Annotated in this window: 42 protein-coding genes (2 of these 42 cut by a window edge); 20 read left to right on the top strand and 22 right to left on the bottom strand. The window is 63.0% G+C overall.

Features of this window, described 5'->3' with window-relative positions; all coding sequences use genetic code 11:
• Both dgcN and HGK27_RS28980 read right to left on the bottom strand, forming a co-directional pair.
• A protein-coding gene (gene dgcN, locus HGK27_RS28975) for an N-acetyltransferase DgcN (RefSeq protein ID WP_206244250.1) crosses the window boundary here: on the bottom strand, window positions 1-865 show its 5' portion. It extends 146 nt beyond the left edge of the window; the window shows 865 of its 1,011 coding nt (coding positions 1-865); the start codon lies at window positions 863-865; its stop codon lies beyond the left edge, outside the window.
• Between the two features lie 93 nt (window positions 866-958).
• Window positions 959-1,843 (bottom strand): LysR family transcriptional regulator, encoded by an 885-nt coding sequence (locus tag HGK27_RS28980; RefSeq protein ID WP_206244251.1) that lies wholly within the window; start codon window positions 1,841-1,843, stop codon window positions 959-961.
• A 403-nt stretch (window positions 1,844-2,246) separates the two neighbouring features.
• Here HGK27_RS28980 and HGK27_RS28985 point away from each other — a divergent pair, with 403 nt between their 5' ends.
• Together HGK27_RS28985 and HGK27_RS28990 are read left to right on the top strand one after the other, a co-directional pair.
• Window positions 2,247-5,090, top strand: coding sequence for a TonB-dependent receptor plug domain-containing protein (locus HGK27_RS28985; RefSeq protein WP_206244252.1), 2,844 nt, complete (start codon window positions 2,247-2,249; stop codon window positions 5,088-5,090).
• A gap of 46 nt (window positions 5,091-5,136) precedes the next feature.
• Complete coding sequence (locus HGK27_RS28990; protein ID WP_241127578.1) at window positions 5,137-5,502, top strand: DUF5076 domain-containing protein; 366 nt, start codon at window positions 5,137-5,139, stop codon at window positions 5,500-5,502.
• Between the two features lie 175 nt (window positions 5,503-5,677).
• Here the strand turns inward: HGK27_RS28990 and HGK27_RS28995 are convergent, their stop codons facing one another.
• The 3 genes from HGK27_RS28995 to HGK27_RS29005 all read right to left on the bottom strand — a co-directional run bounded on the left by HGK27_RS28995 (window position 5,678) and on the right by HGK27_RS29005 (window position 9,779).
• Window positions 5,678-6,676 carry a serine hydrolase domain-containing protein gene (locus tag HGK27_RS28995; RefSeq protein WP_241127580.1) on the bottom strand — a complete coding sequence of 333 codons (999 nt, stop codon included), beginning with the start codon at window positions 6,674-6,676 and terminating at the stop codon, window positions 5,678-5,680.
• Between the two features lie 8 nt (window positions 6,677-6,684).
• On the bottom strand, window positions 6,685-8,169 hold the full coding sequence (locus tag HGK27_RS29000; RefSeq protein ID WP_241127582.1) for an MFS transporter: 1,485 nt from the start codon (window positions 8,167-8,169) through the stop codon (window positions 6,685-6,687).
• A gap of 194 nt (window positions 8,170-8,363) precedes the next feature.
• Window positions 8,364-9,779, bottom strand: coding sequence for a carbohydrate porin (locus HGK27_RS29005; RefSeq protein WP_241127583.1), 1,416 nt, complete (start codon window positions 9,777-9,779; stop codon window positions 8,364-8,366).
• A 641-nt stretch (window positions 9,780-10,420) separates the two neighbouring features.
• On the opposite strand from HGK27_RS29005, the gene HGK27_RS29010 reads away from it, so the two are divergent.
• Complete coding sequence (locus tag HGK27_RS29010; RefSeq protein ID WP_206244254.1) at window positions 10,421-11,059, top strand: DUF2238 domain-containing protein; 639 nt, start codon at window positions 10,421-10,423, stop codon at window positions 11,057-11,059.
• Window positions 11,060-11,083: 24 nt separating this feature from the next.
• Here the strand turns inward: HGK27_RS29010 and HGK27_RS29015 are convergent, their stop codons facing one another.
• Complete coding sequence (locus HGK27_RS29015) at window positions 11,084-12,529, bottom strand: hypothetical protein (RefSeq protein ID WP_206244255.1); 1,446 nt, start codon at window positions 12,527-12,529, stop codon at window positions 11,084-11,086.
• 290 nt (window positions 12,530-12,819) lie between these two features.
• Between HGK27_RS29015 and HGK27_RS29020 the strand changes: the two genes are divergently transcribed.
• Window positions 12,820-14,454 carry an outer membrane beta-barrel protein gene (locus HGK27_RS29020; RefSeq protein ID WP_206244256.1) on the top strand — a complete coding sequence of 545 codons (1,635 nt, stop codon included), beginning with the start codon at window positions 12,820-12,822 and terminating at the stop codon, window positions 14,452-14,454.
• A gap of 112 nt (window positions 14,455-14,566) precedes the next feature.
• Here HGK27_RS29020 and HGK27_RS29025 read toward each other — a convergent pair whose 3' ends face one another.
• From HGK27_RS29025 to HGK27_RS29040, 4 genes are all read right to left on the bottom strand, one after another.
• Window positions 14,567-15,421 (bottom strand): hypothetical protein, encoded by an 855-nt coding sequence (locus tag HGK27_RS29025; RefSeq protein WP_206244257.1) that lies wholly within the window; start codon window positions 15,419-15,421, stop codon window positions 14,567-14,569.
• 288 nt (window positions 15,422-15,709) lie between these two features.
• The gene (locus tag HGK27_RS29030; protein ID WP_206244258.1) at window positions 15,710-17,167 is read right to left on the bottom strand and encodes a glycoside hydrolase; all 1,458 of its coding nucleotides are present in this window, start codon (window positions 17,165-17,167) and stop codon (window positions 15,710-15,712) included.
• Window positions 17,168-17,184: 17 nt separating this feature from the next.
• Complete coding sequence (locus HGK27_RS29035; RefSeq protein ID WP_206244259.1) at window positions 17,185-18,528, bottom strand: glycoside hydrolase family 27 protein; 1,344 nt, start codon at window positions 18,526-18,528, stop codon at window positions 17,185-17,187.
• Window positions 18,525-20,108: a DUF5597 domain-containing protein gene (locus HGK27_RS29040; RefSeq protein WP_206244260.1), complete on the bottom strand. Its 1,584-nt coding sequence runs from the start codon at window positions 20,106-20,108 to the stop codon at window positions 18,525-18,527. Before HGK27_RS29040 ends, HGK27_RS29035 begins: the two co-directional genes overlap by 4 nt.
• 366 nt (window positions 20,109-20,474) lie before the next feature.
• On the opposite strand from HGK27_RS29040, the gene HGK27_RS29045 reads away from it, so the two are divergent.
• The 10 genes from HGK27_RS29045 (at window position 20,475) to HGK27_RS29090 (ending at window position 36,137) form a co-directional block, all read left to right on the top strand.
• The gene (locus HGK27_RS29045) at window positions 20,475-23,276 is read left to right on the top strand and encodes a TonB-dependent receptor (protein ID WP_241127584.1); all 2,802 of its coding nucleotides are present in this window, start codon (window positions 20,475-20,477) and stop codon (window positions 23,274-23,276) included.
• 61 nt (window positions 23,277-23,337) lie between these two features.
• Window positions 23,338-24,048 carry a DUF6445 family protein gene (locus HGK27_RS29050; protein WP_206244261.1) on the top strand — a complete coding sequence of 237 codons (711 nt, stop codon included), beginning with the start codon at window positions 23,338-23,340 and terminating at the stop codon, window positions 24,046-24,048.
• Window positions 24,045-25,583 carry a tryptophan halogenase family protein gene (locus tag HGK27_RS29055; RefSeq protein WP_206244262.1) on the top strand — a complete coding sequence of 513 codons (1,539 nt, stop codon included), beginning with the start codon at window positions 24,045-24,047 and terminating at the stop codon, window positions 25,581-25,583. The genes HGK27_RS29050 and HGK27_RS29055 overlap by 4 nt, the downstream gene beginning before the upstream one ends.
• 8 nt (window positions 25,584-25,591) lie before the next feature.
• Window positions 25,592-28,438 carry a beta-galactosidase gene (locus HGK27_RS29060; RefSeq protein ID WP_206244263.1) on the top strand — a complete coding sequence of 949 codons (2,847 nt, stop codon included), beginning with the start codon at window positions 25,592-25,594 and terminating at the stop codon, window positions 28,436-28,438.
• A gap of 121 nt (window positions 28,439-28,559) precedes the next feature.
• Complete coding sequence (locus HGK27_RS29065; RefSeq protein WP_241127889.1) at window positions 28,560-29,228, top strand: FadR/GntR family transcriptional regulator; 669 nt, start codon at window positions 28,560-28,562, stop codon at window positions 29,226-29,228.
• A 204-nt stretch (window positions 29,229-29,432) separates the two neighbouring features.
• Entirely contained in the window at window positions 29,433-30,998 is a 1,566-nt protein-coding gene (locus HGK27_RS29070) for an NAD(P)-binding domain-containing protein (RefSeq protein ID WP_206245623.1), read from the top strand.
• Between the two features lie 12 nt (window positions 30,999-31,010).
• Entirely contained in the window at window positions 31,011-32,063 is a 1,053-nt protein-coding gene (locus HGK27_RS29075) for an alpha-hydroxy acid oxidase (protein WP_206244265.1), read from the top strand.
• Complete coding sequence (locus tag HGK27_RS29080; protein WP_206244266.1) at window positions 32,060-33,451, top strand: cytochrome P450; 1,392 nt, start codon at window positions 32,060-32,062, stop codon at window positions 33,449-33,451. Before HGK27_RS29075 ends, HGK27_RS29080 begins: the two co-directional genes overlap by 4 nt.
• Window positions 33,433-34,272 carry an iron-containing redox enzyme family protein gene (locus HGK27_RS29085; RefSeq protein WP_206244267.1) on the top strand — a complete coding sequence of 280 codons (840 nt, stop codon included), beginning with the start codon at window positions 33,433-33,435 and terminating at the stop codon, window positions 34,270-34,272. Before HGK27_RS29080 ends, HGK27_RS29085 begins: the two co-directional genes overlap by 19 nt.
• 149 nt (window positions 34,273-34,421) lie before the next feature.
• Window positions 34,422-36,137 (top strand): putative bifunctional diguanylate cyclase/phosphodiesterase, encoded by a 1,716-nt coding sequence (locus HGK27_RS29090; RefSeq protein WP_206244268.1) that lies wholly within the window; start codon window positions 34,422-34,424, stop codon window positions 36,135-36,137.
• A gap of 18 nt (window positions 36,138-36,155) precedes the next feature.
• Here the strand turns inward: HGK27_RS29090 and HGK27_RS29095 are convergent, their stop codons facing one another.
• From HGK27_RS29095 to HGK27_RS29105, 3 genes are read right to left on the bottom strand one after another with little or no spacing between them, the layout of a single operon-like run.
• Window positions 36,156-36,896, bottom strand: coding sequence for an SDR family NAD(P)-dependent oxidoreductase (locus HGK27_RS29095; RefSeq protein ID WP_206244269.1), 741 nt, complete (start codon window positions 36,894-36,896; stop codon window positions 36,156-36,158).
• Between the two features lie 11 nt (window positions 36,897-36,907).
• Window positions 36,908-37,237, bottom strand: coding sequence for a carboxymuconolactone decarboxylase family protein (locus HGK27_RS29100; RefSeq protein ID WP_206244270.1), 330 nt, complete (start codon window positions 37,235-37,237; stop codon window positions 36,908-36,910).
• Between the two features lie 9 nt (window positions 37,238-37,246).
• Entirely contained in the window at window positions 37,247-37,627 is a 381-nt protein-coding gene (locus HGK27_RS29105; RefSeq protein WP_206244271.1) for a tautomerase family protein, read from the bottom strand.
• Between the two features lie 80 nt (window positions 37,628-37,707).
• Between HGK27_RS29105 and HGK27_RS29110 the strand changes: the two genes are divergently transcribed.
• Window positions 37,708-38,625, top strand: coding sequence for a LysR substrate-binding domain-containing protein (locus HGK27_RS29110; protein WP_407674673.1), 918 nt, complete (start codon window positions 37,708-37,710; stop codon window positions 38,623-38,625).
• A gap of 118 nt (window positions 38,626-38,743) precedes the next feature.
• Here HGK27_RS29110 and HGK27_RS29115 read toward each other — a convergent pair whose 3' ends face one another.
• Together HGK27_RS29115 and HGK27_RS29120 are read right to left on the bottom strand one after the other, a co-directional pair.
• Window positions 38,744-40,831 (bottom strand): TonB-dependent receptor plug domain-containing protein, encoded by a 2,088-nt coding sequence (locus HGK27_RS29115; RefSeq protein ID WP_206244272.1) that lies wholly within the window; start codon window positions 40,829-40,831, stop codon window positions 38,744-38,746.
• 270 nt (window positions 40,832-41,101) lie between these two features.
• Window positions 41,102-41,947, bottom strand: a complete 846-nt coding sequence (locus HGK27_RS29120; protein WP_206244273.1) for a hypothetical protein — start codon at window positions 41,945-41,947, stop codon at window positions 41,102-41,104.
• Between the two features lie 208 nt (window positions 41,948-42,155).
• On the opposite strand from HGK27_RS29120, the gene HGK27_RS29125 reads away from it, so the two are divergent.
• Window positions 42,156-43,691, top strand: a complete 1,536-nt coding sequence (locus tag HGK27_RS29125) for an ArnT family glycosyltransferase (protein WP_206244274.1) — start codon at window positions 42,156-42,158, stop codon at window positions 43,689-43,691.
• A 51-nt stretch (window positions 43,692-43,742) separates the two neighbouring features.
• On the opposite strand, the gene HGK27_RS29130 is transcribed toward HGK27_RS29125, so the two are convergent.
• From HGK27_RS29130 to HGK27_RS29150, 5 genes are read right to left on the bottom strand one after another with little or no spacing between them, the layout of a single operon-like run.
• Window positions 43,743-44,120 (bottom strand): c-type cytochrome, encoded by a 378-nt coding sequence (locus HGK27_RS29130; RefSeq protein ID WP_206244275.1) that lies wholly within the window; start codon window positions 44,118-44,120, stop codon window positions 43,743-43,745.
• Between the two features lie 47 nt (window positions 44,121-44,167).
• Window positions 44,168-45,217 carry a sugar phosphate isomerase/epimerase family protein gene (locus HGK27_RS29135; RefSeq protein ID WP_206244276.1) on the bottom strand — a complete coding sequence of 350 codons (1,050 nt, stop codon included), beginning with the start codon at window positions 45,215-45,217 and terminating at the stop codon, window positions 44,168-44,170.
• Between the two features lie 11 nt (window positions 45,218-45,228).
• Window positions 45,229-46,350, bottom strand: a complete 1,122-nt coding sequence (locus tag HGK27_RS29140) for a Gfo/Idh/MocA family protein (RefSeq protein ID WP_241127585.1) — start codon at window positions 46,348-46,350, stop codon at window positions 45,229-45,231.
• Window positions 46,351-46,407: 57 nt separating this feature from the next.
• Window positions 46,408-47,367, bottom strand: coding sequence for a sugar phosphate isomerase/epimerase family protein (locus HGK27_RS29145; protein WP_206244277.1), 960 nt, complete (start codon window positions 47,365-47,367; stop codon window positions 46,408-46,410).
• Window positions 47,367-48,557 (bottom strand): MFS transporter, encoded by a 1,191-nt coding sequence (locus HGK27_RS29150; protein WP_241127586.1) that lies wholly within the window; start codon window positions 48,555-48,557, stop codon window positions 47,367-47,369. Before HGK27_RS29150 ends, HGK27_RS29145 begins: the two co-directional genes overlap by 1 nt.
• Before the next feature lie 125 nt (window positions 48,558-48,682).
• Here HGK27_RS29150 and HGK27_RS29155 point away from each other — a divergent pair, with 125 nt between their 5' ends.
• The 4 genes from HGK27_RS29155 (at window position 48,683) to HGK27_RS29170 (ending at window position 55,710) form a co-directional block, all read left to right on the top strand.
• The gene (locus tag HGK27_RS29155) at window positions 48,683-49,249 is read left to right on the top strand and encodes a gluconate 2-dehydrogenase subunit 3 family protein (RefSeq protein WP_206244278.1); all 567 of its coding nucleotides are present in this window, start codon (window positions 48,683-48,685) and stop codon (window positions 49,247-49,249) included.
• Between the two features lie 40 nt (window positions 49,250-49,289).
• Window positions 49,290-50,975 carry a GMC oxidoreductase gene (locus HGK27_RS29160; RefSeq protein ID WP_206244279.1) on the top strand — a complete coding sequence of 562 codons (1,686 nt, stop codon included), beginning with the start codon at window positions 49,290-49,292 and terminating at the stop codon, window positions 50,973-50,975.
• A 61-nt stretch (window positions 50,976-51,036) separates the two neighbouring features.
• Window positions 51,037-52,047, top strand: coding sequence for a LacI family DNA-binding transcriptional regulator (locus tag HGK27_RS29165; protein WP_206244280.1), 1,011 nt, complete (start codon window positions 51,037-51,039; stop codon window positions 52,045-52,047).
• Window positions 52,048-52,584: 537 nt separating this feature from the next.
• Window positions 52,585-55,710: a sensor domain-containing protein gene (locus HGK27_RS29170; RefSeq protein WP_206244281.1), complete on the top strand. Its 3,126-nt coding sequence runs from the start codon at window positions 52,585-52,587 to the stop codon at window positions 55,708-55,710.
• 37 nt (window positions 55,711-55,747) lie between these two features.
• Here HGK27_RS29170 and HGK27_RS29175 read toward each other — a convergent pair whose 3' ends face one another.
• Together HGK27_RS29175 and HGK27_RS29180 are read right to left on the bottom strand one after the other, a co-directional pair.
• Window positions 55,748-56,854, bottom strand: a complete 1,107-nt coding sequence (locus HGK27_RS29175; RefSeq protein ID WP_206244282.1) for an aromatic ring-hydroxylating dioxygenase subunit alpha — start codon at window positions 56,852-56,854, stop codon at window positions 55,748-55,750.
• A 20-nt stretch (window positions 56,855-56,874) separates the two neighbouring features.
• Window positions 56,875-57,671, bottom strand: the 3' portion of a protein-coding gene (locus HGK27_RS29180) for a PDR/VanB family oxidoreductase (protein ID WP_206244283.1). 250 nt of this gene lie beyond the right edge of the window; 797 of the gene's 1,047 nt are visible here — the last part of the coding sequence; its start codon lies beyond the right edge, outside the window; it ends in the stop codon at window positions 56,875-56,877.

Genomic DNA, 57,671 nt, shown 5'->3' on the forward strand with positions numbered 1-57,671 from the left:
CGATGCCCACCGCGCGCACCTGAGGGTTGGTCAGGCGGGCGACGCGCAGATTGGCCTCAAGGCATTCCTCCAGCGCGGGCAGGCCGTAATGGGGCAGGCCGCGCATATGCTGGCGCGCCGGATCATGGCACAGCACCAGCGCATCGGGTTGGGCGCCATGCAGCAGGCCCGTCGAGACCCCGGCGAAAGAGGGATGGAACAGCGAGCCCTGACCCTCGATCAGATCCCAGCCACCGTCATGGCGTTCGGGGCTGATCTGCTCGATGGCGCCAGAGATGAAGTCGGCCACCACGGCATCGAGCGGCACGCCCGATCCTGCGATCAGAATGCCGGTCTGGCCGGTGGCGCGAAAATCGGCGGCGATGCCCCGCGCACGCAGGCCCTTTTCCAGGCACAGCGTGGTGTACATCTTGCCCACCGAGCAATCGGTGCCCACCGTCAACAGGCGGTTGCCCGCGCGCCTGCGGCCATTGCCCACGGGGATATCGGGGCGGGGATCGCGCACATCATGCAACTGGCGGCCAAGGCGCTTGGCGGCCTCGACCAGTTCGGGCACATCCTTCAGGCGCTGATGCAGGCCCGAGGCGATGTCCAGCCCGGCCTCCATCGCGGCCAGCGCGTCGGCGATCAAATCCTCGCCCATGCGGCCCCCGGCATTGGCCACGCCCAGCACCAAAGTGCGCGCGCCCGCCGCCATGCCCTCGGCCAAGGTCTGGCGTGGCAGGCCCAGGGTCAGCGGGCAATCGTCGTGACGGAATTCGCCGGTGCAGTCCTGCGGGCGGAAGGCGGCGAGACCTCGCGAGGTCTTGATGCCGATCTCGTCACGCGATTGGCCGATGTAGAGCAGATAGGGAGAAAGGATCATGGCGCGCCTGTTTGCGGGAAGATATGCAAGCAAGCCTACCGAGCAGGTTGGGCAGGCACCAATAGCCTTGCTCCCGCACCCTATAGACCGGAGTTATAAGGAGTCGATGATCGCGGCAAGCTTGTCGAGAAAGTCGCTCATCGCCTGCGAGGGCGGGCGGCTCTGCAGGAACACGGCGTTGATATCATAGGCAATCGCCGGTTGCAGCGGGCGGTAGGAGAGGCCCCTTTCGCGCGCCGCCTCGGCGGTGAAATTGTCGACGATGGCCATGCCGACCCCGGCCTTCACCAGCCCGGCGGCGACATAATAGGTGCGCGCCGAAACGGTTTCCTGCAGCGTGACGCCCAGCCGCTCCATCTCGCTGGAGAGCAGCCAGCCCAGCGGCCCGGCCTGAATGGGGCTGATAAAGCGCTGCCCATCGAGGCTGTCGAGCGAGAGGCGGGGCGGGGCCTCGGGCATATCCTCCTCGCGGTAAAGGACCACCAACTCGCCCTCGCCGATCACGCGATGGGTGACGGGCGCGCCGGGCGGCACATGGAAGCTGATCGCCACATCGGTCTCGCGCTCATAGAGTTTGCGCAGGATTTCGTCGTGATGCAGCGTCTGCAGGTCGAACAATACCTCGCTGTGCTGCCGCAAATAGCTGGCCACTGCCTGAGGGATCAGATCCAGCCCCAGCGACGGCAGCGCCGAGACGCGCAGCACCGCGCCGCGCCCGTCACGCAGATTGCGGCTGGTCTGGCGCAGCGAGCGGACCTTGTCATGCACCTCGGCCACTTCGGCGAAAAGGGCATGGGCATCCTGCGTGGGCACCAGCCGCCCGCGCGTGCGCTGGAACAGTTCAAGGCCCAAGGTCTGTTCGGCATGGCGCAGAACCTTGGAGACCGAAGGTTGCGAGACATTCAGCGCATTGGCCGCGGCGCTGACCGAGCCATGGACATAGACCGCATGGAAGATTTCGATGTGCCGAAAATTCATGAAGGCTCCATGATCGGCTTCAAGTGGTCTGGCGTCAAGTGGCAGCTCTGCCCTTGCAAAGGGCGGATTCCTGCACCTTATGCCCTAAGTCTATGGATAACCCAACAATAGGAACGATCTGGGCGATTGACGGCAAAGACAGGCGGGTGCAGCCTGATACCAATTAGGGACCGGTTCGGAAGAACTACCGTCCCGACATTGCAACATCATGACCGGGGCCGGGCTGCAACAGTCAAGGCCTTGGCACGGCGAATTCGGGCGGCGCAAACATGATCGCCCGGGCGCAAACGGAGGGAGGATGAGCATGAAGGTGCAGGGAACATCACGCGCACAAGGCCGGAGCGCGCCATCACGGATGGCGCCATCGGCTTGTTATCAGATTTGAGCATGGGGGCTCCACACGATGAAGCAGTCTTATAAGCGCATGATTGCCGGCAGCGCGCTGGCGGTGGCTCTGGCATGGGGGCCGATGGCGGCCCAGGCGCAGGACAGCGCCGCGCCCAAAAGCGAAGAGCCCAAGGCGGACGAACAGGTCAACAGCGATATTTTGGTGACGGGATCGCGTATTGTGCGCTCCGGCTTCCAGTCGCCCACGCCGCTCAATGTGATTGGCGAGACGGAATTGCGCACGCAGTCTGTCAGCAACAACATTGCCGACTTTGTGAACACGCTGCCCGCCGTGGCCGGATCGACACGCCCGGCCAATTCGCGGCTGGCGATTTCCTCGGGCCTCGCGGGCATCAATGCGCTCAACCTGCGGAATCTGGGCACGACGCGCACGCTGGTGCTGCTGGATGGCCATCGCTCGGTTGGGTCGGACATTACGGGCGACGTTGACGTCAACGATTTCCCTCAGGATCTGATCAAGCGCGTGGAAATCGTCACCGGTGGCGCTTCGGCGGCCTATGGTTCGGATGCCGTCTCTGGCGTGGTGAACTTCGTGCTGGATAAAGGCTTCACCGGATTGCGCATGAATGTGGAATCCGGCTTCAACCAGAAGGGCGACGGCTTTAACTACAAGGGCAGCATCGCGGCGGGCATGAAGTTCGCGGGCGGGCGCGGCCATATTCTGCTCGATGGCGAATGGGCGCATAAGGACGGCATCTTCGACGCCAGCAAATACAGCTGGAACCAGCATGGCGACCGCTTGCTGACCAATCCGAACTACTCGGCCACCAATGGCCAGCCGCAATATCTGGTCGTGACGGGCGCGGGCACCAACAACACGCTGCCGGGCGGCATCATCAATGCTTCGGCAGGCACCACCGCCAATGCGCTGCGCGGCATCTATTTCGGCGCGAATGGTGCGATAGGTCGCTACAATTACGGCAGTCCGTCCAACACCACCACTTCGGTGGGCGGCGATGCGGCGCTGGCCGACGGCAACCGCCGTATCGGGCTGGATGCGCAGGAGGACCGGCGCGGTGTGTTCGGGCGCACCAGCTTCGAAGTGTCCGACGCGCTCAATATCTATGGTGAGGCCTCCTACAACTGGCACCACACGGTGTTCAACGCGGGGCCCTCGCTGATTTCCTCGGCCACCTTGCAGGCCACCAACCCCTATGTGCAGCAGACTCTTGGCAGCCTGCTGACCGGCACCAACACCATCACCGTGGGCAGTTCCGACGCGGGCTTCCCCTATCGCATCAATGACAACACCCGCAGCGTGCAGCGCTATGTGCTGGGCGGCGACGGCAAGTTCGAGTGGCTGGGCAAGACCTTCCGCTGGACCAGCTACGCGCAATATGGCGTGACCAACACGCATGAGATGGAGCGCAACATCATCAACAACGCCAATCTGGCGCTGGCGCTTGATGCGGTGTCGGCCCCGGCTGGCAATGCGCTGGGCGTGGCGGCGGGCACTGTGGTGTGCCGCTCCAGCCTGACCAACACGGGCAATGGCTGTTCGCCGCTCAACATTCTGGGCACCAATGTGTCGAGCGCCTCGGCACTGGGCTATGTGCTGGGCAATCCCTACCGCAACCAGACCTTCAAGCAGACCGTAGCCGAGGCCAACCTCTCGGTCGATCCCTTCAGCACTTGGGCCGGGGCGGTCTCGCTTTCCACCGGCTTTGCCTATCGGCGCGAGCAGGTCTCCGGCTATGTGCCCACGCAGTATCAGACCGGCTGGTCGGTGGGCAATTTCCTGCCCACCTTTGGCAGCTATGACGTGAAGGAAGGCTACGTCGAAACTGTGGTGCCGCTGGGGCTGGGGTTGACCATCAATGGCGCGGGGCGTTTCACCGGCTATTCCACCTCGGGTTATGTCACCACCTGGAAGGGTGGCGCCACCTTCCAGCCGATCCATGATATCACCCTGCGCTTCACCCGTTCCCGCGATATCCGCGCGCCCAATCTGAGCGAGCTCTATCAGGCGGGCACCTCGCGCACCAACACGCTCAACGATCCCTTCAACGGCAATGCCGTGACCACCTTCCTGGAGGTGACCACCGGCAACCGCAATCTGAAGCCGGAAATCTCCAGCACGCTGACCTTTGGCGGTGTGGTGCAGCCGCGCTTCATTCCGGGCCTGAGCCTTTCGACCGACTATTACGACATCAAGATCAATGGTGCGATCGGTCAGGTCTATTCGCAGGAGATCGTCAACCGCTGCTACAATGGGCTGACGGCCTATTGCTCGGCGATCACGCGCACGCCCAATGGCACCACGCAGCTGACGGTGAACCTCAGCCCCTTCAATTTCTCGACCATCCATGCCCGGGGCATCGATTTCGAGGCCAGTTATCAGTTGCCGCTCAACCGCATTTCGCTGCCCGGTGAACTGTCGCTGCGCGGCATGGCGACCAAATATCTGAAGGACTACATCAACAACGGGATCGACCGGCCCATCGACTATGTCGGCTCGATGAGCGATGGGGTGCCGCAGTGGATCTACCGCTTCGCCGCGACCTATACGTTGAAGGATTTCACCAGCGCTCTGGTGGTGCGCGGCGTTTCGCCCGGCACGATCAGCAACACCTATACGCAATGCACTAGCGGTTGCCCGGCCAGCACGACCTCCTATCCCACAATCGACCAGAACCATGTGGGCGGCGCGACCTATCTGGACCTTTCGCTCTCGCGCAAGGTGCCGATGGGCCGTTCCTCGCTGGAGGTTTATTTCGACATCACCAATCTGCTCGACAAGGACCCGCCGATTGTCGCCAGCGGCGGCCTTTCGACCACCGGCAGCTATTTCGACCTGCTGGGCCGCACCTTCCGCATGGGGCTGCGCTTCCAGCTCTGAGTTTTTCGGACGGCTGGCCGAAAACAGGCCGGGTCACCGCAGGAGGGTGGCCCAGTCTTTGTTTTTGGCTTATCGTGAGTCAATTATCAATGGTCATAAGGCTTTCATGGACGAACGATCTATACCCGAACAGGCCAATCGGGACCCGGATTCTTGGGAGTTGCTTCGTGTTTGGGTTGCCGAACAAGGTCTGCATTGTTCCATGAAGGTCGGAGTTTACGAGGATCACGGCCCGCTTCCGGAGGATACGGTGTGGGGGATTGTTCTGGCCGATGCAGCCAGACATCTGGCGGATGCACTCGCCTCCATGGGATTGCGTGATCGTAATGCTGCACTTGAGGAGATTAAACGTAGCTTTTCAACAGAGCTGGATAATCCGACATCGGACACATCTGGTGATTTCACTGACTGAAATAACACCCGCCCCGACTTTGCGGGCATTCCCATCCCGCGAAGCGGCTTACAACAGCGCTGCGTCGCGCCCGATATCTGACGCCGAACCCATGGCACAACGCCGACAATAAAGGGATTGCAAAGGGCGATGGCTCTTTGCCCGCCGGAGGCTCATCGCCTCTTCCCTGCCCCTCCTAATCCTGCGCAAAAGCCGCGATCACCGCATCCCCCGTGGCGGGGCGCAACGTGAAGATGCCGCTTTCAAAATGCCGAGTGGGATGAACACGATTGGTCAGCAGCGTCCAGGCCAGACCCTTCTCGAAATCGACCCACAGCCCGGTGCCGGTAAAGCCGGTGTGGCCGATGGTGGCGCGAGAACAGGCCTCTCCGCCTGACCAGCCGGGGAAGGCATGCTCCCACCCGGCGGTGCGGTGATGGGCGTAGGGGGTACGGATCGCCGACAGCCCGGCCGCCGACATGCCTGAACCGTCCAGCAGGCTCAGTGCGAAGTCCAGCACGCCGTCCACCGTGCCGAACAGCCCGGCGTGGCCCGCCGCGCCGCCCAGCGCATAGGCGTTTTCATCATGGACCTGCCCCTTCATGATCCGCCCTCGCCACATGCAGCGCTCGGTGGCGACCGACATCGCCGGATCGGGGCGGAAGGTGAGGCCGGGGGGCAGGGCTTCGAAAGGCTGGCCGGTGATGCGCTCGATGGCGATGCCCAGCAGGATGTAGTTGATGTCTGAATAGACCGGCGGCCCGGCTTTCCATTCGCGCTGCAGCACGAAGGCCTTCAGTCGCGCTGGATCGTCGCCATAGGTGTAGATCGGCTCGACGGCGGGGAAATGGGTGTGGTGCGTCAGGCAGTCGCGGAAGGTGATGCGGCGTTCCGGGGCGTTCAGCACATCGTACTGGCGCAGATCGGGAATGGCGGTGATGATCGGCGCATCCAGATCGATCCGGCCTTCATCGGCCAGCTTCAGAATGGCGGTGGTGGTGGCGATCACCTTGCTGACCGAGGCGAGATCGAACCAGTGTTCGCGCGTCAGTACTTCGGGGGCGGGTTCGCGCGCGGCCAATCCGGCCCAGCGCACGGCGCGGGTGCCATCGGCGCGTATCACGCCCAGCGTGGCGCCGGGGATGAGGCCTTGCGCCACGCTGGCGGCGGCGGGGGCGAAGGCGGCGTCGATCATCGTGTCATTCATAGGTCTGTGGCCATTCGCGGTTTGAGGCGGGCAAGAAAGGGCAAAAACAGCAGCGGCGCCAGCGTCAGCGTGCCCGAAATGACGAAAATCCCGTCATAGCCGATCACCTTGGTCAGGGCTCCGGCGGCGCCGGCGATCAGGCGCGGCAGCAGAAAGGCGAAGCCGGAGAAAAAGGCATATTGCGACCCGGCATAGCGCGGGTTCACCAGCAGCGAGAGATAGACCACAAAGACCGTCCCCTCGAAACCATGGCCGAACTGCTCCAGCCCGGTGGCGACATACAGCACCCATGGCTGCACCGGCATATGGTACAGCCAGACGAAGCTGTAATTGCCGATGGCCGAAAGGGTGGCGCCGATGGTCAGGGAGAGGCCATAGGGCCAGCGCGTCACCATCCATCCGGCCAGCGCCACGCCCGCCATGCTGGTGACCAGCGCAACCCAGCTGTCGGCCAGCCCGACCTGCGTCAGCGTATAGCCCACCGCATTGACCAGCGGCTTGGACATATTGAGCGCCAGCACATCGCCCATACGGTAGAAGGCGACAAAGCCCAGCAGCACCATCGATCCATAGCCGAACCGCCAGAAGATATCGATATAGGGCCCCAGTGCAGCCGAGCGGCGCAGCGGCGCCTCGGGCCCCATGCGGCGGATTTTCGGCAGGGCCAGCGCCATCAGCACGAAGGGCAGCAGGGCGATCACCAGCACCGGGGTGGTGACATTGCTCTTGGCGCCGATGCCCAGATGGTCCGCCATGGCCAGAACCGGCCAGCCGACAGCCGCGACCAGCGCCGCGACCGCAACATAGGTAACCAGCGTTGCGATGGCCCCAATGCCCAGCGCGCTCCAGCGGTTGCGCGTGGTGGCATGCTCATCGGGAGCGGTGATCGCCACCAGCGGAAAGGCGCAGCAGGCCGTTACGGCGATGGCGAGATAGGCCAAGGTCCAGCCCCAATGGTCCGCGATGATCAGCGTGCCTGATCCCGCCGCGACCATCGCCGAGCGATAGCCCCACAGATTGGCCGCCGACAGCGGGCCCTGCCGCGCCGCATCGGGGGCCAGTTCCACACGCCATGCGTCGGCGGCGATTTCCACCGTGGTCGTCCAGAAGGCCAGCAGCACGGCCCAGAAGGCGGTGACGGCCAGATTGCGGTCCGGATCGGCCAGTGCCAGCCCGACGATCGAGATGCCGATCCCCACTTGCGCCAGCATGATCCAGCCGCGCCGCAGCCCCCAGAAACGGGTGAAGCCGGGTGCGGCAAAGCGGTCGAGCAATGGCGCCCAGGCGAATTTGAAGGTGGGCAGCAGAGAGACCCAGCCGAAAAAGCCGATGATCGTCAGATCCACGCCATGTCGCGCCAGCCGCAGAAACAGCACTGTGGCGAAGAGGTAGAACGGCAGCCCCGCCGAAAAGCCCAGCACGGCGAACAGCGCCATCAAACGCCGGTTGTGCGGGGCTTCAGAAGCAACAGCATTGGGCACGGACGGCACTCTCCCCCTGCGACAGCGCGGGGCAGAGTTTCCCTCATGCCGCAACTGATCCCTGTAACCTTAGGACAAGGCCCCGAGCGGGCAAGCCACGCAAGGCCATTGTCCTATCAAGCTCAAGGGTTATGGCATGGACGGTGCCGCCTGCCTACATGCATGGCGGTTATAGGCCTATATCCCGCGTCGCCCTAGAACTGCGATCGCACCTGCGTGCCCACCGCCAGCGCATTGGGAATATGCTTATAGCTGAAGGCGCCCGGATCGATCACATATTGGATATCGGGCCGGACGTTGAGCCAGGGGCGAACCTGAATGCCATAGCTGGCCTCCACCACCGCCTCGCCGAACAGCAGTTGCTGGCCGCCGGTGGGCGAGGTCACGCTGGTGGCTTCATGCGCGGCGCGCAGGCGCGGGTTGAGCTTGGCGTAAATGAAGCCCAGCCCGATGGTATCTGCATCGCGCCCTTTGAACGTGCCGGTTTTCAGCAGCCCCGCGCCGTACCAGCGCGTGATCTGCGCCGACACGGCGGGCTGGGCGGTGTACTCACCGAAGATCGAGAGGCCGCGCGCGGGGTTTGCCTCGCGCCAGATCATCTGGTCGGCCAGCACATAGACGCCATAGCGGCCCTTGACGGTGCCGGTCTCGGCCTCGCGGGCGACGCGTGATGTGTCGTAATAGGCGCCCAGCTTGTAATGGCCGGGCAGCACGCGGCTGCCGGGGCGAACGCCCGGATCATACTCCACCTCGAAGGGGATCAGGGCGCCGGTGGTGCCTGCCGCGAAGGGCTTGAAGGCATTGGCTTCGTCGCCAAGGCTGGGGTTAACCTGATAGACACCGGTGCGGAAGGTGATGTCCGGACGCAGGCGATAACGCACCGCGCCGCCCCACCGGGCATTGGGGTAATTGTACCAGCCGCTGTCGCCCGAGAGCGAGAGGGCATGGGCGCAAAAGGCAGCATTGACGAAATTGCAGCCCATGGCGAGACCGCCCAGATCATTGCCCATGGCAAAGAAACCGATGCGGATATCGAGCCGTCCGCCATCCAGCACCTGTTCGATGCTGGCCTCGGTCAGGCGGGTGTAGAGGCCGCCGTAATCTTCCTGGATCGGCAGGCGGTTGCCCACAAAATCGGAGGAGGTGCCAACGCCCCGGCGGTCATTGAAGGTGACATGGACGCTGGTGCCTTTCCAGCCCGCGATGCGCCCCATGTCGAAATCGGCGCCCCAGCGGATCTGCTGGGCGTAGGAGGTGCCGCGCCTTTGCCCGCCATCGACCACCGCGAAGCTTTCCGAAACATAGTCGCCGCGCAGCGTCACCCCGGCATCGTTGATGCGGGTGCGCAGGCCGCCCCAGTCGCCGGTCATCGTGGTGCGTGGCGGTGGCGCACCATGGGGGCCGGACGCAGAGATGGGGGTTGTCGGCGAGATATACTGGCTGACGAAAGCGGCGACAGCTTCCGAGGACGGGGCATCCTGATCCGGTGTCGCGGTGGAAGGTGCGGGCGTGGTGGCAGGCGCAGCGTCCTGAGCCATGGCGGAGCCGCTGATCAGGGCAAAGGAGAGGCCAAGGGCCTGCATGCCTTGCAGCATGGTCGGGAAGGGCATTATCCGCTCCTTTTTCCGGTTCCGCTACGGCGTTCCGGATCTATTTTAGCGCAAATGGGGTGGGGTCGCCTAGGACTTGTCCGTAGCTGCCCTAAGGAGGTAGCCGCCTGAGCGTTCCGCGGCTGTGGCCGGATTGCTATGGCAGGATCGGCTTCAGCGGGTTGGCGATGCGGCGGCAGATGGGGGGCAATGTCACGGGCAATCCATAATAACGAACTAGATCGTACAATATGGGTCCAATAGCCTTATGGCCCGGCGCCGTCCATGCTTCTTTTGGCGAGCCGGGGCCGGGATGGGCTGGCTTGTGAGCAGGTATTGGTTGTGAATTTTTTGTCAAATAGGCCAATGCTTTGGGACACGCGTTCTGCCAACCGTGGCATCTGGCAGGTTGTGCCATCGCGTGCTGGATTGCAGCATGCCGTTCCAGCCGGGGTATTCTGAAACGCGAATCACGCTCGCCCCCGGCAAGGCCCTTTGTTGCTGTGGTCCGCGAAAGTCTCTCCTGTATCACCATCATTCCAAACAGATGCCGATGCATGAGGATGTGGTGGCGACCAATCGGAGGGCATCGCGGTCATGGTGCATCGGAAGGATGCTCCTTTGAGTTGCCACCCCTGATCGCGACATGCATATCATCGCCCATGCAATCCTATATCCGTGCATGGCAGACCCTGCCGTCTCGACAATTGGCCCTTCTGCTGATGCTGATTGCCGCGGTGGTGTTGGCCAACATCAACCAGCCCTATCCTGACCTTGCGCCTTTGCAGCATATTCCCACGGCGCTGCTGATTGTGGCGGCGCCTCCATTGCTGCGTCGCTTTCCGCTGTCGGACCGGTCAGTGGGATGGCTGACGGGGTTTTTCCTGCTTCACACTTTGGCGGGCCGCTACACCTATTCCAATGTGCCTTACGATGCCTGGGCCCGCGCGCTGACTGGCCATGATATCTCCGGCACCTTCGGGCTGGGCCGCAATGATTTTGACCGTGTGGTCCACCTCAGCTTCGGTCTGCTGTGGGTCGGCCCCTTTGCCGAGGCGATGCAGCGCCATGCCGGCCTGTCCAGAAAGGTGGGCGTGGTGATGGGGTTCCTGTTTGTCGGCGCCTTTAGCGCGGCCTATGAAATCTTCGAATGGCTGCTGACCATGTTGGCTCCGGCCAATCTGGCCGACGATTACAACGGCCAGCAGGGCGACCCGTGGGACAGCCAGAAGGATATGGCCATGGCCATTCTGGGCGCGGCCATATCCTCGCTCCGGGGGCTGTCGGGCCGTGGGCGATGATGGGGGCTTAGGCCAGCTTTCCTTTCATGCGGCCACCTTGGCATTGCGCGGTGTCCGCGTCTTGTTGCGCACGCGGCGCATCGGCAGGCTGCGGGTGTGGCGCTTGAAATAGACAATCTCCAGCAAGGTCGGCCAGATTTCCAGCGAGGCGCGGATCAGTCCCACCTCATCATCCACGATACGGCTGACATTCTGCTGGAAGAAATCCGGCTCGAAATCATAGAAGGTGCGCGAGAGGCCCGCCGCGAACTGGCCCAGCGCCATCTTCCTGTCCTCATGGCGGGCGTGATCCATGGCGGCCAGCACGCGGGCGTGCAGGGAACGAGCATCGTCAAGGATCTGCTGGCTGTCCTCCAGCGAGACGGCGCCATCATAATCGAAGGCGATGCCCCATTCGTCGGTCTTGCGCAGGGTGGAGCGGAACTTGCGCTTCAAAAGCCCGCAGATCGCCTCGTTGAAGACCTCGGCGGCCAGCGGATTGCGCATATAGCTGTTCTTGATGTGGGTCTGCGCGGAATCGACATGCGCCGCCACAAAGCCCGACTGCTGGATCCACAGGCGATAGATGTAATCCTCGAAGCGCAGCCGCGTGGGGAAGAAGGGCGGCAGGCCGGTGGTGTTGTCATAGCCCGCCACGCCGCAATCCATCCGCCAGTTCACATTGGTGAGGCAGGGGCGGAAATTGACCATCACATAGGTGTCGTTCAGCCTTTCGGCGTCGATCTCCTCAGGATCGTCGAGGAACATATCGACATAATCCACCGCATCGATGTCATTGGTGCCAGTGCGGAAGGTCTGGGCCATCTTGATGATGCCGCCGCGCGGCAAAGTGCCCGGTTGCAGCGCCAGAGCATTGTCACGGCAGAAGCCGAGCGAGGTGTTGCTCTCCAGATCCATCGCGGAATCCACCAGCAGCTCGCCCTGATCGTAATTGGCCGGAGCCTCCGCCACGGTGCGGCCCAGCACATCGCGGAAAGAGGCGAGAATGTCATAGGATTTGCGGCTGTGGCCATTGGCGCCGCGCGGGATCAGCTTGCCCCGGCTGACCTCGTTTTCGCCAAGGGCTTCGGGACTGTCCTCGATCAGTGCATAGGGGCGCATGTCGTCGTCGGCGCTGACCATCAGGTCGCCCAGCGTGTACATCAGCGTGAAATTGCGATTGCCGCCATAGCTGGGGCGGAACAGGTTGCGGACCAGCATATCCAGCTTGCGGTCCTTCAACCGGCGGCAGATGTAACCGAGGAACTGCTCTTTCTCCGCCGGGCCGACATACCACACCTCGTTCTGGGTGCGGGTGGCTTCCAGCGTGTCGTAATACTTCTGGTGGTTGGCGATGGAGGAATCGTCAAAGATGGTGATCGGCGCGCTCTGGCCGCAGCGAGAGAAGTTCTCGTCATAGGCTTCGACGGTCTCGCCCACGTCACGCAGGCGATAGGTGGGGATCACGAAATGCATCTGGGGTGTGGTCACGAGGACAGGTCCATCCGATGAGCGCGCCAGGAAGCGGCGCCGGGGACGGTGTATCTAGGGCGGCATGGCATAGCGCCTCCAGCCGACAAAATCGGGTTTCGCGTTGTATTTGCGTAATGGGGGCCCCGGGCCGATCCGTATCGTATTGCGATTTATATAAAAATTATATTTAAATCACTGTTCTGTGATCTGGAGCTCAAATGCCGGGCAGGCCTAATGGAGCCGGGCCCCGGAACCGCTGAATGCCTCTGCGAACAGGCAGGCGGCTCCCGGGCCCCATGAGGACTTCCATGACGATGACTGCTCTTGGCCTTCTGGCCAGCCTTGCGCTTGCTCCTGCCAGCGCGTCGGCGGATAGTGCTACCGTGAATGACAATGCCGCGGTGCAGGCGCCTGCCCAACCAGCCGCCAGCGCAAAGCCTCCAATGACCGACGCCGATCTGGGCGCCAGCGTGATCGGCCGCTTTTTCCGCTATCAGGCTGCCGAAATGGGCCAGACCGGATCGCCGATCACCGATCCCAATGCGCCGCCCTCACGCCGCGATGGCTGGACGCCTCAGCCGGAAAACGCGCCGCCGATGCCCTTCACCGAATGGCCTTATGGCGGCGCGACCAGCATCGGCGTCAACCGCCCCTCTTCGGTGGACAGCCCGTTGATGGTGGCGCTGGGCAAGACAGGGCTCGGTCAGGCGATGAATGCCGCTCATATTCAGGCCTATGGCTGGGTCGATGTGGGAGGCAACATCTCCACCTCCAGCCGCAAGCAGGGCAATTCGCCTGGCGCCTATGATTACAATCCCAACACCGTGCAGATGGATCAGGCGGTGTTCTATCTGGAGCGTACTCCCGATACGGTGCAGACCGATCATGTCGACTGGGGTTTCCGCGTCGCGGCGATCTATGGCACCGATTACCGCTATACGGTGTCAGACGGGCTGTTTTCCGGCCAGTATCTGACCAACAACAAGGCTTATGGCTTCGATCTGCCGATGGTCTATGCGGATATCTACATTCCCAAGGTGGCCAAGGGGCTGGAGCTGCGCATCGGCCGCTATATTGCTCTGCCCGATATCGAGGCGCAGCTGGCGCCCAACAACTATATGTACAGCCATTCGCTGGCCTACAGCTTCGACAATTACACCAACACCGGCATTCAGGCGACGCTGGCGCTGAGCAAGAACCTGTTCCTGCAGCTGGGCGTGTCAGCGGGCAGCGATACAGCGCTGTGGAACACCGGCAAGCACATCACCAACCCCTATCCCAGCCCGCTCTATCCCGGCCAGACCTTCCGCAAGGACCCGGGCGCCCAGCCCTCCTTCACCGGTTGCCTGCGCTATCAGACCGACAGCGCGCGCGACGCCATCTATGCCTGCGCCGATGCGATCAACAGCGGCACCTGGGGCTACAACAACCTCCAGTGGTTCGGCCTGACCTATTACCACAAGTTCACCGACAAGTGGCATATCTCCTTCGAGACCTACAATCTCTATGAGACCAAGGTGCCCAACATCAACAATGCCACGGTGCAGACGGTGGTGGCCAATGGCGGCACGCCCTTTGCCGGACTGAAATACAATGCGCCCAACATGGCGCAATGCCACGATCCCAATGTGCTGACCTGCACCGCCAAGGCCTTCGCCCTGCTGGCCTACACCAATTACCAGCCCAGCCCGCGCGACAACATCTCGCTGCGCACCGAATATTACAATGACGAGGAAGGCCAGCGCACCGGCATCGCCACGCGCTATTACGACATCGCGCTGGGCCTGCAGCACTGGTTCAGCCCGCAGATCGAGTTCCGGCCCGAGGTGGCCTATTACCGCTCGATCGATGCGGCCGCCTTCAACGGCGATGGCGCTCTGGGCATCGCACCGGACAAGAACCACCAGCTGGTGCTGTCGGGCGATGTGATCGTCCACTTCTGAAAGCTGCGCGCCGCCCTTGCGGGGGCGGCAGCAAGACCGGCTTCGGGAGCCCGACCGGCCTTGACCTGGCCCGCCCCGCCGCAACGGGGCGGGCGCCTTGTCGTTGCAGCAGTTACGCTGCGTGCTGCCCCAGACGCCAATGCAGAAGCTGAAGGAAGGCGCCCGGTTCGTCCAGCCGGAAGGCGATGTGACGGATCGGGGCTTGTTTGCCGCACAAGGATCGGCGCGGCAGGGGCTCTTTCAGGCGTAGCAGGACATTGGGCCAGGCCAAAAGGGCGGCATTTAATGTCGCAGGATCGCGGATTGTTTCACCGGGAAAATTTGTCTCCACCGTCGCCACGGCGGCGAAAGGGATCAGGCGGTCGATCAGAAAACCGGTTCGCACGCGAATGCCCTCGGCCGTCAGCAGCACGGGACGGAAACGGAACGATTTGATCAGACCCAGCAGATAGACGAAGCCGACATCGCTGATCAGGAACATGGCGATCGCTGCCTTGTGGTTCCAATGTCCGATCACAAGATGATAGGTGGTGATCTCGATGGCCGACAGGATCAGTAATGTCGCGCAGATCGGCGTCAGATGCCGGTGATAGGCAAAGGCGCGGCTCTTCTCTGGAATATCCGCCGGGCCGCTCCAGCGAAACAGCGCCATATGCAGGATCGTCAGTTCGGCGGTGGCCAGACGGACAAGGGCCTTGGGCACAAGTTCAGAGAGGGCCGCAGGCCATCGATCCTGAGGGTTTTGGCCGGGCATGGTGAGGGTACGCCGGGCGTGCAACAGGCTGCGCAGGACCCAGGTGAGGGTTATGGTCGCCATGCCTGCCACGATCACCGGTCTGGCCCATAAGGCGTCGCGCAATTGCGGCGGGCAGATCAGCCATACGGTGAAACTCGCCCCGGCCAGAGTGCCCAGAATTGTCTGCCCGCTCGGGCGTCCGGATGATCGGGCCAGAAGCGACAGCATCATGGTGTCCGCAACGACCCAGAGAACAAGAAACAGGGCGATCTGCGGATGAGCCGACGCCCATGATGAATGAACTGCCGCAGCCGCCAAAGCAATGACGCCAAATGCCGCTGCTTTCACGAGGGTTTGTGTTGGTAAGAGGCTGGCTGGCGAAGCGCTCATCTCCATCTCCTCGAAGGGGCGGGGCAGATCTGTTCTTCTTGCTTTTTCCTATCTTTTTCTCGCCGGGATGGCCAGTGTCTTTCCGGCAGGATGAAGGCTGTGCAGTTGAGACAATGCTGAGCGACAGGTTCAATCGCGGCGGCGTTGCAGGCGGATGGTGGTGATCGTTTCCGGTTGAACCGAAACGGTAAAATGGTCTCGCCCGGGCTTGGGCTTTCCGGCATCCGCGTGCTGATCGCCTGACGTCACGATGGTCTGGATCGACCAATCGCCTGCTATGCTCAGCACCAGCTGGCGCGGTGTCGCGCCGGGATTGACATGCACAAAGACAAGCTCTCGCCCGTCCGGATTGGCGGCGCCGATCGTATCCTCGTCGGCGGGGCGGAAGAGGCGCATGCCGGGGCGGATATAGCGGCTGAAATTGGCCATCGCCCAATATTTCATCGTGATGGAGAGCGGGTGCGGTGCTTCGGGCGGGGCTTGCAGATCCATCTTGATCAGACCCCAGTTGGAGCCGGCTTTGCCGTCGCGCGCGCTCAGAGTCTCCACGGCCTGCCAGAAGATCCAGGCGGCAGGTTGCAGATGCCGCAGGTCGGCGATGATATGATCGGCCAGCGCCAGCGCAGGAGCCATACCGGTGAAGCTTTCAGGGCCTTTGTCGGGCGTATCGTTTTCCGACATCCATAGGCGGATCTGCGCTGCCTTGGCTGCATCGCGGACACCGGTCTGGTACAATGTGCCGTAGCTATGAACATTGAGCTGGCCGATCAGTGACCGTGTTGTTGCCGGATAGGCCTTCCAATCGGTCAGGAATGTATCGGAATTGGTTTCATCCATCGCCGCGATCTGCGTGGTGAGCCTGCGCTCTTGCAATGCCTTTGCGGAAGCCTCGATCATGGCCGCCTGACGCGCCGGGCTCCAATGAGCGCCCTCTTGCGTGTTGGCGGCGTACCAGTAATCGGTGTTGGGCTCATTGACCGGGGAGAGGGTGCGGAACCGGATGCCGTGGCGGCGTTGCAAGGCCTCGACCGAACGGGCCAGATATTGCGCGAAGGCCTGCTCCTGCCCGGCGCGCAGATTGTCGTCACGGCCCTTCTCCGCGCCTGATACGCGCCCGCTGATCGTCATGAACCAGGGTGGAGAATTGGAGAAGGCCTCAAAGATAGCCGCAGGCACGCGGGCCTTGACCGCATCGAGCCACCAGCGCTGGTTGGGATCGGCGTTCCAGTCCCACATGTCGGGCTGATCGGGGCGCCACCAGTCGGTGCCCGATGTGCCTGACGGTTGGTGCCAGTAACCGGGCACGGCGCCGCCGGTGCGCAGATAGGGCGGTGTATCCGCCGCATTGCCGCCACCGATGTTGAAGCGCGCGATGGTCCAGCCGAGGCCATCCTTGCCATAGAAGAGATCAGCCAGATGCTCGCGGACGGGGGCCGGGTAGCCGCCCGTCACCTCGGCAAACCAGGCGAGGGCGGTGCCCCAGCCCTCGAAGGCCGGGCCATCGGTTGCGCGATCCGCTGACAGCGCGATGGTGACGGGGCGCTCGGCAGCCTGCGCCGGGCAGGAGGCCGCCAGCAGCGTCGCCATCAGCAGACCTTGCCTGATCACGCCGCAGACAGTCGATAAAGTCGTGACCCATGCGGGGGCACATCGCGCGTGAAGATGGCGCCGGTCTGTCCTTCATCCTTGCGCTGCCACAGATCGCGCACCTTGGCCGCTCCCGGTAGCTCAAGGCGCGGCAGATCGAGCCTCACCTGCTTGGCCGTATCGGCAATGTTGAACAGCGCCAGATACCATGCACCATCCGGGGCTCGCGCCGACCAGACCGGCGCATCATCCTCCCAGAAATGGGGCTGGTTGGCGTGGCTCGACTGGTTGATGGCCAGCACTTCGGGATTGGTCAGCAGCGCCAGCGTGGCCGGGGTAAGGTGGCGCAGATCGCCGCCCATGATCAGGGGCGAGCGGGCGATGCTCCACAGTGTCATCAGCGTCTGCTGTTCGTCGGGGGTGAAACTGGTTTCGCGCGTGCCCATTTTCAGGCGACCGAGCGGCAGCATATCGGCATCGGGCCAACCGCTCAGGCCCTTCATCGCTCCGTTCCAGTTCGCCAACCGGGTGAACTGCGCCTTGAGCATCGCCCAGTCATCCCAGAAATCATCCGAGATGCGCCACATCTGCGCATGCTGGCTGGCATGCACAGCGCGCGACACCGGCGTTTCGCCGGGCGACATGCTCAGCATCATCGGGCGGCCCGAGCGGGTGATGGCCGTTGCGATGGCCTCGATCTCGGGCGCATGGGCGTCATAGGGGCGGCTCAGATCATCGACCTTGACGAAATCCACGCCCCATGAGGCCAGCAGTTTGAACACGCTGTCGTAATAGGCCTGAGCGCCGGGGCGGCGCATATCCACGCCATACATATCCGGGTTCCAGGCGCAGACGCTGCTGGTGTCGGCGATGGCGCGGGCGGTGGTCCGGGTGCCCAGCACCGGCAGATCGCGCTCCACGGCAAGGCGCGGAATGCCGCGCAGCAGATGGACGCCAAAGCGCAGGCCCATGGCATGCACGCGCCGGGCCAGAGGGGCAAAGCCCTTGCCGCCCTCGCTTGAGGGAAAGCGGTTCGGGGCGGGCAGCAGGCGCCCATAGCCATCCATCGCGGGCACGGGTTTCACGTTGTAATCATAGCCGGTGGCGCTGGGATCGTACCACTGGATGTCGACGGTCAGAATGTCATAGCCGGAGGGCAGCAATTCGCGCGCCATGATCTGGGCGTTTTCCAGCGTCTGCGCCTCGGTGATGGTGGTGGCGAAGCTGTTCCAGCTGTTCCAGCCCATCGGCGGCCGGGGGGCCAGAGGACGGCGCGAGGGCACAGGGGCAGCTTTCACCGCAGCGGCAGCCATCCCGCCAGCCACACCGCTGGCCAGCAGCGAGCGACGCGAGACCTTCATCGCACCACCTGCGTCGTCACCATCAGCGACTTGCCCGAAGCAGGCAGCACCAGCCCGAAGGCCGTTTCATCACCATTAAGCAGGCGATCGCGCACCCATCGTCCATCCATAAAATGCCCTTCCTCCACGCTGACCAGTTCGACATGGCCCGCTGTGCCCAGCCTGGGCGCAAACAACAGATTGGTCGAAGCGCCGACAATCAGAAAGCGGTTCGCCTCGACCTGCGCCACGATCACCCGGCCCGACAGATCCGCATTGCCCTGCCCGCGCGGGCCGCCATAGCCGTCGCGCACCTCGCCGAAGCGGGCCACGGCCTCGATGCCATCAAAGGTGAGGGGGATGTTGGCCATGCCGTCTTCCTCAACGGCGGAGAGGGCATGGCCCGCATCGCGCAAAGGCAGCAGGAAAGGCGCGGCATCGCGCAGCAATTGGTAATCGAGGGCGATGGGTTCGATGGCCTCTTGCCCCTTGCTGATGCCGAAGCCTTCATCGATGCCGAATTTGGAAATGCCGACGCTATGGGGCTGGGCGATGGTCCAGAAGGCGTGGCGGGCATGGGCCATGCTGCCCCCGGTTTCCGGCACGAAGAGCGGATTGCCGGGGATGTCATAGGCCTTGGCGATCTGTGTGTAGGGCGCGACGTTGGTGTCGTAATTGTCCACGCCGACCACATCGATCGCAGGCGCCAGCGCTTTCCATTGCGGCAGCAGCCATGACACCGCGCCGCCGCTGGGGCTGCTGTCTCCGGGGCGGAGCAGGCCGGGCTGCTCGCGCGGCCAGACATTGGCATACATCGGCAGATCATAGGCCTTGCGCCCCGCGGCCGCGACCGCGCCGATGTAGCGTGCGGTGTGATAGGCCATAAAGGCCTCGGGCGCCTTTTCGGCATAGTTATCCTGCCATGAGCCTTGCTTGGCGCCGGGCATATCGGCGGGGACGGGAGCGGTGAACAGGGCCTCGGCTGCTGCGGAATGATCGCGGTCTGCGCCCAGCGTGCCGGCCTCATTTTCCACCTGCACCATGATGATGGTGCGTTGTTTGGCATCCACCGCCTTGATGTGAGCCATCAGTGCGGCGAAAGCTTTGGCATCGGCGTTGCGGCTGGCTTCGGCAATGGGGGAAAGCGCGTCGATGGGGTGGTGATCGGCGTCTTCCACGCGCGGGAAGCGCTGCGTGTCGTGCTTCACCCAGGCCGGGGCGTAGGACATTTTCGCGTTTTTCCAGCTGCCGAACCACAGCAGGGCGATGCGAATATGTTGAGCGCGGGCTTCGGCGATCAGGCCATCGATGATGGAGAAGTCGAAACGGCCTTCTTCGGGTTCGATGCTTTCCCAGCCCAGCGGGACCATCACCGTGTTGGCATGGCTGCGCTTGATGGCCGGGGCGAGGGCGTGAAAGGTGTCAGGAAAACCGGAGGAATTGTTGAGCTGAATGCCGAGAACCAGAAAGGGCTTGCCATCGACGGTCAGCACGGGCTGGCCGGAGGCGTCACGCGAAAAGCGACTGTCCTGAGCCTGCGTGGCGGGCGCCGCCCCCAGTGTGGCCAGCAAGGCGGCCACTGCGGCCAGTCTCTTTTTCATCAAACCTTCCCCCTCTTTTGATGGCTCTGCCGGTCGCTGGCTTTGCACGGTTGGGCGTGGCCTTTGTGGCGTGTTTGGGAGCCTTATTGTCATACTATAATGGCTTATCTAGTCGATCAAGTCAGATAAATTTTCCATCCAGCGGCTCAAAACGGCTTGTTGAGATGGCGGGTTTGCCTGTCTGGGCCGCGCGCATTAATATAATGATTAAACTATGAAAAAATATAATATCGGTGCAGGTTTGAGAAGGCTGAATCGAGATTCTTCAGTCGTTCATAAAAAATCTCTTGTTGGACAAATGATTCTGCCTAAATATGACAAGGCAAGATGCACCGCAAAGTGGGCAAACAGGGGAGTGGATCAATCATGCAGCGTTTTCGCTATCGCTATCTTATGAGCGCGTCCGTCACGGCGGCCTGTACTCTTCTGGCGGGCGTCCCCGCTTTCGCCGCCGATGATCAGCAAGTTGTCGCAGCCAGTCCTTTGGCGCAGCAAGTGCCCGGCTCATCTCCCGCCAATTCTCAGGATATCATCGTGACCGGCGTGCGGGCCAGCCTCCGCTCGGCCCAGGCGATCAAGCGCAATGCCAATCAGATCGTTGATTCCGTTGAGGCGACCGACATCGGCAAGCTGCCTGACGCCAACACGGTCGAGGCGCTGCAGCGCATCACCGGCGTGCAGATCCAGCGCCGCTATGGCGAGGGCGCGACCGATTTCGACCACCGCACACAGCCCGCCATCACGGTGCGCGGGTTGACGCAGGTCAGCAATTTCATCGATGGACGCGCGGCGATTTCGGCGGCGGGCGGGCGTTCGCTCGATCTGGAGGCGCTGCCGCCTGAACTGCTGGCGGGCATCGATGTCTACAAGAATCCGCCCGCCGATACGATCGAGGGCGATATCGCCGGTGTGGTCAACATCCGCACCCGCCTGCCTTTCGATGCCAAGGGGCAAGTCATCAGCGCCACGGTCAAGGGCAATTATTATGACCGCGCCAAGAAGACGGGCGACAGTTTTTCTCTGCTCTACAGCAATCGCTTCGATACCTCGATCGGCGAGATGGGTTTCCTGGTCAACGTCAGCTATGCCAAGAGCTTCTATCAGCAGGATGCGCTGATCATCGGCGCCTATGGCCCCGTGCCCGCCGGAACCACCATTCCGGGCGCCCCGGCCAATGCGCAGGTGCCCTATGGTGTGCAGATCTATGACGACAGCGGCAACCGCCAGCGCATCGGTGCGGCCGGCGCCTTCCAGTGGCAACCCAACAGCACGTTGCTGGTGACGGCGCAAGCGCTCTATTCGCGCTACAAGTTCTACCGTCAGGGCAAATATTACTATTACAACAACAACGGCAATCCCTCGACCACGCCGCTCAATGGCGGGAACTTCACCTTTGACAGTTCGGGTTATGCCACCTCCGGCTCGCTCAGCAATATGGTCTTTGAATCCTCGCGTTTCGATCAGGATCTGACTGATACCGTCGGCAATTACACGCTGAATGTGAAATGGAACCCCAACAACCGGATCAAGAGCACCTTCGATTTCCAATATCTGAAATCGACCTACAATGCCGATCGCAACGGCTTCGTCATTTCGCTCTACGATCAGGCGGGTGAGACGCCTTACACCGCCCTGCATCAGAGCATCGTCGATTTCGATCTGCGCGGATCGCGGCCCGTCTGGAATGTGCGCGATCCCGGCCTGCTGTCCAACCCGGCCAATTACGCTTTCACCTATATGGCCGATGCCATTCAGCGCAACGAGGCCGATCAACTCGCGCTGCGCTACGATCTGGAATATGATGCCGAGGGCGGCTTCCTGAAAAAGCTGCGCGGCGGCGCGCGTTATGCCGACAGCACGGTTGATCTGCGCGGCACCTGGAACGCCTTCTGCCTGGTGCCCAGCGGCCCGAATGCGGCCTGCAACGCCACGGCGGGGACACCTTTTGTGCCGGTTTCGGCGCATCCCGAACTGGCAATCAGCGGCCCGTCCTCCAACTTCTTTGACGGACGCACGCTGACCGGCGGCATCCTCTATCCCAACTTCGAATCCGGCTCCAACCTTTGGGACAGCCTGACCAAGACCGAGGCGCTGTTCGGCGCGACGCCGAAGAACTATTTCGCCCCCGCCGATCTCAATCATCAAACGGAAAAGTCGATCAGTGGCTATGTCACGGCGGACTTTGCCAACCGGCTGTTCGGTCTTGATTTCGACGGCAGCGCGGGTGTGCGCGTGGTCAACACCAAGACCGGTTCCACCGGTGTGATCATCAACAATGACGGTTCGATGTCGCCGCTCGATGTGCGGCGCAGCTACACGAAAGCGCTGCCCAGCTTCAATTTGAGGCTGCATCTGGCACCCAAGGTTCAGGCACGTTTTGCCTTTTCGCAATCCTTCGCGCGGCCCAATTTCGACCAGATGTCGACCAATGTGACGCTCAATCAGGTGACGCAGGTCAGCCCGCTGACCGGGCGGCCCAGCGGCTCCTCGGGCAATCCCTATCTCAGCCCCATCACTTCGACCAATTATGACGCCACCGTGGAATGGTATTTCGCCCAGTCCGGATCGCTGACGGGTGGCCTGTTCTACAAGCAGGTCGATGGTTTTCTGGCCAGCGGTACGGTGGTGCGTAGCTACAATGGCACGCCTTTCGACATCGGAACTACGGTCAATTCGGGCAAAGGCACGATCAAGGGCTTTGAAATTGCCTATCAGCAGTTCTTCGATTTCCTGCCGGGCATCTTCAGCGGCTTTGGTCTTCAGGCCAATTACACCTTTGTCGACAGCAGCGTGACCAATCCTTTCGCGGCGACCGGCAGCAACATCCCGATGACCGTGCCATTGGAGAAGCTTTCCAAGCACAGCTATAATCTGGTGGGGCTCTATCAGAAGGGGCCGGTCTCGGGGCGCTTGGCGTGGAGCTGGCGCGGCACCTATCTGGATACCACTTATGGCAGCGGCGCCAATGGTTTGCCGCAGTTCCAGAAGCCCTATGCCTCGCTTGATGCTTCGGTGAGCTACAACATCACCAAGCATATTGCGGTGTCGCTCGATGCGGTGAATTTGCTCAACCGCATGACCGAAACCTACATCAACACCACCAGCCAGCCGCTGCAATATACGCTGAATGACCGGCGTTACGGCTTCTCGCTGCGCGCAACCTATTAAGAGACCCTCCCTGGACCGGCGGGCGCGGAACCCGCCGGTCACTTTTTAGGTGGAACGTGGGATGATGGTTTCTGCATCCATAGTCGGGTCACAGACATCGGTCTCGCTGCTGCGTTTGCAAGGCAGCGACGAACCGGTGCTGGTCATGGATGCCGCGACAGGGCAGGCCGAACATCTCATCGCCGCTGCCAGTGCTTCGCGGTTCGAACCGGCCAGCGCCGTAGGCAGCGGTTACCCCGGTTTGCTGGGCCCCGCGCCGCATGCCTATGTTGATGCCATGGTGCGCTTTGTGCTGCCTTTGCTGCAGCAGCATTGGCACACTGGCCCCATCCGCCCCAAACGGGCGAGGGGCAATTTCTCGCTGGTGGCCACGCCGCCCGAAGCTCTGTCTGCGGAACAACGTATGCCGCATGTGGATGCTGCCGATCCGCTTCAATTTGCCGCCGTCCATTATCTCTGCGGGGCGCAGCATGGCGGGACCGGTTTTTTCCGCCACCGGCCCACCGGATTTGAAACGCTCGATCCCGCGCGCGTCGAGGTGTTCAACAAGGCAATGGATGACAAAACCACGCTTTCCTATGGCTATCCGGCTGGCGACAGCGCAGACTTCGCCCTGATCGGCGCTTGCGAGGCCCATATGGATCGTCTGGTTATCTATCGCTCTTCCCTGTTCCACTCGGGCCTGATCCGCGCCCTGCCGGAGCATGCCGAAGATCCCCGTCGCGGTCGCCTGACCGGCAATCTTTTCCTGCAATGCGAGGTGGCCCGATGACACACGAACCCTTGCGCAGCATCGCCATCATCGGCGGCGGCACGGCAGGCTGGATGACGGCGGCGGCGCTGGCCCGTGTGCTGGGGCGGCCCGACCTGACCATCACGCTGGTGGAATCCGAGGAGATCGGCACCGTCGGCGTGGGCGAGGCGACGATCCCGCCCTTGCTGGCCTTCAACAGCCTGCTGGGTATCGATGAGGATGAGTTCATCCGGGCGACCGGCGCCACTTTCAAGCTGGGGATCGAATTCGTCGACTGGCTGCACCATGGCCATCGCTATTTCCATCCTTTCGGCAATTATGGCGTCGATTTCGGGCCGATCCCCTTCGATGGGCTGTGGCATCGGCTCAGGCAAAACGGCGATAACACCCCGCTGGAGGACTATTCGATCTGCGCTCTGGCCGCCCGTCAGACCCGTTTCGATCGACCCAGCGGGGGCACGAACACGCCGCTCGGTCATATCGGCTATGCCTTCCATTTCGATGCGGTGCGTTATGCTGCTTTCTTGCGTGACCATGCCGAAAAAGCCGGCGTGATCCGCAAAGAGGGCAAGGTTACGCAGGTTCAACAGGATGGTGAAACCGGCTTTATCGCCAGCGTCCAATTGGCCTCGGGCGAGCAGATCGCCGCCGATCTCTTTATCGATTGCTCCGGCTTCCGAGGCCTGCTGATCGACCAGACGCTTGAGGCGGGTTTCGAGGATTGGGGCCATTGGCTGCCCAATGATCGTGCTGTCGCGGTGGCGTGTGAACGCTCCGGCCCGCTCACGCCTTACACCAGATCCACGGCGCGTGAGGCGGGGTGGCAATGGCGCATTCCGCTGCAGCATCGCGTGGGCAATGGCTATGTCTATGCCGGCGCTCACCTCAGCGATGAGGCCGCCGAGGAGGCTCTCACCACCAGCCTTGAGGGGCCGATGCTGGGTACGCCGCGTCTGCTGCGCTTCCGGGCCGGGCGCCGCAAGAGCTTCTGGGCGAAGAACTGCATCGCGCTGGGGCTGGCGAGCGGCTTTCTCGAACCGCTGGAATCCACCAGCATCCATCTGGTTCAGGCAGGCATCGCGCGACTGCTGGAAATGGTGCCGACCCGCGCATTCGAGCCTGCCGATATCCGCCGCTACAACCGCCTGATGACGGCGGAGTTCGCAAGCATCCGCGATTTCCTGATCCTGCATTTCCACGCCACACAGCGCGCCGACACGCCCTATTGGGATCATCTGCGCAGCATGCCGATCCCCGACAGTCTGGCGGAACGCATCGCCATCTACCGCGCCACAGGCCGCGTCTTCCGAGAGGCGGACGAGTTGTTCAGCAAGACCAGCTGGCTGGCGGTGATGCACGGGCAGGGGCTGCAAGCGGCGGGGTATGACCCGCTGGCCGATGGCATGCCTCTCGCCGAGGCGCAGGCGCGGCTGCAGCGCGTGGCGCAGGTCACCGCTGCCGCCGCCCGGCAGATGCCCGATCATGCCGATTTCCTGCGACGCCGCTGCGGCGTCAGTGACCCCGCATTCCTGAACACTGTGCTGACATCATGAGGACCCTGATGAGGATCAAATTTCCCCGCCTCAAATCGCTTTTGCTGATGGGTTCGGCGGCCACGCTGGCTTGCGCCACCGTGGCCCATGCCGACCAGCCCACGGCGCAGCACAGCATCGCCTTCGATCAGTACAGCTTCCTTGTCGATGGCCAGCGGGTCTATCTCTGGTCGGGCGAGTTCCATCCCTATCGCCTGCCCAGCCCGGAACTGTGGCGTGACATCTTCCAGAAGATGAAGGCGGCGGGTTTCAACACCACCTCGATCTATTTCTCATGGGGCTATCACTCGCCGCGCGAGGGCGAGTATGATTTCTCCGGCATCCGCGATATGGACCGCGTGCTGGATGAAGCGCAGAAGGCGGGCATCTATGTCATCGCCCGCCCCGGCCCCTACATCAATGCCGAGGTCGACAGCGGCGGCTTCCCCCTCTGGCTGACGCAAAAGCCGGTGAAGAACCGCAGCCCCGATCCGGACTATCTGAAACTGGGCGATGAATGGCTGACCCGGATCGACAGGATCATCGCGCGGCATCAGCTCTCGGACGGGCGTGGCAGCGTCGTCGCCTATCAGATCGAAAATGAATATTACAACGGCGACGACAAGGGCCGCGATTATATCCAGCACCTGCGCGACAAGGCGAAGGCTGACGGCATCACCGTGCCGCTGGTCGGCAATCACAACGATACTTTCGTGTCCGGCAAAGGCGCGATGGATGTCACCGGTTGGGATTACTATCCGCAAGGTTTCGACTGTTCGCACCCCGAGCATTGGAACCCCGCGCCCGATATGGCCGCGCATCGCCATGCCGGGCAGCCGCTGTTCACGGCAGAGTTCCAGGGCGGCGCTTTCGATCCATGGGGCGGCCCCGGCTATGCCCAATGCGCCAAGCTGATCAACGACCGCTTCGCCAATGTCTTCTACAAGGAGAACATCGCGGCGGGCGCCACGGCGCAGAATTTCTACATGCTCTATGGCGGCACCTCATGGGGCTGGCAGCCTATCCCGCAGAACTACACCTCCTATGACTATGGCGCGGCGATCACCGAGGCCCGCCAGTTCGAGCCCAAATATTTCGAGGACAAGCGCATCGGCTATCTGGTGACGGGCCTGCCCGCGCTGCTCAAAACCGATGATCTCAAGCCCCGCGCGCCGGACAATCCGCGCCTTGTAGAGGTGGCGCGGATCAATCCCGAAACCGGTACTCAGTTCCACCTGCTGCGCCATGGCGACACCACCTCCTCCACGGTGGAAAGCACGCATATCGCTCTGTCGCTGAAGGAAGGGGCTTTCCCACGCATCCCGCAGCAGCCCGGCACGGCGATCCGCATTGACGGGCGTGAAAGCAAGCTGCTGGTGGCCGATGGCAAGATTGGCGCCGCCACGCTGGTCTATTCCACCTCGGAGATGATGACGCAGGCCAGCATCGGCGCGCGCGATGTGGGTGTGCTCTATGGCCGCGCGGGCAGCGACGGCGAGACGGCGCTGGCCTTCAAAGCCAAACCGCAGGTCAAGGTGCTGGAGGGGCAGGCCACCTCGACGTGGTCCAGGGGTATCCTGCGGATCAACTACCAGCACCATGGCCTGTTGCGCCTGTTGATCGAAGGCGGCGAGCGCCCGCTCCTGCTGCTGATCGGCGAGAACAGCGCGACCGACCGTATCTGGCGTCAGGAGACCGCCCAAGGCCCGGTGTTGCTGCTCGGCTCGCATCTGCTGCGCAGCGCCCGTGTCGATGGCGAGACGCTGGCGCTTACCGGTGATGGCGATGCCGACAATCACGCCGAACTCCTTGCCGGCCATGCCCGAAGCGTGACATGGAACGGCGCCCCGGTAAGCCCCGCGCCGACCGCCTCGGGCACGCTGGCGTTTGATCTGCCCGTGCCCAAGCCTGTCACGCTGCCGGTACTCGATCACTGGACCAGCCGCGAGGATCAGCCAGAAGCCGGCGCCGCCTTTGATGATCGCGCATGGCAACAAGCTGATCTGAACGTCAGCAGCAGCATCACCAAGCCCGGCTCCCTGCCCGTGCTGTTCGCTGACGATTATGGCTTCCACACCGGCAACACCTGGTATCGCGGCCATTTCAGCGGGAAGGCAGGCTCTGTCCCCTCCGGCATCAAGCTGCATGTGAAAAGCGGCGGTGAGGCAGGGGCTTTCTCGGTCTGGCTCAACGGACATTTTCTGGGCAGTGTCACCCGCAACGAGACGGGCTCTTTCAGCTTTCCGGCCAATCTGGTGGTGGCGGGAGACAATGTGGTCTCGGTTCTCACCGTCAACATGGGGCATGAGGAGGATTACAACTCCACCGGGGAGAACCGCACGGCGCGCGGCATCATCGCTGCCGTGCCGCTTGGGGCGGGCGCCGATGCCATCCGCTGGCGCCTTCAGGGCGCGGTCACCGGGCAGGACAAGCTGCGCGGCCCCTACAATCTGGGGGGCCTGCATGGCGAACGTGAAGGCTGGCCGACCAGCCCCGATAGTGCGGGCTGGACCGCCACCAGCCTGCCGGCTGACACCACAGCGCCCGGCATCCGCTGGTATCGCAGTGATGTGACGCTGGATTTGCCGCAGGGGCAGGATACGTCGCTCAGCCTCGCGATCAAGGACCCGCCGGGCCGGCACTATCGCGCGCTGATCTTCGTCAATGGCTGGCAGATGGGGCATTATATCGCGGATATGGGCCCGCAAAGCCGCTTCCCGATCCCGTCAACAGTCCTTAATGGCCATGGCGTTAACCGTATCGCCATCGCTGTATGGAAGACGGATGACACGCCGGGCAGTCTGGGCGTAGTGTCGCTGGTCGATGAAGGCAGCGTCACCGCGCCGGATTTCACCGCGCCGGGCTTGGCTCGATAACAGGAAAACACGCATGAACCAGCGCCTTGACCTTGATGACGATGATGAGGCGCTGGAAAGCGATGAGGCCGGCGAAGCTCTGGCGGGCCAGACAAGAGCCGGTCGCAATCTGACGCATAGCATGCTCGATGCTCTGGGCCGGGCCATCGTCACGGGCGAGTTCAGTCGCAAGGTTTTCCCCACGGAGAACGATCTGGCGCACAGCTATGGCGTCAGCCGCTCGGTCACGCGGGAGGCCACCAAGATGCTGAGCGCGAAAGGTCTGCTGACGGCCCGTCCGCGTCAGGGCACCAGCATCCAGCCCGAAACATCATGGAACCTCTTTGACCCCGATGTGCTGCGCTGGCTGCTGGAGCGGGCCTTCTCGCTGGAACTGCTGGCCCATTTCACCCAACTGCGCGTCGCCATCGAGCCGATGGCGGCGGAGCTGGCGGCCCGCAATGCTTCGAAGGAAGGTCTGGCGCTGATCGAGGCGGCCTATCACCGCATGGAGGCGGCGGAGCGCGGCGAGGAAGACGGCTTGCTGGCCGATATCGCCTTTCACGTCGCCATTCTGGAAGCTTCGAACAATCCCTTTTATGCGCAGTTTCGCGATGTGGTGGGCACGGCGCTGAAGAAGTCGATCGTCTTTACCAACCGCTTTGCGGGGCGTCAGGCCAGCCTGCCGGCGCATAAGGCGGTGATGGATGCCATCAAGGCGGGCGACACGGCCAATGCCCATGCGGCGATGTCGATGATCGTGCGCGAGGTGATGCAGCTGATCGATCTGGCCAAGCGTGATGAGGCCTGACCGATAGGCTGGAGAAAACAGCTCCTTATCGCTGAACGCGTGCAGTGCGGCGCCCGGTAAGCACCATTCGGCGCCTCTGTTCCATCCCTCCGCAAGTTTTACCGACGCCACATGCCGCTCCGTCGATTTCGGCCCGCAGCGCGATAGCCGGTTCCCGCCTTGCCGCGTTTCGCAGGGGAACCGAATGTCGATGCATGCTGGAGGATTCTTGTGGAGTATCTGATCATTGGTGCCGGTCCGGCCGGTCTGCAATTGGGTTATCATCTCCAGCGCGCCGGGCGCGATTATCAGATCCTCGAAGCCGGGCCCGCACCGGGCCATTTCTTCAAGACCTATCCCCGCCACCGCAAGCTGATCTCCATCAACAAGCCGCATACCGGCACCACCGATCCCGAGCAGAATTTGCGGATGGATTGGAACTCGATCCTCAGCGACGATCCGGAACTGCTCTTCACCCGCTATTCTCCCCGCTATTTTCCGCCCGCCGATGTGCTGGTGCGCTATCTGGCCGATTATGCCGAAAAGCTGGGGCTGAATGTCGCCTATGACACGCGGATCACCCATATCACCCGGCAGGGCGAGGATGGCGATTTTACAGCCACCGATGCGCAGGGCCGAAGCTGGCAGGCCAAGCGCCTGATCATCGCCACGGGTGTTTCCAAACCCTATATTCCGCCGATCCCCGGCATCGAGACGATCGAGCAATATGCCGATGTTTCGGTCGAGCCCGAGGATTTCACCAACCAGCGCGTGCTGATCATCGGCAAGGCCAATTCAGCCTTCGAAACCGCCGACAATCTGATGGAAACCGCCGCTGTCATCCATGTCGCGGGGCCAAGCCCGATCCAGTTTGCGTGGAAGACGCATTTCGTCGGCCATCTGCGCGCGGTGAACAACAATCTGCTCGACAGCTATCAGCTGAAATCGCAGAATGCGCTGCTGGACGGCGAGATCGTCAACATCGCGAAGGATGAGTCCGGCTATACTGTCACCGTCAGCTTCAGCCGCGTGAATGAGGTGCTGAAGGATCTGCGCTATGACCGGGTGATCGGCTGCACCGGCTTCCGCTTCGACGCCGATATTTTCGATCCTGCGATCCGCCCCAGGCTGGTGATCAAGGAGCGTTTCCCCGAGCAGACCCCCGCCTGGGAATCCACCAATGTGCCAGGCCTCTATTTCGCGGGCACGCTGACCCAGATGCGCGATTTCAAAAAGTCCACCAGCGGCTTTATCCATGGCTTCCGCTACGCCGTGCGCGCGCTGAGCCGCGTGCTGGAGGAGCGCTATCACGGCGTGGCATGGCCGCATCAGGCGCTTGAACCCGAAGCCGATGTGCTGATGGAAGCGGTGATCGCACGCGTCAACCGCAGCTCGGCGCTGTGGCAGCAGTTCGGTTTCCTTGGCGATGTGATCCGCATTCTGTCCGATGGTTCGGCGCGCTATTGCGAGGAAATGCCGATGGATCTGGTGGCCGATGGCGCTCTGGCGGGCGATGCCATGCATTTCACCATCACACTGGAATATGGGCCCGATCACGACAAGGTCGACCCCTTCGACCTCAACGTCACCCGCATCGCCCAGAACGATCCCGAGCGGGCGGCGCAGGGGCAGTACCTCCATCCGGTGGTGCGGGCGTGGAAGGATGGCGCGCTGATCGCCACCCATCACGTCACCGAAAATCTGGAGAATGACTGGACCTTCCCCCATCACCGGGAGCCGCTTCAGGCCTTCTTCCAACGCATGCTCGAACCCGCCGAAGTCGCTGCCTGAGGGAGGGCCCCGATGGGCGCGCTCGATATCGCCGCGCTGGAGGCCGAAGCCCGCAGCCGCCTCGACCCTGCCGTCTACGATTATGTCGCGGGCGGCGCGGGCGAGGAATGGACCCTGCAGGCCAATGAGCGTGCCTATCAGGCCTACAGCCTCGCGCCCCGCGTGCTGAGGGGCACGGGGCCGCCCGATCTGACAGGCGGTCTGCTGGGGCAAGCCATGTCGATGCCGCTGGTGATTGCGCCCACGGCCTTCCACCGGCTCGCGCATGCCGATGGCGAGAGTGGCACGGCATGGGCGGCGGCGCAGGCGGGCATTCCGATGATCCTCAGCCTCGCCGCGACCGAGGCGATCGAGGCCGTTGCGCAGGCCGCCGGTATCTGCCCGTGGTTCCAGCTCTATATCCAGCCCGACCTCGGCTTTACGGAAACCCTGATCCGCCGCGCCGAGGCTGCCGGATGCCCGGCGCTGGTGGTGACGGTGGATTCCCCTGCCTTCGGGCGCAGAAAGCGCGATCAGGTGCATGGCTTCACCGATCTGCCCTCCGGCTTTGCCTGCGAGAACATGCGCGAGGCGCCGGGCCTGCCGCCGCGCCAGATCGCCTTTTCACCCGCCCTTTCATGGCATGAGATCGACTGGCTGCGCGCCCGCACCGGCCTGCCGATCCTGCTCAAGGGCATCATGCACCCACGCGATGCGCGGCTCGCCATCGAGCATGGGGTGGATGGCATCTATGTCTCCAACCATGGCGGGCGGCAGCTGGATGGCACTGCGCCGACGCTCAGCCTGCTGCCTGCCATTGCCGGAGAGGTCGCAGGGCAGGTGCCGATTTTCTTCGATGGCGGTATCCGGCGAGGGACCGATATCCTCAAGGCTCTGGCGCTGGGCGCCGATGTGGTGGCGATAGGGCGCCCGGTGATCTGGGGTCTGGCGGCAGGCGGCGCGGCAGGGGTGGCGGCCCTGCTGGAAGCGTTTCGCGACGATCTGGCGCACAGCCTGCTGTTGAGCGGCTGCGGTTCGCCTGCGGACCTTGATCCCTCAATGCTGTTGCGGGAGGGCGGGTCATGATCTGGCTGGGCCTTGCCTTGCTGGTGATCAGCCTGCCTTACTGGCTGCCGCCAGCCATCATCCGCCTGCGTGGCTGGGTCTTTACGCGGATCAATGGCGAGGAAGGCATCGCCGTGCCCGGGCCTTTGGTGCCGGTCAGCCAGTTTCGCGCGCTTTATGCCCATCCGGCGGCCAGTGGGCGCAGCCGGGGAGCGGTGCTGTCGGATCTGTTCTGGTACTGGCTGTCACCCGGGGCCGATCTCCATCAGGAGCATCTCGAAGCGGGCCAGCGCTATGAGGATGTGGCCGAGGCGACCCGGCGCTTTCTCGCGATGCGCAAGGACAAGGCCAGCGATCTGGCGACCCGCTCCATGCGGCAGGTGCTGGATGAGGGGCGGGAGGATCTTCATGCCATCCGCCTGCGTGATCTGATGATGCCGGTCTGGGCCGGTTTTTACCACGAGCTGGTCTTCGGTAAGCCTTGTTCGCCCGAGGTGCGCGATCTGATTGTGGGCAATGCCGATGATGTCGTCACCGCGCTGAAAGGGTCGAGCCTGCGCCATATGCGCCGCCGCGAGGCGTTGACCGCCTGGTTGGAGCAGCGCTTGCGCGAGGGCGCCCTGATCGGTCGCCTGCCGGTGACGCTGTCGCTGAAGGAGCAGGCGCTCTATCTGCAAGGCGTGTTCTTCAACACCGCTGTCGTGCAAATGTCGGAGGCGATGACGCATCTGATGCTGGCGCTGGCGCAGCATCGCGCGGTGCAGGCGCGGGTGCTGTCCGCGCTGGAGGATGACCGCCTGCTGGACCGGGTGATTGCCGAAACCCTCCGCCAATTCCCGCTGTTCGGCATTGCCCATCGCATCACACAGGCGCCGATCGAGGTGGCAGGCCAGACGCTGCCCGCCGGTTCGGTGCTGTGCTTCAATTATGCCGATTACCAGCGCAGCGGCTTTTCCGACCCTGACCGCTTCGACCCCGACCGCTGGGAGGGCATCGCCGGTCACAACCAGACCTATATCCCTTTCGGCGTCACCGAGAACCGGCCTTGCCCGGCCCATGCCATCGCCCTGGTCACCATGCGCGCCGCCGCCCGCGCGCTGCTGGAGCGCTTCAGCTGCGAGAGTTCGGTCAGCCATACACGCTCGATCCCCCATCGCGGGCCCTGCATTCTGGTGCCCCGCGCTCAGCCGGTTCCGGCGCGCAGACTGGCACTGATGCTGGCCTGGCTGCGCATCCGTGACCGCTGGGAGGATGTGGGGCGCAGCATCCGGCAACTGGTTCTGGGCACGATCATGGTGCTGCACGCCCGGCGGGAAGGCCTCGCCAAACGCCATTTCGAGGGGGCGCAACGCTGCCCTTTCCACACCGGACAGCCGACAGGAGAAGCCCAATGCGCGCCATCCCCCTGAGTGATCTGCTGGCACATTGCGCCGCCGCTTTCCCCGAGGGGCAATTGCAGGCCGATGATGCCAGCGCCCTGCAGTCCTGGTGGCAGGCGGCGCTGGATCGCGCTTCCTCCCTCTCGCAGCAACTGCGGGAGGAACCGGTGGAGCGTTGGACCGAACGTGTGCTCGATCATCCAGCGCATCGCCATGAGTGGTATCATGTGCTGGCCGATCAGGTGACGCTGGAGGAATTCGCCAGATTTATGCTGGAAAACCGGTATTTTCCGGCTTTTCTTCCCCTTGCAGCCCGCGCGCTGGAGGTTCAGTTCCTCGATCCTGCCCGCGAAGCCCTCCAGCGCAACATTGAGGATGAGCAGCACCCCGTCCCTCACGCTGATCTGATGCGCCGCCTGATGATGGCGCTGAAAAGCCGCGCCGGGGACAATCTGCGGCTTGAGGATTACCCCGCACTGGCCGAGCGCACCCTGATCTTCTACCACGGCTTCTATCGCGACCCATGGGCGCTGGTCGGCGCGCTTTATATGACGGAGGCCGTCGCGCTTTACCGCCTCACCGGTATGAACAAGGGCCTGCGCCGCCTGGGTTTCAACGATCATGAGTGCGAATTTGTCGACCTCCATATGACCTGCGACGAAGATCACGCCCGCGAATGGATCGAGGCGGTGATCGCCCCCAGCATCGCTGCAGATCCGGCCCTCAAGGCGCCCATTGCACAGGGGCTGGCGGTCGCGCTCGATACGTCCCATCGCTATCTCGACGCGCTGGTCACCCGGGTTCAACAAAGGCGAAAGCTGGCCAGCGCGGTGCCCTTGGGGACGGCATAATCATAAAACTGCAACAGTCCTTACTCATGCATGACAATATTACGGTTACACTCCGTATATTCCCCGGTTAGTCCCTACATCCTTTGCTTTATCGATTCCCCTTTAGGGATGCGCAGCCAAGCTCTGGTCCAAGCTCTGGGATAACGACAATGACGCTGCGTTCTCTTGCCATGCCGGTTCCAGCGCTGCGCTGCTCCGATTTTGGTGAAACCGCCTACTATCGTTTTGAAGAATTTGAAGATTGCCCTCTCTTGGTCGTGGTGGACGATCATGGTAAACCGATCGGCATCATTGAGCGTAACAGCTTCCTGATGCAGTTTTCGGGGGAGTTCGGTCGTGCCATTTTCGCGCGCCGCACCATCACCCTGATCATGGAGCCGGTGCGTCTGGTGGTTGAGGCGCGCGACAAGGCCGCCGATTTCGCCGAACATGCACTGGAAAACAATTTTACCGAGCTGGTGCGGGGCTTTGTCGTCGTGGAGAACGGGCGCTATCTGGGCGTGGCCGGTGTGGTGGATCTGCTCCGCGCGACCATCATCGAGCGTGCCCGCACCGCCGAGCGTCTGGAAAAGCTGGCCCATTTCGATGCGTTGACCGGCCTGCCCAACCGCGTGCAGCTCCTTAACCATCTTGCCGCCCGGCTAGAGCAGGTCGATCAGAGCGAAACGCGCGAAGAAGTGGCACTGCTGGCCATCGATCTGGACCGCTTCAAGGCGGTGAACGACACCTTCGGCCATGCCGCGGGCGATATGGTGCTCAAGGAAATGGCGGTTCGCCTGCGCGCGTCCTTGCGGCTGGACGATATGCCCGCGCGGCTTGGCGGCGATGAATTTGCCGTGGTGGTCAGCGCCTCCTGCGTCACCAGCCTGTCGGAAAAGATCGCCGATCGCCTGATCGAAGCCATGCGTGAGCCCTTCCTCTTTGGCGACAAGGTCCTGCATCTGGGCGGCAGCATCGGCATTGCGGTCTACCCGCATGATTGCGCCAATGCCGAGGAATTTCTCAATTACGCCGATGTGGCGCTCTACAATGCCAAGTCGGACGGCAAGGGCGTGTGGCGCAAATTCTCGCCCGATATGCGCGAGGGGCTGGTCCAGCGCAACGCCATCGAGAATGATCTGCGCGATGCCCTGAAACGCGGCGAGATCGAGGCGCATCTGCAACCCCAGCTGGATATGGCCACGGGCTGCATTTCGGGCTTCGAATGCCTGATGCGCTGGCGCCATCCCGAGCGCGGCATGATTTCCCCCTCGGTCTTTATTCCGCTGGCCGAGGACATCGGCCTGATCCATGAGCTGGGCGAGTGGATGATCGATGAGGCCTGCAGCATCGCCTCCAGACTGCCCGACACGCTGACCGTTGCCGTCAACATTTCCGCCGTGCAGTTCCGCGTGGAAGGGCTGGTGGAATTTGTCGAGCAAGCGCTGGATCATTACGATCTGCATCCCTCGCGGCTGGAGCTGGAAATCACCGAAAGTGTGTTGATTGACGATGAGGATCGCGTGATGCGCTTCATCGAAAGCTTCAAGACGCTGGGCGTCAGGATTGCGCTGGATGATTTCGGCACCGGCTTTGCGTCCTTCTCCTATCTCCACAGCTTCGATTTCGACAAGATCAAGATCGACCGCAGCTTTGTGAAGGGCCTGCCTGACAATCAGGCCTCACGCGCCATCGTTTCGGCGGTGGTTGTGCTGAGCAAGCAGCTGGGCGCGACCGTGATGGCCGAGGGGGTGGAAACGGCCACCCAGCTGGAGGCTCTGCGCCAATATGGCTGCCATGGCGCGCAGGGTTTTCTGATCGGTGCCGCTGAAGCTGACCCCTTCCACTACATCGGCGATCATAAATTCACCCATCTGGCGGCCTGACGGGGGAGGGGCTCAGGCTTACAGCGTCTGGCCATTCTCCGCCCGCAGGATCTGGCCGGTCATGGACCGGGCTTCCAGCAGCATCAGCGCCGTTTCGGCGATATCCTCGGGCGTGGAGATGCGCTGCAGCAGCAGGCTGCCGGTCAGCCTGCGCATATTGTCCTCATGCCCGGCCCACCAGCGGGTCTCGACCGCGCCGGGCGCCAGGCAATTGACCCGGATTTCCGGCGCCAGAGCCCGCGCCAGCGAGCGTGTCAGCCCATGCAGCGCCGCCTTGGAGGTGGCATAGGGAATGGAGGAGCCATAGCCTGTCTCGCCCGCGATGCTGCCGATGTTGAGGATCGCCGCACCAGGCGTCTGGCGCAGATAGGGCGCGGCAGCCTGAGCGCAATGGAAAGCGCCTTTCACATTGGTGGCATAAAGCTCCTCCCACATCTCGTCCTCGATGGCGCCGAGGTCGGCGAAGGGCAATTGCCGGGTGATCGCCGCATTGTTGACGAGATAGCGCAGCGGCCCCCAATCCTCGGCGATCTGGCGCACCATCGCCTGCACGGCCTGCCGGTCACGCACATCGGTGGCGAAGCTTCGGGCGGTGCCGCCTTCCTGCTCGATCTGGCGCAGCGTGTCCTCGGCATCGGTCTGGCTGCGGGCATAGATCACGCCGACCGCGAAGCCGCGCCGGGCCAGCGCCAGGCTGATGGCGCGCCCGATACCGGTGCCGCCCCCCGTGACGATGGCGGTCTGTTGCTGGTTTGGCATCAAAGGTCTCCTTAAGGCTGGACTGGCTGGGACAGGACGTCTCGCATGATGGCGCAGGCGGTGTTGGCGGCGGGCCAGCCGGCGTAAAAGGCCAGATGGGTGACCGCTTCGCCCAGCTCCTCGCGCGTCACCCCATTGTCGAGCGCGCGCCGGATATGGCCGGGCAGTTCATGGATGCGGTAGAGCGCGATCAGCGCGGCAAGGGTGATCAGGCTGCGATCGCGTCCGGACAGCTCGGGTCTTTCCCAGACCTCGCCAAACAGCACACGGTCGCTGAGATCGGCGAGGGCCGGGGCGATATCGCCAAAGGCCTGTTGGGCAGGGCTGAGGGTTGCGGTCATGGCTAACCCTCAATCCGCTGCCGAGGCGCCGTGGCTGAAGGACCAGTCCTGGAAGGTGGAGTTGGCGATCACCACCATCACATCCTCGGGGCGGATACCCGGGGCTTCTTGCAGATGCTTGACCAGCGTCTGGTAGAAGCGGCGCTTGGTGGCATCCGGACGGTCTCGCCCGGTGGTGATGTGGAACAGCACGAAACCGTCCGAACGCGGGCCGCCGCGGTAATGGCGGTCGAAGATCATCTCGCCGGGCTGATGCTGGTGGAAGAGGGTGAAACGGTCGTTCTCCGGCACATCGAAGCTTTCGACCATGGCGCGGTCAAGGCTGTCGGCGATGGCGGTGAGGGTGGCGGGGGACTGCCCCGCGAGCAGGGAGATGCGGGTGAAGGGCAAGGTGTCTTCCTTTCGAAATCCGTTGACGCTCCGAATATGGCCGCGCATCATGATCCGGAAAATCGGATTAATCAGGATTCATGATCCTGCTTTTCAGGATGTTTATGCGGCTGACCAATCTCGATATGGATGCTTTGCGCAGTCTGGTGACGGGGCTGGATGCCGGCTCTTTCGTCCGCGCGGCTGACCGGCTGGGCCGCTCGACCTCGGCGATCAGCGCTCATCTCAAAAAGCTGGAGGAGCAGACCGGCGCTGCCTTGCTGCGCAAATCCGGGCGAGGGCTGATCCCCACCGAGCAGGGGGAGCTGCTGCTGTCCTATGCCCGGCGCCTCCTGTTGCTCAATGACGAGGCGATGGCAGCGCTGCGGGGCGTGGAGCTGGAGGGGCGGATCAGGCTGGGCTTGCAGGAGGATTTTGGCGAAACCATCCTGACGCATCTGCTGGGGCGTTTTGCCCGGGCCCATCCCAAGGTGCGGATCGAGGGGCGTATCGCGCGGAACATTGAACTGACCGAGCGCCTTGCCGCCGGTGCGCTGGATCTGATCCTGGCCTGGGATGATGGCGTCAGCCGGCCCCATGCCGAGGCGGTGGCCGCTGTGCCGCTCTGCTGGCTGGGGGCCACCGACAATCCCGCCTTATGGACCCCACAGGCCGCCGATCTTCTGCCGCTGGCGGTGCTTGAGGCGCCCTGCATGCTGCGTGATATCGCCTGCGCCGCGCTTGACCGGCAGGGGCAGCCGTGGCGGATCGCCTTTACCAGCCCTAGCCTCTCCGGCGTCTGGGCGGCGACGGCGGCGGGGCTGGGGATCGCCCTGCGCACGCCGATCGGCCATGCTGCCTCGGTCTGCAGGCTGGAGGTTGCCGGCTTGCCCGAATTGCCGGTTATGCGGCTGATGCTGGATCGCGCCGATGATCATGACAATCCGCTGGTCGCGGCCTTGGCCTCGCTGATCCGCGAAACCTTGCCTCAGCATTTGCCGCGGGAGTGGGGGCTGTGATCAGGCAGCTGTTCTGATCTGGCACATCGCCTGAGGCGCCAGCGCCTCAGTGTGATACCCGAGATGATGCCGCCTCGATGGCCGGAAAGCGGGCCATCGAGGCAAGGCGGGATGGGGTTCAGTAGCTGGCCTTGAGCGAGAGTTGATAGCTGCGCCCGGGCTCGGGATAGCCGTCGACCAGCTGATAATTCTGGTCGAACAGATTGCGCACGGAGGCGCTGATGCTGGTGCCGCGGCGCAGCTGGTATTCCGCCTTGAGCGCGGCATTCACATAGGCGCCGGTGCGGTAATAGGTGATCGGCGCGATATCGGTGACGGTCCAGCGACTGGAGGCGATGTCTGCGCTGGGCACCAGATGCAGGCGGGGTAGCACCGTCCAGTCGGCATAGACGAAGGCCTTGTGCGTCGGCACATCGGTGGGGCGGAAGGCGGCATTGCCCGGATCGACAAGCGTGCGGTGCGTCCAGGTGTAATTGCCGCCCAGCGTGAAGCTGGGGGCCAGTTGCGCCGAGACGCTGCCCTCAAGCCCATAGGTGTTGCCATGCGACACGTTCAGGGACTGCGTCATCACCGTGCGCGCGCAAGGCCCCGGCGTGGTGCTGGCGGTGCAGGCATAGCCCAGCACGCTTTCGCTCACGATGGCATTGGTGATGTGGGCGTGGAACAGGGCGCCCTCCAGATGCAGCATGCCAAGCTGGGTCGAACCGCCCAGTTCGATCTGCCGCGCGCGTTCGGGCTGCAGGCCGGGGTTGGGGATGGAGGTGCCGAAACGCTGGCTGAAGCGCTCGAAAATGGTGGGGAAGCGCGCGCGGGACGAGACGCTGAGATGCAGCGCCGAATTGGCATTCACCGCCCAGTTCAGCTGGCCCTGAGCGCTCCAGGTGCTGCTGTTTGCCTTGGGATAATTGTACAGCACGCTGGCGCCAGAGGTTCCGAGCGGCGCGCCATATTCCTCGGCGCGCTTGAGGTCGCGCCAGTCATAACCGCCGCCCAAAGTCAGGCTGAGGGCAGGGGTGAAGCTGTAGGCGTTTTCGATGGAAAGGCTGTAGGTGTTTTCAAGATCGGTCTGCACCGGCTCGGTGGTGTTCGCCGGGAAGCTGGTCTGGGCTTCCTTATGGCGATCCGAGCGCATCTGGGCGCCGATGGTCACCCGTTCACGCGTGGAGGGGCGCAGGGTCAGTTCCAGCGAGCCGCCCAACGCATCGTCCCAATAGGGGCTGTTGAAGCTGCGACCCAGGGTCTGGGTGTTCTCCGCCGCCGTGTCGAAGGAGCGCAGCATGTTGTAGAAAGTGTTGTAATAGAACCGCGTTTTGAGCGTGGATATGGGATCGAGCTGCGTCGTGGTCAGCATATAGAGGCTTTCCGTGTTCCACGCGGGCCATGTCCAGAAACGCTGCGCCGAAAGTGGATCGGTGACATGCAGTGGGGCCAGCTTCTCGCCCTCCTGCTTGGTGTAGCTGATGACATATTCATCGGTGGCGTTTGGCGTGAAACCGGCCTTCACATTGACGCGCCAGTCGCCTGTCTGCGAGAGACCGCGGCGGCCCGCGCCTTGATTGGCAGTGGGTGTGAAGCCGCCCGCCAGATCCCAGTGATCGGTGTAGGCGCGCCCGACCGAGGCCTGCGCATACCATTTGTCATGCCTGGTGCCGATCAGCGCCGAGGTGGAATAGCCGGCATATTCGCCATTACGCCCCAGATTGAGCGTGCCACTGACCTGCGCTTCCAGCGCTTTCGTGGGCTTGGAGGTGACCAGGTTGATCGCCCCGCCCATACCGTCCGGCCCGTTGAGCACCGAGACATAGCCCTTGGCCACCTGCACCTGAGCGATGTCATTGGTGAGGAAACGCCCGAAATCGAGCCGGTTGTCGGCTGGCAGATAGACGCGGATGCCGTCGATGGTCAGCGGCACCTCGAAGCGGTTGAAGCCGCGCACGAAGACAAGGCGTTCGTTACGCGTGCCACCGCTGTTGCCCGCCGAAACGCCGGGCATCAGCCCCACCGCATCGTCAAGGCTGACGCGGTTGAACAGGCTGATCGCATTGGCCGACAGCGTCTGGCTGGTGATATCCGGGGCGGAGGGCTGCGTGCCCGTCACCACGATCTCGCCAAGGCCGAAGCTTGCGGTTTGGGGAGCATCCTGCGCCAGCGCAGGCGTGGCAAGGCCGGTGGCGGCCAGAAGCAGGCCGGATTGAATAAACCTCATGACAAGTCCCTGTTCTATGTTTTGATCTGGAAAATCTCGCGCAGCTTTGTGTCTGCGTTCTTACAGTTGAATGATCGTCCCTTCGCGCCATGTTGCGTAAAAAAGGCGCCATCGCTCGCGGCTCAGAAGAACCGGATCGAAGGCGCCGTTGCCATTGAAAAAGACCCTGGAAGGGCATGGATTAACGCTGCGTCGATGCAGAGGTAACTGCGGTTGCTTTTCATATTTGTTGCGGCTTGGCAAGCCTTCGCAACTGCAACAGCTCTGTGCTTAGGTGCAGGGCCGGGGCTGATCGCTTGTGCCGTTCGACAGGCAGTCCTTCAACTCCTTGAGCCGCTCCGTAACGGGCTTCCTGTCGATGGAGATCGAATCCGGGCTGAACCGATCCTTGTTGTCATTCACATTGCCCGCCCACAGCTTCCAGTCGGCGGGCAGTTTGAAACGGGCGGCGACGGCGCGACGGGCCTGCTCCGCTGCCTTGTCCTCAGAGAGGCGGGCTCGGATCAGCTTGCGATATTCCTCGTGATAGGCCTGGTTGAAGGCGATGGTGCGGTCATCGGCAATATGGCCGGGCTGGGCGACGAAGATCGCCCATTTGTCCTTGTCGTTCCAGACCGAGCGGTTGGGGACCGGGTTGTAATAGGCATGGGCCAGTTCGCGCAGCACATCAGGCACATCGCGGGAGATGTTGCGCAGCAGCGTGACCTTGACGGATTCGGCGCCCGCATCCTGAGCGGTCTGGCTGATGGCAATGATGGTGGCCGCCCAGCGGTTGCGGTCGTCGCCGGTGACGATGGCACGGATCTGAGCCACCTTGATGCCGCCCACAAAGGAGTCGCTGTAGATGTAGCTTTCGATGTCATAGGGGGCGGCGGGCACGGTTGCCGTCACGCTGCTGAGGTTTTGGGCATTGTCACCGGCATTGGCGGAGGTCGCCGGGCGGGTCGCCAGCACGATGCCGCCCAGCAGCAGCACGGCGAAGATTCCGCCTAGGCCGATCCCGATCGCTCTGCGCGCCAAGGGCTTGTCCTTCCGTTTCAGCAGGCCGGGAAAGGCGAGGCCCAGCAGCAGGACCAATCCCGCGAGCAAGGACAGTGAGATCAGGGCAACCCCCATGAAATCCCTCACGCATTCCCCCATAAATCCATGAGCAGAAGATTGAACGCACAGGGTCTTCATCTGGTTCCTGAGCGAGCCTGCCGGGCGGCAAGGGGGCGTGCGGGTCATAGGCTCTGGATTTTCAGGGCATAAGGTGTATTATTTAAATAATACGGATGCTATGCCATCACGGTCGGATGACGATCATCAGGGGAGGGAATGTGCAGTGAGCCCGGATTCCACACAGGCCCCCGCCGTGAGGGAACGCACCGTGCTGGCGATCGCTGTGGTGGTGGCCTTGCTCCACGCCGCGATCGGCGCGCGTTACGACCTGTTTCGCGACGAGCTCTATTTTATCGTCTGCGGGCAGCATCCGGCTTTCGGCTATGCCGATCAGCCGCCGCTGGTCCCTTTGATCGCCGCCAGTTTTTACAGGCTGGGGCTGGGCGCCTTTGGTGTGCGCCTGCCGCTCGCACTGGCGGCGGGGGCGATGATGGTTCTGGCGGTGCGTTTCTCGCAACTGCTGGGCGGCAAGCGGCTGGCCATCGTGCTGGCCACGCTGGCCGTCTGCACTGCGCCGATGCTGCTGGGGATGAGCGCGGTGTTGAGCACCACCTCTTTCGATCCCCTGGCCTGGACGATGATCGCCTATTGCTTCGTGCGGGCAATCCGCCAGGGGGAAGACCGCTTTCTGATCGTGGCCGGGCTGGTGGCCGGGCTCGATCTGCAGGCCAAATATGCCCTGCCCTTCTGGGCGACGGGGCTGGCAATTGGTTTGCTGGCCACGCCCCAGCGTCGGCTCCTGCTGCGGCCGGCGCTTTGGCTGGGGCTGGTTCTGGCGGGGCTGATCGCGCTGCCATCCTTCCTCTGGCAGATGGCGCATGGCTTTCCCTTTCTGGAACTGATGGCCGCCGCCAAGGAGAAGAATGCCGATACGCCGCTCGGCTCCTTCCTGCTCAATCAGGTCTTTGTGATGAACCCCCTGCTGGCGCCGGTGTGGATCGCCGGGCTTCTCGGGCCTTTCCTGATCGGCAGGATGAAGGATTTGCGTTTTCTACCGATTGCCTGCGTGGTGGTGTTCATCCTCACCCGCCTTGGCCATGGCAAGGATTACTATCTGGCGGCCTGCTATCCCACGCTTTTTGTGCTGGGGGCCTGTGCCATCGCGCAATGGGCCGGGACGATCCGGCGCCGCCGGGTGGTGATGGCCGGAGCAGGTGCAGCGGTGCTGGTGTCGGTGCTGCTTTCACCCATCGCGCTGCCGGTGCTGCCGCCGCCCTTGCTGGTGGCCTATGTGACGCGTCTGGGCATTGCCCCGCAGCAGCAGGAGCGCAGTTTCCGGGGAACCGTGCTGCCGCAACTCTTCGCCGATCAATTGGGCTGGCATGATTTCGCTGGTCAGGTGATTTCGGCATGGCACCGTATCCCTGAGAATTTGCGCGGGCAGACGGGCATCAAGGTCGATAATTACGGGGAGGCGGCCTCGCTCGACCTGTATGCCGGGCCGCTGGGCCTGCCGCCGGTTCTGAGCGGGCATAACCAGTATTTCCTGTGGGGCCTGCGGGGGCAAAATCCCACCGACATGCTGGTCGTGCAGAACCATGTGGAGCGGTTGCGCCCCTATTGCCGGGAAACGCTGGTGCTGGGCGAGACCTCTTCGCCCTATGCGATGGCCTTCGAAAACGGCAAGGTCATCGCGTGGTGCCGCGGGCTGCGTCAGCCGCTTCAGACGCTGTGGCCGGAGGTCAAGAATTACAGCTGAGAGCCTGCGGCTGACCACCCGTCAGATCCGCAGGCTCCGCCTGTCGCAGGCTTATTTCAGGGTCAGGAGATAGTCGATCACCGACTGGCGGCGCTTGGCATCGGGCAGGGCGATCACCATGCGGGTACCGGGCACGGCCTTGGTCGGCGCGGTCAGGAAGCGGTCGAGATTGGCCTTGTCCCACACCAGACCCGAGGCCTTCAGCGCCGGGGAGTAATTGGCGAAGCCTGAACTGGCCGCCTTGCGCCCGCCGACGCCGAAGAGATTGGGCGCAAGGGTGGGCTTGGCCTCCTTGGCGCTGACATGGCACATCTGGCACTGCTGCTTGAAGATGGCGGCGCCCTCCGGTGCGGATTGCGCGGCGGCGAGGGACGGGGCGAGCATGGCGCTGAAGGCGGTCGCGAAGGCGATCGTCTGGGTAAGTTTCATAGGGTTCTGGCCTTTTTGGTGGGTTCAGCTTCTTTGGCGTATCGTGATCACAGGCCCATCAGGCGCTTGTTGAGATCACGATCCGCGCCGGATTTGGCGAAATCGTCGAAGGCATGGGGCGTTGTGCGGATGATGTGCTTGGCAATGAAGGGAGCACCCTCCGCCGCGCCATCCTCGGGGTGCTTTAGCGCGCATTCCCATTCCAGCACGGCCCAGCCGGCATAGTCATACTGCGCCATCTTGCTGAAGATCTGCGTGAAATCGACCTGCCCGTCGCCTAGCGAGCGGAACCGACCGGGCCGGTCCACCCAGCCCTGATAGCCGCCATAGACGCCGCTGCGGCCATTGGGGCGCAGTTCGGCATCCTTCACATGGAAGCATTTGATGCGCTCGTGGTAGATGTCGATAAAGGCCAGATAGTCGAGATGCTGCAGCACCATATGGCTGGGGTCGTAGAGGATGTTCGCGCGGGGATGGTTGCCGAGGCGGTCAAGGAACATCTCGAAGGTGACGCCATCGTGCAAATCCTCGCCGGGATGCAGTTCGAAGCCGATATCGACGCCGTTCTCATCGAACACATCAAGGATGGGCTTCCAGCGGCGGGCCAGCTCATCGAAGGCATCCTCGACCAGCCCGGCAGGCCGCTGCGGCCAGGGATACACATAGGGCCATGCCAGAGCGCCCGAGAAGGACGCATGGGTGGTCAGCCCCAGACGGCGCGAGGCGACCGCACCCAGCTTCATCTGCTCGACAGCCCATGCCTGCCGCGCCGCCGGATTGCCGCGCACATGCGGCGCGGCAAAGCCGTCGAACTGCGCATCATAGGCCGGATGCACCGCCACCAACTGGCCTTGCAGATGGGTGGAAAGTTCGGTGATCTCCAGACCCTTGTCAGCCAGAAGCCCCTTGATGTCATCGCAATAGGTCTGGCTCCCGGCGGCCTGTTCCAGATCGAAGAGGCGCGGATCGGTGGGGATTTGCAGGCCCTTGTAGCCCAGACCCGCCGCCCAGTCAGCCAGACCCGACAGCGTGTTGAAGGGCGTGGTATCACCCATGAATTGTGCCAGGAAGATGCCCGGTCCCTTGATGGTCTTCATATCGTCTCGCCTTAAACCGTGAAATCGACCCAGCCCGCGCCCTGCGCGCTGGCATGAACCGCCGTTTCGATCAGAGCCATGCCGCGCAGCCCATCGGCGATGCCGGGGATCAGCGCGCCATCCTCGCCGCGCAGCAGACGCGCGAAATCGCGATAGAGATTGGCGAAGGCCTCCAGATAGCCTTCCGGGTGGCCGCCCGGCGTGCGACTGGCCCATTGGGCATCGGGGCCCAGATCGGGGTCGCCTGCCTGCACCAGTTCGCTGCGGCCATTCTCATGGAACAGCCAGAGCTGGTTGGGCTCTTCCTGACGCCAGCGCAGGCCGGCCTTTTCGCCATAGATGCGGATGGTGAGGCCATTGCGCTCGCCGACGGAAATCTGCGACGCCAGCAGAGCCCCGCGCGCACCATTTTCAAAGCGCAGCAGGATCTGGCAATCGTCATCGACAAGCCGCCCCAGCACCACCGTGCCTAGATCGGCCAGAATTTGCGTGACCTTCAAACCCGTGACGAATTCGGCCAGGTGAAAGGCATGGACGCCGATATCCGCCACGCAGCCGCCGATGCCCGACCGTGAGGGATCGCCGCGCCATTCGGCCTGCTTGCCGGTGTCGGGCTTGGCCAGCCAGCCTTGCGGATATTCGACCACCACCTTGCGGATTGCGCCCAGAGCGCCTGCCGCCACCCGCGCCCGCGCCTCACGCACCAGCGGATAGCCGGAGTAGGTGTAGGTGAGGGCAAAGGGCTTGCCCGCCTTCTCCACGATGGCGGCCAGTTCATGGGCCTGCGCCAGTGTGGTGGTGGCAGGCTTGTCGCAGATCACGGGCAGGCCTGCTTCCAGTGCGGCTTTCGCGGCGGGCAGATGCATATGGTTGGGCGTGGTGATCGCCACGAAATCAATGCCATCCTCGCGCGCGGCTTCCTGCGCGATCATCGTCGCAATATCGGGATAGGCGCGCAGCGGATCGATACGATAGCTCTCGCCTGCCGCGCGCGATTTCTCCGCGCTGCTGGAAAAGGCGCCGGCAACCAGTTCGATCTCGCGGTCCATCTCGGCGGCCAGACGATGCACCGGGCCGATAAAGGACCCCGGTCCGCCGCCGATCAATCCCATGCGTAAACGGCGTGAAGCCATGGTTCAATTCTCTTTCGAAGGAGCCGGGAGGCATCCGCACGCCCCCCGGCAACATCCTCAGGCCTTGAAGCGCGAGAGGAAATCGTAGGACATCTTCACCGACTCAAAGCGGTCATGCGCGAAGGGCGGTTCCTGCTCGACAAAATAGTGCTGCACCCCGGCCTCCACGCAGGCGGGCAGGATGGCATGCCAGTTCAGCTTGCCCTGACCGACCTCGCAAGGGTCTTGCTGCAGCGCGTAATTGGTCCTGGTGGTGGGCTTCACATCCTTGAGGTGAACCATCTTCACCCGGCCCTTCAGTCGGCGCAGCTCAGCCACCGGATCGAGCCCGCCTGCCGTCACCCAGCCCAGATCGAGTTCGAGGAACACCAGACCCGGCTGAAGCTCCTTGAGCAGCACAGCCCAGCCGGTGGTGCCGCCTTGCGGGCGGAATTCCATATTGTGGTTGTGATAGCCCAGCTCGATGCCATGGGGCTTCAGGGCTGCAGCACGCTCATTGAGCATATGGCCCATGCGCTTCCACATATCGATCCCGCCTGCCTCGATCCCCTCGATCAGCGAGGCGCGCCCATCGGGGCCGGGCTTCCAGTCATCGGGCAGCAGGGGGATGGGCAGCACGGCCTTGCCGATGCCCAGAGTGCCCAGCGCATCGGCGATTTCCTGTGGGCTGCTCATCAGCGTCAGCGAGCCGGGGGGCAGGCGATTTGGCAGGCCCATATGGATCGAGCTGAATTTCACACCCGCCTTGTCGCCCTCTTCGCGCAGCGCCTTGGGGCTGCGGCCATAGAAGCTGGGCAGCTCGAACTCCTTGTAGCCGGTGGCGGCCAGACGGGTCAGCGTTCCCGAAAGATCGTTCTGCGCCGCCTCGCCCAGCGTGTAGAGCTGAATGCCGATGGGTTTGTTGATCCGCTTGAAGAAGGGCGTGGCGGGCGCTGCGGCCCAGCCCGGGGTGGCGGCGGCCATGCCTGCCGCTCCCATGCCTGTAAGCAGGCTGCGGCGGTTCATCTCAAAAGCCATCAGATATCCTCCAAAGACCCGGCGGGTGCCGCCGTGGGTGGGTGAAAGGCAAAGGCAAGCACCAGCGCGCCCAGCAGGGCCAGCCCCGTGGGGACGTAGAACAGCGTCTGGTAATCGACCTTGCCATCCGCGCCGGTGAGCGCGGCAATCAGATTGGGGAAGACGTAGCTGGCCACCATATTGCCCACGCCCAGGATCAGCAGGTTGAACAGGCCCTGCGCGCTGGAGCGGACATCCTTGGGGAAAGCGTCATCCACGAAGATGTAAACCGTGGCGAAGAAGAAGGCGTAGCAGATGCCGTGAAGCAGCTGCACCGCGATGATCGCCGGAATGCTGTCGGCCAGCAGCGAGAAGGCGAGGAAGCGCGCGGCATGGCCAAGGATGCCAACGATCATCGTCACGCGCCAGCCAAGCCGTACCAGCACCTTGCCCAGCACCAGCATGGTGAGGATTTCCGCCACCTGCCCAAGGCTGAGCACCACCATCGAGAGATTGCCCGCAATCCCCACGCGGTTGGTGAGAAACGCGTCCGACATCACGAAATAGCCGTTATGCACCACGGAATCGATGAAAGTGACGAAGAACAGCACCGCGACATAGGGCTTCTTCAGCAGGCCCAGCGCCCGGCGCCAGGCCAGCGCATCCACGCCGTCATGCTCGGCGGTCTTGGGCGGGGTATGGGGCAGCGTCAGCGAGAAACCGGCGAGGATGAAGGAGATGACGGCGGAGACGATGAAGATCGCCCGCACGTCGATCGCGGTGGAATGGGCGCCCAGAATGAAGATGAAGGGCCAGCTGGCCATGATCCAGCCCACCGTGCCGCCCGCGCGCACCGTGCCGAAATCCTTGCCATCCTTGAGCGCGGCAAAGGCGATGGTGTTGCTGACCGAGAGCGTGGGCACATAGACCAGGCTATAGGCCAGATAGAAGAGGAAAAAGGGCAGGAACTGGGTGACGAAAGCCGCGCCCAGCAGGCACGCCCCGCCGATGACATGGCTGACCGCCATAAAGCGCTCGGCGGAGAAATAGCGGTCGGCGAACTGATTCGAGAAAAAGATGCCCACCACCGAGGCGATTCCCCAGCAGCAGCCCACCAGAGCCTGCTGCGAGGCTGAAAATCCCAGCATGCCCATATAGGGGAACAGCTTCGGGGCCCAGGCGCCCCAGATCGCCAGCTGCAACGCCATCATACTGAAAAGGCGTAATTTCTGCATTGTTGTTGACAAGATCCGATCCTCTGCCCCATATTTTTGTAAACGTTGCCAGAAAAAATCGGCATCGGTCAAGAACACAAATATGGAAGAGGGGATTCTGGATGATCGAGCTTGATCGTCGGCGGATGCTGGAGGGTGTCGGCGCCCTGATCGGCCTTGCTGCCCTGCCTGCCAGCGCCTTGGCCGCGGTCGCGGGGAAGGCGCCCTCGCTGGACAAGGGCACCACGGCGCTGGCCACCGCCTTTGCCGATACGCTGATCCCGCAGACCGACACGCCGGGCGCGGTTCAGGCGGGCGTGCCCGCGCAATTCGATGCCCTGATGCGCGACTGGGCAAGCCCTCCACATCGCACCGCCTATCTGGCCGCTTTGAGCGCGATTGATGCCGCCGCCGTGGCGCAGGCGGGCAAGCCCTTTGCCCTGCTGCCCGCCGCGCAGCGCCTGACGGTTCTGACCGCTTATGATGCGAAGAATCTGGCGGGCAATATCGCTTATGCCTCGCTCAAAGATTTGTTTATCAACCTTTATTACCTGAGCGAGCCCGGTGCGACCGTCGAGCTGCGTTACGAACACAACCCCGGCGTATGGGAGGCCTCAACCCCGATCACCGCACAGACGCGGGCCTGGGCCGGGGCCATGCCTCCCGGAAAATTGCTGATGATCGCCTGACAGCCTCATCGCCAGAACAACAGAAATCGTGGAGAGATTGATGTTCGACGCCATTGTCATCGGCTCGGGGATGAGCGGCGGGATCGCCGCCAAGGAATTATGCGAAAGGGGCCTGAAGGTCCTGATCATCGAGCGCGGGCGCAAGCTGGAGCATGGCTCCTCCTACACCGACTGGATGCAGCCCTGGGACCTGCCCAACGCAGGCAGCATTCCCGAAGAGGAGCTGGCCAAGGACTACCCGATCCAGCGTCAGTGCTATGCGGTCAACAGCGCCACCAAGGACCTGTGGGTCAAGGATAGCCAGCATCCTTACGAAAGCGCTGAAGGCAAGCCTTTTTCCTGGATCAGGGGCTATCATCTGGGTGGCCGCTCGATCATGTGGGGGCGCCAGACCTACCGCTTTTCCGAGATGGATTTCTCCGCCAATGCCCGTGACGGCCATGGCATCGACTGGCCGATCCGCTACGCCGATCTGGCGCCATGGTATGACAAGGTGGAGACCTTCATCGGCGTCTCGGGCGCCAAGGAAGGCCTGCCGCAGCTGCCCGATGGCCAGTTCCTGCCCGCCATGGCGATGACCGACACGGAAAAGCTGTTCAAGGAGGCCGTTGAAAAGAGCTTCCCCGGTCGCAAGGTGATTCAGGGCCGCTGCGCTCACCTCACCGAGCCACAGCCGCATCATATCGAGCTGGGGCGCAACCCCTGCCAGTATCGTTCGCTGTGTGAGCGCGGCTGCAGCTTCGGAGCCTATCATTCCAGCCTGTCCTCCTCGCTGCCGGCGGCGGAGCGGACCGGCAATCTCACCATCGTCACCGATGCCATTGCCCATTCCATCATCACCGATCCCAAGACGGGCAAGGCGACCGGCGTGCGGATCATCGATCAGAATACAAAGGAGAAACGCGTCTATGAGGCGCGGGTGATCTTCCTTTGCGCCTCCACCATCGGCACCGCGCAGGTGCTGCTCAATTCGCGCAGCGATGCCCATCCGCGCGGGCTGGCCAATGGCTCGGATCAGGTCGGGCGCAATCTGATGGACCATGTCTATGGCCCCACCGTGGCAGGCGTGATGAACGGGCCTGACACCTATCATCGCGGGCGCCGCCCCAATGGCATCTACATCCCGCGCTACCGCAATCTGGAGGCGGACGACACCGGCTACCATCGCGGTTACGGCTATCAGGGCGGGGTGATGCGCGAGGGCTGGCGCCCCATCGCCGATGGCGAGCCGGGTGTGGGTGCGGATTTGAAGAACCGCGTGCGCCATCCCGGGCCATGGTCGGTGCGGCTGTCAGGCTTTGGCGAGATGCTGCCCGATCCGAACAACCGCGTCACGCTGCATGCCACCAAGACTGATGAATGGGGCATTCCGCAGCTCACCATCGATTGCGCTCATGGCGAGAATGACAAGGAACTGGGCCGCCGCATGCTGGAGGATGCCAAGGCCATGCTGATCGCGGCGGGCGCCACCATCACCGGGGAAAGCGGGAGGCTGCATCCGCCGGGGTTGGGCATTCACGAAATGGGCACGGCGCGTATGGGGCGTGACCCGAAAACCTCGGTTTTGAATGGTTTCAACCAGGCGCATGAGGTGCCCAACCTGTTCATCACCGATGGCGCGGCCATGACGTCGAGCGGGTGTCAAAATCCCTCGCTCACCTATATGGCCATGTCGGCGCGCGCGGCCTATCATGCCAGTGAGTTTATGAAAGCCGGTACGATTTAAAGGGTCTGGATTGCGGGGCAGGGCGTTCGCCGCGCCCCGCAATCGGTTCAAGGGAGCAGTTTTGGTCACCATCCGCGATATTGCGAAGCGTGCAGGGGTCTCCGTAGCAACCGTGTCGCGCACCCTGCGCGAGCCCGAGGCCGTGCGCCCTGTCCGGCGGGAGCGGGTGCGGGAAGCCATCGAGGAAATGAACTATGTCCCCGATGCCGTTGCCCGCCAGCTGCGGCGGCGCACCAATGAGACGATCATCGTCATCGTGCCGGAGATCGCCAATCCCTTCTTCTCCGGCATTGTGCAAAGCATTGAAAATGTCGCCCATGATCTGGGTTACCGGGTGCTGATCGGGGAAACGCAGGGCAAGCAGGAAAGGCTGGACTATTACGCAGATCTGGTGCTGACCCGCGTGGCGGATGGTTTGATCCTGCTCGGCTCGCTGCTGCCGCGCATTGTGACGGCGGCTCTGGAGGCGGGGCGGCAGGAATCGCCCATTCCGCTGGTGCTGGCCTGCGAGCGTTTCGATGGGCTGGATTGCCCGAATGTCACCATCGATAATGTGGCGGCGGCGCAGTTGGCGGTGCGCCATCTGATCGAGCAGGGCTGCAAGCGGATCGCGACGATCACCGGGCCTCTGGACAACACGCTCGGTCTGGATCGTTTACAGGGCTATCAGGCGGCTTTGGCGGCGGCGGGGCTGCCCAGCGCAGCGCAATGGCAGGTGGAGGGCAGCTTCTCCATCGAATCCGGCCATGCGGCCATGCATCAGCTGCTCGACACCGGTCCGATGCCCGACAGCGTGTTTTGTGCAAATGATGAAATGGCCATCGGCGCGATGCAGGCTGTCCGCGAGCGTGGCCTGATGATCCCGCGGGCGATGGCCATCGTGGGCTTCGATGATCTGCGCTTCGGGGCCTATGCCGCACCGCCCTTGACCACAATTCGCCAGCCAACCAATGAGTTGGGCGAGGTGGCGATCAGGATGATGGACGCCGTTTTGCATAAGCGCCCTCTGGAGCAGAGGCTGGTGGTACTCCCTCACAGTCTGGTGCCGCGCGAGTCTACGGCCCGGATTTGAGGGGGCGTTGCCTTCATTAGGCCGAGATTTGTAATCGGTTCCAATATTGTGCGGATGGGTGCCTTGCCGAACCTGTGCCATTTTTATTTGATAACGGTTACAAAATGTGGCGATCCCGCAAAACTTGCCTGCCATGATCAGTCCATGACGGGAAAAATGCCTATCGCTTCGCACGTTCCAGCGAGGTCGAAACACAACGCAGGCTGACGCACCGTATCGCCACCGGGAAAGCGTGGATCGGCCGATATGTAGCCGGTCGAAACATATTGCGCGCCGCTGGCAAAGGCGGCCTCGCGGTGGCTGATGTCGTTGATGCGCGCAAGGGCCGGGGCCTAGGCATCTGGCGCCGCGCCAGGCATCATCAGACGCGGAAGGGCCATTATCAAGAAATCCGGAAAAAGGCTTCCATGGCAGCACTTTGCCGCAGTTCCGTGGCGCTATTCCCCACCTCCCGATAACTGCATAGGCCCGCGTTAAGCTAAACCGATCTTAACCTATGTTCGCCACAAGGGCGCCGTGCGCAACCGGACGATGTAGATGCTTCACGAGACGATCGAACCCTATCTGACACAGGCCGATGTAGAGGCCATGGAACTGAGCATCGGGCGCATCGCCTTCGCCCGCGACGGCACCATCCTGCGCGTGAACGAGCGCTGCCTCGCCCTGTTTGACTACGCAGGCTGGGAACTGGTGGGGCGCAACCGCAGCATCTTCCGCCCCGCCGCCTCCGGCCAGAATGAGCCCGACGCCATCGATCGCGCCTTCGCCAGCGGCCAGCCCTTCTTCGGCGATATGCGGCAGATCCGGCGTGACGGCACGCCGCTGTGGACCGAGGTCTCCTGCATCCCGATCCGCAATATGGGCGGGCCCGTCGATGAGGTGATCATGCTGGTGCGCGATGTCACCGACCGGCGGATGGCGGCGGTAGACGATGCCGGGCAGATCGCCGCGATCAACACCTCGCAGGCGGTCATCCATTTTGCGATGAACGGCACGATCCTGCATGCCAATGACAAGTTCCTCGCCGCCACGGGCTACCGGCTTGAGGATATCGTCGGCCAGCATCACCGTATGTTCGTGGATCGGGCCGAAGCGCTTGATCCGGCCTATGAAAGCTTCTGGGAGGGGCTGCGCAATGGAACGCATGCCTCTGGCGAATATCGCAGGCTTGGCAAGGATGGGCGGGCGGTGTGGCTGCGCGCCACCTACAACCCCATCTTCGATCTGGAGGGGCGCCCTTTCAAGATCGTGAAATATGCCGTCGATGTCACGCCCGAGAAAAAGCAGACCGCCGATTTCCATGGCCAGATCGCGGCCATCGACAAGTCGCAATGCGTGGTCACCTTCGCGCCGGATGGCACGATCCTCGATGCCAACCGCAATTTCCTCGATGCCGTGGGCTATTCGATGGCGGAGCTGGAGGGGCGGCATCATCGCATGTTCGTCGATCCTGCCCATGCCCACAGCCTCGACTATGAGATTTTCTGGAGCGATCTGGTTGCCGGGCACCATCGCAGCGGGGAGTTCCGCCGCATCGGGCGCGACAAGCGGGAAATCTGGTTTCAGGCGATCTATAGCCCGGTGCTGGATCAGGAGGGGCGTCCCTTCAAGATCGTCAAATATGCCACCGCCGTCACGCGCGAAAAGCTGCGTCAGGCCGATCATCAGGGGCAGATCGCCGCGATCCACAAGTCGCAGAGCGTCGTTTCCTTCGACATGGACGGCATGATCCTCGACGCCAATGACAATTTCCTTGATCTGACGGGTTATCGCCTCTCGCAGGTGCGTGGCCATCACCATCGCATGTTCGTTGCGCCCGAGGAGCGCGATGGCGAGGCCTATGCCGCCTTCTGGCGCGACCTTGCCGCCGGCCAGTACAAGAGCGGCGAGTTCAAGCGCATCAGCCATGACGGGCGCGAGATCTGGCTTCAGGCCTCCTACAACCCCATTCTCGATATGAACGGGCGGCCCTTCAAGGTTGTGAAGAATGCCGTCGACGTGACCGAGCAGAAGCTGCGCCAGGGCGATTATGAGGGGCAGATTGCCGCGATCCACAAGTCGCAGGCGGTGGTGTCCTTCGCGCTCGACGGCACGATCCTCGATGCCAATGACAATTTCCTGACGCTGATGGGCTATGCCTTGCCCGATGTGGTGGGCCGCCATCATCAGATGTTCCTCCATGCCGAGACGGCGGCAGGCGCTGAATATGAGGCGTTCTGGGCTCAGCTGCGGCAGGGGCGTTTCATGTCCGCCAAGTTCCGCCGCCGCGCGCGCGATGGGTCGGAGGTGTGGATTCAGGCCTCCTACAATCCGATCTATGACCTTAACGGTCAGCCCTTCAAGATCGTGAAGATCGCCACCGATATCACCGCCGATGTCTCGCTGGCTGCCGATCTGTCGCGCGCCCAGCGCGAGGTGCAGCATGATGCCGCCACCGGCCTGCCCAACCGCCTCGGCCTGCGCACCTTCATGCGCGAGATACTGGCGGCCACGGACAGCGAACTGGCGCTGTTTTACCTCGACCTCGATCATTTCAAGCCGATCAACGACACCTTCGGCCATGATGTGGGCGATCTGGTCCTGCGCACGGTCGCGGCGCGTCTGAAAGGGGCCATCGGCGCCGGGCAGATGGCCGCGCGCATCGGCGGCGATGAATTCGTGGTGGCCGCCGCCAATCTGCAACGCGCGCAAATCGTGGAACTGGCCGAGCAGCTGATTGAGACCGTCTCGCAGCCCATCGCCCATGGCGACCGCTGGCTGGAGGTGGGCCTGTCCATCGGCATCGCCCTGACCCCGCAGGACACGCTGGAAGAGGACGAGCTTTTTCGCTTCGCCGATGTGGCGCTGTACCGCTCCAAGGGCAGGCAGCGCGGCAGCTTCACCTTTTATGCCGAGGATGCTGAGGACTCCGCCGAGGCGGAGCGCCATCTGGCGCATGACATGCTCTTTGCCATCAAGTCCCGGCAGTTCGATCTGGCCTGCACGCCGCGCCTCTCGGAAAGCGGCAGGCTGGCCATCGAACTGCAGCCTCGCTGGAACCACCCCAGCCTTGGCCGCCTCGGCACGGAGGCCTTTTTGCGCGTGGCGGAATGCAGCGGGCTGATCGTGCCTCTGGGCGACTGGATGCTGCGCACGGCCTGCAAGCTGGCCAGGGACATGCCCGAGGCGACGCTCTGCATTCCGATCTATCCCAGGCAGCTGCTGGGCAGTGATCTGCCCGAACTGCTGATGCTGGCCCTGCGCGAGAGCGGGCTGAAGGCCAGCCGCTTCGAACTAAGGCTGGAACGCGGCACCGCTCGCGTCAATCCGGAAAGCCTGAACGCCGATTTGATCCGGCTGCGCGCCATGGGCGTAACGGTGGTGGCTGACGATGTCTTTCTCGATCAGGAGGCGCTGGCCTCTCGTGCCTTATGGAGCAGTGACCGCGTGATCGTGGACACGCGCCTGCGCGGCTTGCTCCGTCGCCAGTCGCATCCTTTGATCGAGGCGATCGAAGCTGCCGAAGCCGTGGAGTTTCCCTTCGGCACGCGCCGGTTCGATATGGACGCGGATCACGGTCTGCACAGTTTTACCCTGCTGGAACCTGTCGCCAGTGGTGATATCGCCAAGGTCCTGCGCCATGCTCTGGCCGAGCAGCCCGTCCCTCTGGCGGTGAGCCGCTGAGCGCAACGCTCGGCGGCTCCGTCGGATTGCTGCAACTTCAATCCTGTTCCGACATGGCCAGGCGGTACATGATCCGCCGGGCCATCAACCCGGGCTTGTCAGGTGCGAAGCTGAGGTCGAACTGCTCCTCGCCATCGGTACGGACCACCGCGTTGATCCACTGCAGCGCCTCGACATCCTCGGAATAGGCCTGCGTGTGGGCTTCGAGCATGAAGCGGTCGATGGCAGGGTCTTCAGGGCGGTAATCGCGCGAGTTGAACCACCAGTAATGGATCGAATTGTTGGTCTCCGGCGTGAAGACATGGGTGATGTTGTAGCGATAGAGGCTTGGTTCGCCCGGATCGGGATCGGGCACCGCCACGCGGGCATAGGCGGTGTGCAGGGCGGGCGAGGCGAAACGCGCCTCCGATGAGCGAGTAACTCTTTTGTGCATGATGTTGGCGGGCTTGCCATAGACGCCCGGCGGCGGGGCATCGCGCAGCTCCCGGCGGATCACCACCTGTCCATTCTCGGTGGAGGCGGTCAGTGTGGAGCGGGCATAGTCCGGCGTGCCCACCGTATCGGGATGCAGGAAGGGGAAATGGGTCTGGTCGATCAGATTTTCATGCATCGCGACATAGTCGCACAGGATATGGAAATCGCCCGAGACCGTGCCCCAGGTGGGATCGCTCAGCCAGGGGGTGTCGGGGATCAGCACCTCATCGGCCAGATCGGGCGCGCCCATCCAGATCCAGGCCAGTGGCCCGCGATCGACGATGGGAAAGGTGCGGACCGAAGCCGTAGCAGGCGCATGGCCCATGGCGGGCAGATGGGTGCAGGCACCATCCGCGCCGAATTCCATGCCGTGATAGCCGCAGACCAGCCTGTCACCCACCAGCTTTCCGCGCGCCAGCGGGAAAGAGCGATGCGGGCAGCGGTTGCGCATGGCGACCGGCTCGCCCGCCTCGGTGCGATAGAGCACCACATCCACGCCGAGGAATGTGCGCGCGAGCGGCTTGCGGTTGATCTCGCCCACACGCGCCGCCGCATACCAGCAGTTGCGGATCAGCGGCGTGGTGTTGTTGGCGAAGCTGCCGCAATCATGGGGCTCCATGGCCGCGAAGATGGCATTGTCGCTGCGGGGATGATCGAGCGTGGAAGCCATGGGATGGTCCTTTCGGGATATCAGAGATCGAGGTTGAGCAGGTGACCGGTGATGCGCGAGCAGCAGATGGTCATCTGGTGGGCGCGGTCTTCGCCACTGCAGATGCGGTCGCGGTGGTCGAGCGCGCCGTCGCAGCTCAGCACGGCGGTGGTGCACAGGCCGCATTCGCCGCGACGGCAATCGGCATAGGTGTCCACTCCGGCGCCTTCCAGCGCATCAAGGATGGTGGTGCCCGCTCCGACGCGCACAATGCGGCCATCCTTCAGGCGGACCTCGAAAGGCTGGTCTTCCGGGCGGTGAGCGGTGTTGAAAATTTCGAAGCGGATGCGCTCGGGCACCCAGTTGAGCGCAGCACCGGCTTTGATCAGGTCCTCGATCATGCCGGATGGCCCGCAGACATAGGCTGTGGTGTCGGCCGGTTGCGCGGCGAGAACCGCCTTGAGATCCGGCACGCCCTGCCTGCTGGTTTCGGCCACGGTGAGGCTTGGCCCGCACATCGTCGCCAGCTCCTCAACATAGGCCATCTGGGCCTTCTCCACGCCGACATAGAGCAATGAGAAGGCCTGTTGCCGCGTCACCAGCGAGCGGGCCATCGCCAGGATTGGTGTGATCCCGATGCCGCCTGCCACCAGTAGCGTGTGCGGCTGACGGCGCGCCAGACGAAAGGCGTTGATCGGGCGTGAGACGCGCAGCCGCGTGCCGGGCAGGAGGTGGCGATGGATAAAGTGAGACCCACGCGCCCGGTCCTCACGCCGGACAGCGATGCGCCAGAAAGGTTCGCGCACGGTCCCCGCGGTTAATGGGCCGATCAGCGAAT

The organism is Novosphingobium terrae (assembly GCF_017163935.1).
GTDB classification, from domain to species: domain Bacteria; phylum Pseudomonadota; class Alphaproteobacteria; order Sphingomonadales; family Sphingomonadaceae; genus Novosphingobium; species Novosphingobium terrae.

Bases quoted from the DNA above. Each gene is read 5' to 3' on its own strand.
- HGK27_RS29060 (WP_206244263.1), top strand. From the start codon at position 25,592: ATGAGGATCAAATTTCCCCGCCTCAAATCGCTTTTGCTGATGGGTTCG.
- HGK27_RS29150 (WP_241127586.1), bottom strand. From the start codon at position 48,557: ATGATGGCGTTGCAGCTGGCGATCTGGGGCGCCTGGGCCCCGAAGCTG.
- HGK27_RS28980 (WP_206244251.1), bottom strand. From the start codon at position 1,843: ATGAATTTTCGGCACATCGAAATCTTCCATGCGGTCTATGTCCATGGC.
- HGK27_RS29140 (WP_241127585.1), bottom strand. From the start codon at position 46,350: ATGGCTTCACGCCGTTTACGCATGGGATTGATCGGCGGCGGACCGGGG.
- HGK27_RS29090 (WP_206244268.1), top strand. From the start codon at position 34,422: ATGACGCTGCGTTCTCTTGCCATGCCGGTTCCAGCGCTGCGCTGCTCC.
- HGK27_RS29075 (WP_206244265.1), top strand. From the start codon at position 31,011: ATGGGCGCGCTCGATATCGCCGCGCTGGAGGCCGAAGCCCGCAGCCGC.
- HGK27_RS29030 (WP_206244258.1), bottom strand. From the start codon at position 17,167: ATGGCGACGCTGCTGGCGGCCTCCTGCCCGGCGCAGGCTGCCGAGCGC.
- HGK27_RS29130 (WP_206244275.1), bottom strand. From the start codon at position 44,120: ATGAAACTTACCCAGACGATCGCCTTCGCGACCGCCTTCAGCGCCATG.
- HGK27_RS29010 (WP_206244254.1), top strand. From the start codon at position 10,421: ATGCAATCCTATATCCGTGCATGGCAGACCCTGCCGTCTCGACAATTG.
- HGK27_RS29110 (WP_407674673.1), top strand. From the start codon at position 37,708: ATGATCCTGCTTTTCAGGATGTTTATGCGGCTGACCAATCTCGATATG.
- HGK27_RS28995 (WP_241127580.1), bottom strand. From the start codon at position 6,676: ATGATCGACGCCGCCTTCGCCCCCGCCGCCGCCAGCGTGGCGCAAGGC.
- HGK27_RS29175 (WP_206244282.1), bottom strand. From the start codon at position 56,854: ATGGCTTCCACGCTCGATCATCCCCGCAGCGACAATGCCATCTTCGCG.
- HGK27_RS29080 (WP_206244266.1), top strand. From the start codon at position 32,060: ATGATCTGGCTGGGCCTTGCCTTGCTGGTGATCAGCCTGCCTTACTGG.
- HGK27_RS29040 (WP_206244260.1), bottom strand. From the start codon at position 20,108: ATGAAAAAGAGACTGGCCGCAGTGGCCGCCTTGCTGGCCACACTGGGG.
- HGK27_RS29160 (WP_206244279.1), top strand. From the start codon at position 49,290: ATGTTCGACGCCATTGTCATCGGCTCGGGGATGAGCGGCGGGATCGCC.
- HGK27_RS29045 (WP_241127584.1), top strand. From the start codon at position 20,475: ATGCAGCGTTTTCGCTATCGCTATCTTATGAGCGCGTCCGTCACGGCG.
- HGK27_RS29085 (WP_206244267.1), top strand. From the start codon at position 33,433: ATGCGCGCCATCCCCCTGAGTGATCTGCTGGCACATTGCGCCGCCGCT.
- HGK27_RS29050 (WP_206244261.1), top strand. From the start codon at position 23,338: ATGATGGTTTCTGCATCCATAGTCGGGTCACAGACATCGGTCTCGCTG.
- HGK27_RS29145 (WP_206244277.1), bottom strand. From the start codon at position 47,367: ATGGCTTTTGAGATGAACCGCCGCAGCCTGCTTACAGGCATGGGAGCG.
- HGK27_RS29035 (WP_206244259.1), bottom strand. From the start codon at position 18,528: ATGAAGGTCTCGCGTCGCTCGCTGCTGGCCAGCGGTGTGGCTGGCGGG.
- HGK27_RS29025 (WP_206244257.1), bottom strand. From the start codon at position 15,421: ATGATGCTGTCGCTTCTGGCCCGATCATCCGGACGCCCGAGCGGGCAG.
- HGK27_RS29020 (WP_206244256.1), top strand. From the start codon at position 12,820: ATGACGATGACTGCTCTTGGCCTTCTGGCCAGCCTTGCGCTTGCTCCT.
- HGK27_RS29005 (WP_241127583.1), bottom strand. From the start codon at position 9,779: ATGCCCTTCCCGACCATGCTGCAAGGCATGCAGGCCCTTGGCCTCTCC.
- HGK27_RS28985 (WP_206244252.1), top strand. From the start codon at position 2,247: ATGAAGCAGTCTTATAAGCGCATGATTGCCGGCAGCGCGCTGGCGGTG.
- HGK27_RS29115 (WP_206244272.1), bottom strand. From the start codon at position 40,831: ATGAGGTTTATTCAATCCGGCCTGCTTCTGGCCGCCACCGGCCTTGCC.
- HGK27_RS29155 (WP_206244278.1), top strand. From the start codon at position 48,683: ATGATCGAGCTTGATCGTCGGCGGATGCTGGAGGGTGTCGGCGCCCTG.
- HGK27_RS29095 (WP_206244269.1), bottom strand. From the start codon at position 36,896: ATGCCAAACCAGCAACAGACCGCCATCGTCACGGGGGGCGGCACCGGT.
- HGK27_RS29065 (WP_241127889.1), top strand. From the start codon at position 28,560: ATGCTCGATGCTCTGGGCCGGGCCATCGTCACGGGCGAGTTCAGTCGC.
- HGK27_RS29135 (WP_206244276.1), bottom strand. From the start codon at position 45,217: ATGAAGACCATCAAGGGACCGGGCATCTTCCTGGCACAATTCATGGGT.
- HGK27_RS29100 (WP_206244270.1), bottom strand. From the start codon at position 37,237: ATGACCGCAACCCTCAGCCCTGCCCAACAGGCCTTTGGCGATATCGCC.
- HGK27_RS29055 (WP_206244262.1), top strand. From the start codon at position 24,045: ATGACACACGAACCCTTGCGCAGCATCGCCATCATCGGCGGCGGCACG.
- HGK27_RS29170 (WP_206244281.1), top strand. From the start codon at position 52,585: ATGCTTCACGAGACGATCGAACCCTATCTGACACAGGCCGATGTAGAG.
- HGK27_RS29120 (WP_206244273.1), bottom strand. From the start codon at position 41,947: ATGGGGGTTGCCCTGATCTCACTGTCCTTGCTCGCGGGATTGGTCCTG.